A 44,185-nucleotide genomic window follows, 5' to 3' on the forward strand; every position below is an offset into this window, starting at 1 on the left:
CTTGGGTTCCGACTGAATGAGTTCTGTGAAAGCGGATTTCGGAAAGAGAAAACAGAATGTATCCTCAACGGTTTCCACATTCAAATTTGCCTTGGTATTTTGCAGGAGCGGCAGGGCGCCGAAATACTCTCCTTCACCTCTAAAATCTTTTAATGATTCCTCCCCATCTTCATTCTTTAAAAATGACCGAACCCCACCTTTTTGGATGATATAGAGATGGGTTACTTCGGTTATATCCTGTTGGAAGATGAGAGTCTTCATGGGAAAGAAATCAATGATGCACTGCTTTGCCAGATTGGTTAATGTGGCTGGACTTAATTCCTTAAAAGGCATAATTCCTTCAAGAAATTCAAGCACCTGCGCTGGCACAGTTGTTTGACAGTCAGTTGGTTGCTTTGGCATATTTGTCTATATTTGTTGGGGATAAGGTTTGAGTATAATTACCTGAATTTTTTATTGTGGCAAGACAACTTCTATTAGAAGTTTCAGGTGCTTTATCATATTTCTTTAAGGAAGGTATAAATCTATTTTTATTGAAAAGGATTCCCGCTTAAAAGTAAGAATAGTTATTAGGCTTTTGGCGGTTATGGGATAGATACCGCAGCTGGAAAATAGAGGTAAGGCCTATAACTTCAGTTTTGATACTAAAAAGACCTAACTTCAACTTTTTGATTCATGTATGTATGGGCCTCATATGTACTATCCTATTGAAAAAAAGGTGGTTTTCCAAGGGAAAAAACAAGAATACATTGCTTTGCGAAAAGTGTTCATGTAGATTATCTCTTATCCTCAAAAGGGATGGTCATTTTCGGCTATCAGTGGTTGTTATGATGTCAGGAGAGAGCAGTGTCTGAAGCTTTGGCAATAAATATTCAAGAGAGCAAATGCCAATGGTTTACCATTCGCACCCAACCCAATAAAGAGACACTCGCCAGGCTTCATTACGAAAGACAGGGGTATCCCGTCTATTTACCCTTGGTGCGTATAACCCGCACCCATGCCCGGAAGCGTGAAGAGGTGCTGCGCCCATTGTTTCCCGGCTATCTTTTTTTGCAGCTTGATCCCCACACATGTAATTGGATCGCCATTTCTTCAACCAGGGGTGCGGTGGGTCCGGTGCAGTTCGGTACCCATTTTCCTCCGGTTCCAGATGGGGTGATTGACTGCCTCCGTGAGAGGGCAGGGCATGATGGATTCCTCTCCAGGACATATCTTCAGCGACAAAGGTACAAGATGGGGGATCAGGTTGAGGTCTTCTTGGGTGAAGGAGAGCCGGTTAAGGCCATCATTGATTCCTTCTGCGGTGAGGACCAGGTCCGGGTGCTTCTCGAGATGCTTCAGCGCCAGGTGAAAACAACGCTGTCCCAAGATCGGATCAAGTTGATTTAGTTAATCGGCTGTGTGGCTCACTTATTTCAAGTTATAAGTGGGGACTGGGGGCTGGGGGCCGGAGAGCAGGACGTTTCACCTCTATTTATCTTCTCTCATCAATGCCTCTTTAATGATTATGGCTACTGCTATTTGTTAATGGTTGATCACTACCCTGATCACCCAAATGGCGGTAGCGTGTCTTTTTTTATTTTTTACCACATTTGACAATGTATGGTCTGTACTATATTACACAAGTGAGTGAAGTAAGCAGGGTTTTGGATTCATGATTAATAGAAGAGGAAGAGATATATGAGCAGTAATCCCCAACAGCAACCCCAGGTTATGCCGCACCCCAACATGTACCAGTCCATGCCGGATGACGAGATTGATCTTCTGGATCTGCTCCGCATCCTGATCCGGCGCTGGAAGATGATTGTGCTGGTGACGGTGCTCGTTACGGCCCTTGCCGTGGCCTATGCCCTGCTGGCTCCGCGGGTGTATAAGTCTGAGGCGATTTTACTGCCTCCCACTGTAAGCGATGTCGAAAAGTTAAATGGTACCACTGGAACCCGTGTTGATTCTCAGTTACTTGTGGGAAAAGTGTATGCAGGGATGATCGTTAACCTAAAAAGCGCGTCTTTGCAAAAAAAGTTTTTTCAAGATAATGACTTGCTGACTCATCTGAGGGATAAAAAGAATGCCGATGTCTCTGAAGAGCGTATTTTTAAAAAATTTTTTAACGAGAAATTGAGCGTTCAGCCACTTGATAAAAAGGAAACCATTTTTTTTACCGTAACCCTGGAAGGTTCTGATCCTGAACAAATTGCAAAGTGGACCAATGATTTTATTGCAATGGTGAACGAGCAAACAGTGAAAGAGCAGTCGCAGGGCGTCAAGTCAACAATTGAAGGTGAAAAAGAATATGTGCAGAACCAGATAGTCGGTTTGCGTCAGGTGGCACAGGACCGACGGTTTGATCGTATAGCCGCTCTTGAAGAGGCGGCTTCAATTGCCCGTGAACTAGGTATTGTTGAGCGCTACGATTCGCGTAGGAGCCAGTCGACCGACCAGAATAACCCTGAGATCGGTGTCGCGGTTAATACGGCGAACAACCCTATTTATATGAATGGTACCCGGGAATTGGAGGCCGAAATAAACAGCCTCAAGAGTCGTAAAAGTGATGACCCGTTTATTGGCCCGCTGCGGGGTCTGCAGGTCAAGTTGTCTGAGTTAGAGAATATTGTTGTCGACAATGCTGCAATCAGTGCTGTTCGAGTTGATCAGCCAGCCCTGGCGCCGAAGCATACAATCAAGCCAAAACGGCAAATGGTCGTAGCCCTCGGGGCCGTGGTCGGCCTCATGTGCGCAATTTTTCTCGCATTTTTCTTGAACTTTATTGAAACATCCAAGGGAAAACTGACACGACTTGAAACTGGGGCGGATCACGATAACGAGCTGACATAACGTTAAATAAATAGGTACTTATAGTACTGGAAACGATCTTGTAAACCCATTTGGGTGGCAAAAATAGCGCTTTATCATATTCCAGATTCACCTCTTGGTCATAAACGGGAAAAAGGAAGTGGTGTTACAGAGTCCTCCAGTTATTTGCAGACAAGACAGTTTAGGAGATCAACAGAAGAAAAAATAGAAAAGGTGCTTGCTGCTGTGCTGGGATGTTCGATACCATGCAACGGCGCTAGCCATCGCTTATAGCGCTGGAAAAAGACGAGAACCAGGATGGGCCGAGAGTCTTGCTGTGGGAAGTAAGTCGTTCGTTAATGGAGTCAGGAAACAACTACAACCAAAGCTAACGGCTCCGAATGTTAACCTTTATATCGTGAGTTGTGACAATCCCGGTGATGTTGTCAGCTAGTCTTCGACTAGAAGAGATCCGAGATGCAAATGTGCCATGATTTCGGCAGCCTTTGGACGGTTTCTGTGGTTGGAATGGCTTTAGGGGTTGTCTTGATATCATCGACTTGGGTCGTGAATAAAAAGAAATCATTTTCAGATTTATTAGAAATTCTATGCTGACGAAACTCTTTATAAACCGAATTCACAAGCTTTGCTGAAATAGATTTTAGTAAAAAAGCCGTAGCCTTGGATTCCGACTGAATGAGCTCTGTGAAAGCGGATTTTGGCAAGAGAAATTAAAATGTATCCTCAACGGTTTCCACATTTAAATTTGCCTTGGTATTTTGCAGGAGCGGAAGGATGCTGAAATACTCTCTTTCGCCCGAGAAATCTTTTAATGATTCCTCCCCATTATCATCTTTCAAAATTGACCTAACTCTAACTTTTTGAATGATATAGAGGGGGGGCACTTCGGTTGTGGCCTGTTGGAACATAAGGGTTTTCCTAGGAAAAAAACAATTGTGCATTGCTTTGCCAAATTCGTTAAAGTAGCATGACTTAATTCTTTGACGCGCATGAAACCTTCAAGGAATGCAAGCACCTGTGAATGGACGGTTTTTTTGCTATCTGATGGTTATTTTTGCATTTAATTATTGTCTTTATTTTTTATACAAAATGCTGTCTCTTGTCATACTTAGTTTTAATATTATTGCTTAACATAAAATTTATAAGCCTGAGATACTAATTATAATGAGTTTGGGGAAAAATATTGCTGTAATTGTGAATGATTATTGGGGAAAAAAACCTTGTTCGAAATTTTAATAATTTAAAATCGCTCCATACCGTTTGGCTTTACCCCTTCTTACCCTGGCCCTGGTCTTGGAGGGCGCTGCAATCCAATTGATCCAGTTTCCCTAACCTGGAAGGCTCGGGAATATAGTATTCACACCCGCTTTATTGAGCTAGTTGGTGAGATTAATGCTGCTATGCCTCAATGAGTTATTACCAATATTAATGGATCGTCTTAATGATTTAGGGAAAGCGTTGAATGGCGCAAAAATTCTCATTCTTGGCATAGCATATAAAAAGAATGTTGGTGATATGAGGGAATCTCCTTCTTTCGAGTTAATTGAGATTTTACGAGATAACGGGGCTGTTGTTTCCTAATCTGACCCTCATGTTCCCAATTTCCCCAAAATGCGCGAACATTGCTTCAACCTGACCTCAGTTAAACTTTCGCCTGAGATTCTAAAAGAATATGATGCGGTTCTTCTAGCTACAAATCATGATGGATTTGATTATCAGCTCATCGAGGAACATTCTAACTTGAGAATAGATACGAGAGGCGTTTATTCTGCTAATAATGATAAAATTGTTAAGACTTATTCAATAAAGTTTTACGTATTTGTGGAGACACAATACAAATTAATATAATGAGAGAATATAGAATCAAGTTTTAATAAGATATGTAGTTATTTTTTTAAATATATTTAGAGGAGTGAGTAACTCTATGAAAAATAAACGAATACTTGTAACTGGTGCTTGCGGCACAATCGGCTCAAAACTAATCAGTCTGTTGTTAGAAAATGATTATGGCCCTGCTGAAGTCCTTGGGCTTGATAATAATGAGAGTGGGCTGTTCTTTCTAGAACAGCAGTTTCTGCATGATAGTCGGGCTGGTTTCTTTTTAGCAGATATCCGGGATAGGGACAAACTTTGCCGTAAGATGAAAGGTATAGACGTGGTTTTTCATGCGGCCGCTTTTAAGCATGTAATTCTATGTGAGCGCTCCCCCTTTGAGGCAGTTCAGACCAATATTAACGGTGTGCAGAATATTATTTACGCGGCCTGTGAGAACAAAGTGGAAAAGGTGCTTTTCACGAGTTCAGATAAAGCAGTAAACCCAACAAATGTAATGGGTACTACTAAGCTGATGGGAGAACGACTTATGACAGCTGCCAACAGTAATTTTCATGGTGCAGGTCCTATCTTTTCCTCAACCCGCTTCGGCAATGTTTTAGGTTCCAATGGTTCCGTGGTACCGATTTTTAAAAAACAGATAGCTAAAGGGGGACCGATTACCTTAACTCACCCTGAAATGACTAGATTCGTTATGAGTGTCGATCAAGCAGTAAGGTTAGTCATTGATTCAGCCTCCTTGGCCCAGGGCGGAGATGTCTTTATTACTAAGATGCCGGTAGTCCGGATAAAAGATCTAGCCGAAGTAATGATTAGAGAGCTCGCTCCAAAGTACGGTCATAACCCTGATAATATCGAGATAGTGGAAATTGGAACAAAACCTGGCGAGAAGCTCTATGAAGAGCTGATGAGCCATGAGGAGATGCGTCGTGCCGTAGAACTTCCTCATTATTTTTCTGTTATGCCAGCTTTCAGAGGTGTTTATCGAGATATTAAATACGATTATCCTGAAATAATAACAGATCACTTAACCAACCCTTATAACTCTTCCCATGAGTCGGTCCTGGATCAGGATGAATTGCTGAAATTTCTGAATAACAATAATATTCTTTCATCAACAATTGAAGATACTACAGACAATCAGCCGGATAATCGTTATTGGCCTGGAGAGGAGTCTTAACTATGCATGTCTTGATTCTTGGAGGAGATGGGTATCTGGGCTGGCCGACAGCCATGTATTTTTCAAAACGCGGTTATGAGGTGACTGTTGTTGATAATTACTTCAGGCGCAACAGTTGCACAGAGTTGGATGTTGGTATGCTCTATCCTATTCCTTCGCTGGTTGAGCGCGCTAAAATCTGGCACGAGCTTACTGGACAAGAGATCAAAGTTGTTATTGGCGACTTGACAGATGCTGAAGTCATGCGTTCTTTGTTTGATGGTACTGTGGAATATTCTTGGGCGATTCATAAGAAATTTTCCGGGATTCCCGAGACAATTGTTCATTATGCGGAACAGCCATCTGCGCCTTATTCTCTTATTAGTTATAAGCATGCCAATATCACAATAACCAACAATCTTCTCGTTACCAACAATCTCATGTTTGCCGTACGTGATTTTGCCCGAGATTGTCATATTATCAAACTTGGCACGATGGGAGAGTATGGCACTCCTAACATTGATATTGAAGAAGGATGGCTTGAAATTGAACACAAAGGAAGAAAAGACACTTTTCTGTATCCAAGACAGGCCGGTTCTATTTATCATACATCCAAAATAATGGATACGGATCTCATGTGGTTTGGGGTCAGGATGTGGGATTTACGGGTAACCGATCTGTTGCAGGGACCGGTGTACGGGATGGTTACAGAGGAAGCTTCTATTGATGATCGCTTGAAAACGATATTTAATTATGATGAGATTTTTGGCACAATTGTTAACCGTTTTATTGTCCAGGCTATTGCCGATTATCCGCTTACTGTATATGGCAAAGGTGGGCAGACAAGAGGTTATTTAAATATTAACGATACACTTCAATGCGTACATCTTTCCGAAAAAAATCCTGCAAAAAATGGTGAACTACGAATATACAACCAGATTATGGAGACTTTCAGTGTCAATGAGTTGGCTGAAATGACACAGTGTGTCGGGCGGGAAATGGGTTATGACGTTCAGATAAAAAAGATTGAAAATCCTCGAAATGAGGCCGAAGAGCATTATTACAATCCAACCTATCAAGGATTGCTTGATCTCGGAGTAAAACCTCATTATTTAGACAATGATTCAATGAAAAAAATGTTTAAAGTCGTAGAGCAATATAAACAAAACATACGGAGAGATGTTATCTTTAAAGGGGTGAAATGGTAGTGAAATGGCTTATCACAGGAGGTTGCGGTTTTATTGGCCGGAATCTTATTAAAAATTTACTGGAAGAAGGAGGCCACTTCATTCGCATTATCGACAATCTTTCTGTTGGTACTAAAGATGACTTAGCCCAAGTTTGTCAATATGATGAGAAAGAGATAAACAATCTTTGCTCTCCAAGCACTTCCTCCCTTGCACAAGTAGAACTTGTGCAAGGGGATATTTTGGATGAACAGCTTGCTTTAGAGGTAGTAAAAGGCTTTGATATTGTTGTCCATCTTGCTGCTAATACAGGGGTAGGGCCTTCTGTCGAAGACCCGCGTTTTGATTGCTTTGCCAATGTTGTCGGGACGTTCAATTATCTTGAGGCTGCTCGCATAAATAAAATTAAAAGATTTGTCTTCGCTTCAAGTGGAGCTCCTGCCGGAGAATGTGAACCCCCTATCCATGAAGAATTACCTCCGCACCCTGTCTCTCCATATGGTGCGAGTAAACTAGCCGGGGAGGGATATTGTTCCGCCTATTTTCGTACATTTGGTGTTGAAACCGTTTGTCTTCGTTTTAGTAATGTTTACGGGCCACTATCAAAGAAAAAGGATAGTGTTGTTGCTAAATTCATCAAGAGAATAATGGAAGGTAAAGACCTGGAAATATATGGGGATGGAAATCAGACCAGGGATTTTATCTATATTGATGATTTGATTAATGCTGTTCGACTTGCCGCCTCAGTTGGTGAAATAGGGGGGGAAACGTTTCAGATTGCTGCGGCAAGGGAGACCACCGTTGCTGAGATCACTCAAGAGATTATTAAAACTTTTAGTGAATTTGGTTATTCCGGTGAAATAAATGTAAATTTTACTGAACCAAGATTAGGTGATGTGAAACGTAATTTTTCAGATATTTCTAAAGCTAAGAATATTTTAAAATGGACACCTCAGGTTAACTTACAAGATGGTCTGCATAAAACAATAACCTTTTTTGTTAATAAAAATAGTAGTGCTGATGTCTAAAAAAATGCGGTCTGATTTTTTAATTTTGGGTTCTGGAATAATAGGTTTATCTATCGCTTTAGAACTTAAAAATAGGTTTCCTGATTGTAGTGTTACTGTTTTAGATAAAGAAAAAAAATGTGGAGTTCATGGAAGTGGCCGCAATAGTGGGGTTCTGCATGCCGGATTTTATTACACGGCTGACAGCCTTAAGGCCCGTTTTTGTCGGGATGGTAATAAGGCTCTCACTGAGTATTGCCTAGACAATGATCTCGCTATTAATCAATGTGGTAAATTGGTTGTAGCCAAGAATGAGTTGGAACTTCATGGGCTGAATGAGTTGTATCAACGAGGTGTAGAGAATGATGTTGATTTGCGCATTGTTGATCAGAAACAGGCAAGAGAAATTGAACCTCTTGTGAAAACTTTTCATAAGGCAATTTACTCTCCTTCTACCTCAACAATAGATCCTGATCAGGTTATTAGTTCTTTGTTCCGTGATGCAAGAGATAAAGGAGTTAAATTTAAATTTTCGACTTGTTATTTGTCTAACGATAATGGTGTTATTCGAACAAATCATGGCGATTTCCATGCAGGATATGTTGTCAACGCTGCAGGCCTTTATGCCGATACCATAGCCCACGACTATGGGTTTGCTCTAGACTTGAGAATTCTGCCATTTAAAGGCCTTTATTTGTATGCAAATGTTAATGCTTGTAATTTGAAAACTCATGTTTATCCTGTTCCAAATCTTAACCATCCTTTTTTAGGAGTTCATTTTACAATAAGTGTTGATGGAATGATTAAAATTGGGCCTACAGCTATACCAGCTTTATGGCGTGAGAATTATCATGGTTTTAGTAAATTTAAGTTTCAAGAGATGTTGGAAATTCTATCTACTGAATTAAGTTTGTTTTTTAAATCTGATTTTGATTTCCGAAAACTAGCCATTAAAGAGTGTCAAAAATATTTTCGCCCTCATTTAGTTGGATTAGCATCTCAATTACTTGAAGGTGTACAACTCCAAGATTACAGGACGTGGGGCGCTCCTGGGATCAGGGCACAACTTTATGACTCAAAACAAAGAAAATTGGTAATGGATTTTTGCGTTGAAGGAAATGAAAAGACTTTTCATGTTCTTAACGCTGTCTCACCAGCTTTTACAGCATCGATTCCTTTTGCCAAATACTGTTGTAATAAAATAGAACAATTTATGTAAAATAATGAGGTAACTTATGCGAGTACTTGTCACTGGTGGTGCTGGATATATTGGAGTTTTAACGGTAGAAGAGTTATTACTTAAGGGGTATAAACCTGTTGTTTTTGATTCTTTTTATTGGGGGAAAGAAGCTCTTCAGCCTTATTTGGATAAAATTGAAATTATTGAAGGTGATTGCCGAAACTCCAAAGATATTATTTATGCACTAGAAGGGATCAGTGCTGTTATTCACTTGGCAGGTATTGTTGGTGAGTTCGCTTGTGCTAGTAACCAGAAAGCTCATCATACCATTAATGTTGAAAGCACGAGAACTTTAGTGAATTGTTGTACTGATCCAGAGTTTGAACTTGTGAGAGATTTTATTTTTGCGTCATCATGTTCTGTTTACGGCAATGTTAAAGGTTTATATGACGAAGTCACGGAAGAAACCCCTACGGCTCCATTATCTGCTTATGCATACGCAAAGTTGAAATCTGAAGAAATAATGTTTAAGAGAGCTGAAGAAATTCCTCATTTCCATCCAACATCTTTAAGGCTTACGACCGTATTTGGTTGGGCGCCTCGTCCTAGACTAGATTTAGTCACGAATCTTTTTGCCTATAATGCTTGGAAGAATAAGAAGATAACAATATATGGCGATGGAGAACAGTACCGTTCCTTGATACATGTCCGGGACATTGCCAGGGCATTGGTTGAGACTTTAGCAACGCCTCGTTTTATTCGTAGTGGTAAAATATTTCACCTTGGTGAAGAGTCAAATAATAAGACAGTTAAGGAAATTGCCGAGCTTGTCCAATTGTTTCTTCCCGATACAGAGATTGAATATATTAAAGACAAGCCAACAGATAGAAGGGACTATAAAATTAACTGTTATAAACTTAAGAATATTGTCGGCTGGAATGCAGAGTATTCTGTAGAAGATGGCATTGAAGAATTGATCACAAAATTTGAGAACATGGGTGATATAGACTGGGATTCTCCAAATTATAGAAATAGTTCTTTTAAATATATTTAATTAGATAAAATTTTATGAATAATAATTTTATAAATGTTGCCACTCCTACTGTAAGCGAAGAAGAAGTTGAAGCAGTTAGGAAGGTACTTCTTTCTGGGCATTATGCCTCTGGGCCAATTGTTGCTGAGTTTGAACAAAATTTTGCAGAATATGTTGGAACTAAATTTGCCGTAGCTGTTAATAGTGGAACAGCAGCCCTTCATATAGCAATGGAGGCGATGGGTGTTGGTCCTGGAGATGAAGTTATAGTCCCGCCTTTAACATTCTTTGCCACGGTTTCAGCTGTGCTTTACTTAGGTGCTAAGCCGATTTTTGCTGATATTGACAAAGATGACCTTTGTCTTTCTCCTAAAAGTGTTGAAGATCACATAACTGAAAAGACTAAGGTTATCTTGCCCGTGCATTTGTTTGGTAGTCCTGCAAAAATGGATGACTTTGTGCATTTGGCAGATAAATATTCAGTTCTTCTTTTGGAAGACTGTGCTCAAGCTCATGGGTCAGAATTTAAAGGAAAAAAAGTCGGAAATATCGGTGACGTTGGTGCTTTTTCTTTTTTTGCGACTAAGCATATGACTACAGGAGAAGGTGGAATTATAACAACAAATGATTCTGCCATTGCAAAGCAGTGTAAATGTATTCGAAGCCATGGAATGTCAGGTCGTGATGATCATGTTCGCCTGGGTTTTAATAATAGAATGACTGAAATAGAAGCAGCAATGGGTATTGTACAGTTAAAAAAACTGGATGATCTCAATAGTAAGCGAATTGATAATTCTAAAAAAATTCTTGAAGCAGTCCGAAGACTTCCTTGGGCACATGTTCCTGTGTCTAACGCTATAAAAGAAAATGTTCACACCTATTTCTGGTGTCCAGTTATGGTAAAGCCTGAATCCGGTAAATCAATAGAAGACCTTAAGGTTCATTTAAATGAAAATTATATTGGTTTTCGTCATAGATATGCTGAGCCACTTTACAAGCAACCTGTGTTAAAAAAATATGGTCACGAGTATTCAGATATTTTTTTTAAGAATGTTGAAGAAGTTGCTGGGAATGTTATAGGTCTTCCGAATCATCCTTTATTGCAGCAGCATGAGTTGGATAAAATTGTATCTGTTCTACAAAAGTTTTAATTAATGGATATGAAAACGCATATTTTAGGTAGTTCTGTTAATGAGCTCAGTAAGTGGAATTTTTATTTTGACAAAATAGCGAATAAATCAATTTATCATGACCCATATTATATTAAAAGTCTTGAAGGGGTTATTGGTGATTCTGCGGAACTATTCGTCCTAGAGACTGACGGCTCAACGATTTATTACCCATATTTTAAGAAAAGCATCAATAAATTGTCGCTTTTTCTCCGATCTCCAAATACTAATGTTGAATTGTTTGATATAGTTTCATCTTGGTATTATGGAGGGCCTATAGCTTCAACTCCTTCTCCTTCAAAATCCCTGTTAGATTGTTTCCATTTAGAATTTTCACGCTATTGTGCTAATAATAATATTATTTCAGAATTTATACGTTTTGATGCAAATATTAAAAACTATAAATTTTATAATAAAGACAATGTGGAGTTTAATCGTGAAACTGTTTGTGTCGATTTAAGAAAATCAAAGAATGAGATTTTAAACAATACCTCGAGTGCCAATAGGCGTGCCTTAAGAAAATCAAAAAAAATGGGATATGTTATACGTGATGTTTCATGTGAAGATGATAATTCTTGGAGACAATTTTGGGAAATATATAATTCTGAGATGAAAAGGAAAAAGGCACCCAAACATCTTTTTTTTAAGTTGGATTTTTTTATAAAAATTAGATCACTTGGAGATCGTAAGGTTAAATTATTGGTAGCTGAAAAAGATAGCAAAATGACAGGGGGGTTTATTGTTGTATTTGATGAAAATTATGCCTTTCATTTTTTGAGCGCAAGTAATCCAGATCACTGGGACGGAAGGGTTAATAATTTGATGTTTACTGAGGCTTTGTTTTGGGCTCAACGACATGGATGTTTAGTCTTTGATTTTATGGGCGGCAGATTAGGAGTCTTTAAGTTTAAGAAAAACTTTTCTTCATTAAGAGCAAAATTCTATACTTATAAAGCTATACATAATTCTCTTGTTTATAATGAGTTATGTGAACAGTCTCCTGACGGTACAGGCTTTTTCCCCGCGTATCGAGCTTAATATCATTATTTATTTTATATGAATATTCTAGTTTTAATTCTAATGGAATTGTAATATCTCATGAAAGTTGCAATTATAACAGAAGCTTACAATGAAAGTAGATCTATTGGCAGGCTTTTGTCGAGCATTAGTTCTGATTTTGATATCTTTGTTGTAGATGATGGTTCTCAAGACAACACCTCTTCAATTGTTAAAGACTATAATGTTAATCTTATAAAACATAATATAAACTTAGGCCAAGCCATGGGCTTTGTAACGGGTTTGAAATGTGTTTTAATGCTAGATTATGACTTCGTGGTTCATTTAGATTCTGATAATCAGCATGACCCCAAAGATATTCCTGCATTTGTTGATGTCTTAAGCAGAGATAATGATTGTGATGTTGTTATTGGTTCAAGAATAATAGGGTCACAAGAATATACATCATTTTTAAGGAGAATGTTTTTACCGATTTTTAACTATTTTATTACATATATTACGGGATATAATATTACAGATTACTTATGTGGCTTTAGGGCTTACCGTTGTTCAACTTTAAGAGATAATATGGATATCTTTAGTTATTTTAATAAACCGAATTACAATGCAACTGAAATGTTTTTATTGTTTTCTCTAAGAAATTTTAAAATTATAGAAATTCCAATTCATGTTAAGAAAAGAGCCCATGGTAAATCTACAAAAGGTGAATTGTCATATGGTCTGCATATAATTAACAGTATAATTCGTTATTTTTTAAATATGAAACATTTAAAAAAGGTAATTTGATGAAGGTTGCTTCAGTTTTATTAGTTCTTGCTATGTTTATTCTCGTTTTTAAAATGTATAGTTGGGTTAAATCTGGCCGTATGTCTTTTACTCAGTCAATATTCTGGTTGTTTGTTTGGGCTTCTATGGGTTTCTTCTCTATTTATCCTCAATATGCTGATCTTATAATGAACATGTTCTCTATGAAGCGAAGAGAGTTTTTTATAATCTTTACGGCTTTATTTGTTGTATATTTTAAAGTGTTTAATGTTCATGGTGACCAGCTTGACAATAGTAGGAAAATTAGAGATTTGTATCAAGCATTGTCAATAGTAAGTTTTCAACTAGATACATTAAAAAAAGAGAATGATATTTTTAAAAAACAAAACAGATCAACTTAATAATATATAAGCAAATGTTAGGTGTGTTGATATGAAAGTTGTTTTGTTTGGTAATCAAAGAATATTAAATCAAGCTATAGATGTTTTAATTAGAAAAAATATAGTTATATTAAAAGTTGTAACTTCAAAGTCTTATTTGAATGAAGATAGTAAATCCCAAGTTTCTCAAAGATTACTTACAAAGTCTTCTGAGTATGGTTTTGAATTGCTAACCACTGAAAATGTGAATAGTCCTGAATTTATAGAACAAATTTCAAAAGAAGCTCCCGATTTATTTTTTTCTTTTTTTTGGGGCCAACTTTTTAATGAGAAAGTCATAGGACTTCCTAGGTTAGGTTGTATTAATTTCCATTGTTCTTTGTTGCCTAAATATAGAGGGGCTTCCCCACTTGTTTGGGCCTTAATAAATGGTGATTCAGCTACTGGTGTAACTTATCATTATCTTGATAAGTATATTGACCATGGTGACATAATTGCTCAAAAAGAACTAATTATTTTGCCTGATGATACAATTTTGACATTAAGAGAAACTGCTTTTGATGTCGGTCTTGAATTGCTTAAAATGTTCATACAGAAAGTATTAGATGGCAATCTTCAAAGTTTTCCTCAACCACATGATCACTTTTCTCGAGCACCTCTTTTGACAGAAACTGATAGGTGTATAGATTGGAGTAGATCTAGTTCGACTATTTACAACTATGTGAGAGCGTTTGCCTCCCCGGGTAAATACGCTTTTTTTTATTATGATGAGGTTCGGGTTTCAGTACTTGATGCTGTTGAGTTTGACAATAATATGTCGATGGAACCTGGTTTCGTAGATTGGTTTAATAGGGAAGGAATATTAGTTTCTACAGGTGATGGTAGAATTTTAATTAGTAAATACCACACAAGTAATAGAACTGATCTTAACTAAGAGGTAATGTCATTGAAATTATTGTTAACACAACCAAGTTTGGATTTACATAAAGGACTACCTCAAAAAGTAGTTTTTTCATCAGTTCCACTTGGTATTACAGGTATAGCTTCTTTTATTAATCAAAATAATAATGTTGAAGTGAAAATAGTTGATTCTTATTTATGTGGTCACTCTAAAGAAGAAATACTAAATATTTTAAAAATAGAAGAACCTGATGTTGTTGGGATCTCAAGTACTACGGATTTGATTTATGATACTTTTGAATATGCAAAGATAGTTAAAGATTTTAATGTAGATATTAAAGTTGTTGTTGGTGGTGCTCATGCATGTGTTCTACCCCATGAGATTATAGTAAATCCAAATATTGACCTCGTTTGTTTAGGTGAGGGAGAGTATGTTCTTAATGAATATCTAGATTATCTTTCAGGTAAAATAGATATAGATACAATTAAAGGCGTTGCTTATAAAATTAATGAGAATGTTTTTTTTACAGAAAAAAGAAAACCTATTTCTGATATAGACGTCTTACCTTTCCCAGCTTATCATCTTCTTAATCTTAGCGAGTACAATTATCTGCACCATTGGAGTGGTAAAGGGAAAACTGTTGCACTGATGACTTCCCGAGGATGTTGTTTTAATTGTGAGTTTTGTCATATTCCAACAGTGCAAGGTCGAATTATTCGATTTAGATCTCCTGAAAATATTATTAAAGAGATTCGAGAACTTTTCAATGTGTATGGAATTCAAAACATATCATTTCAAGACTCAACTTTTCTATTTGATAAAGAAAGAGTTCTAACGTTGTGTGAAATGTTTAAAGAATTTGAAGGAAATATAACATGGAGTTGTAGTTCAAGGGTCGATACTGTGCCTGATATAAATACTTTGCGCATCATGTATGAATCTGGTTGTAAGTCTATTTTCTTAGGAGTTGAAAGCGGAAATGATGAAATTATCAAGAGAGTAAAGAATGTTTCAAAGGAACAAGTCGTATCAGCATGTGAAAGATTGAAAGAGTCTGGGATTGGAATTCATTGTTCTTTTATTTTAGGGCTTCCTGGTGACTCAATTGATACTATAAACGAGACAATTTCTTTTGCTAAAACATTGAAGCCCGATACAGCAAGTTTTAATGTTGCAATACCTTATCCAGGGACAAGACTTCACACTATTTTTACTAAACGAAACCAAGTTGTTCATGAGAAGTGGAATGAATATTCTAAAAGTGTTGTGATTGACTTAGGGCCAAATCTTGCTCCTGAACAACTCCAGGAATTGCGTGTTAAGGCGTTACGATCTTTTTACTTGCGCCCCAGCTTTATCTTTAAAAAACTTCTTAACATTAAAACTTTTAATGAATTTGTCATTTATATGAAAGTTTTCTGGGGTTTAGTTAAAAAGAAGACTAAATTCTTTTAATTTTTTTTAATTAATAAATAGTTTGTTCTACGTTAAGCATCTATGCTGATAAAACAGATTATTTTACAACAATATATTGTGAAAACATGAAAAATATAATGAGAATAATCAAAGGTTTAAGCTTTAGCTTGTATAATATGAGTAGGTTAAAGAATAGGTTTAGGCTTTTGTTTTCATACAAAAACAATGTTTTAGATCCAGAATCATTTCCAAGTATTGTACAAGTTGAAATAACTAATCGATGTAACTTGAAATGCACAATGTGTCCTGTCATAAAGTCAGAACGGTCTAAATCAGACTTAACTTTTGAACTTTTTGAAAAGATAGTTTTAGACAGTAAGGGGTTGTGTGAGTTGTTGGTTCTTACTGGTGGAGAACCTTTACTTAATAAAGATATTTTTAGAATGATTAAGTTTGCCACAAAGCATGGACTAAAAACATGGCTTGCTACGAACGCAACGCTGCTCACTCCAGACAAGGGTATTTTGTTGCTGGAGTCTGGCCTTGATCAATTAATAATTTCATTTGATGATGGTGGAAAAGAAAATTATGAGATTGCAAGAGTTGGCGCAAACTATGAGAAAACATATAAAAACATAACTGAATTTCTTGAACTAGCTAAGAAGGTAAAGCACAATACATATATAACGATGCAATGTATTGATATGAAAACAACCCAAAATAGCACGTTACAATTTGTAGAGAAATGGTCCCCATATCAAGTGAATACATTCATAAAACCAGTGGTGAACTGGTCAGCAAATAAACAAAATTGGCGAGGTAAAAATTTTAAGTGTGATAAACCCTGGTACTGGATGACAATTCATAATGATGGAAATGTTGTTTCATGCGGACATGACTATGACCAGTCTAATGTGTTAGGAAATGTAAAGAATAAATCTTTAATAGTGATTTGGAATAATAAAAAATATTCTGATTTTAGACATGTCGTTTGTGAAACAAAGAAAGATAATGAATTATGCAACTTGTGTGAGTACGTAGCACCGCGAGATCGGTCAATTCTTAAAGACATAGGCTTGTTGTTTATTGATATGTCTACTATTTCAAAGTTACTCGTAACTTTTGGTTATAAGAAACGCAATTGGAAAGAGTAATATTTACAATTAAAGTATTGATAGAGTAAAAAACACGTTAACATTTTGATATTTAAAAAAAGAGAGTATCTCCGGTAGTTTTGGGGTGTCCCTCCTTAAAGGAGGTAACATGAGATGCGCCCAGGAGAACAAAGTCTCCCCGAAACTATCGGGGTGCCCGATGGCACCGCTGTCAATCAGCTTTTTGCATATTTGTGAAGGTGATCCTCCGAAAATTATGGGTATTCAAAAGTTGAATTTTCTCGTAATAAAATCAAGAGGAGATTCTAAGTGAAAAATCACGATACAGCGATAATCAAATACTCAATATTTTGAAGCAAGCTGAGGCATGCACGGCTGTTACTGAGCTATGCAGTGAACTTGGCATGAGCAGCACCAGCTTTTATAAGTGGCGAGCAAAATATGACGGCATGGATGCATCTCTCATGCGCCTGATGAAGGATTCGGAAGCTGAAAACTAGATATTAGCAGTAAGATAATTGAATGGTCGGAGAAGCAGGATATTCGGCTGGAGCATATTCAACCGGGCAAGCCGCAACAGAATGCATACATTTGAACGATATAGCCGTACAATTCGTTGTGATTCATTGTCTCAGTATTTGTTCGATTCGATTGAAGAATTCCAAGAACATGCACACTCTGGCTGTGGACATATAAAAACGAACGGCCCAATATGTCACTGGGTGGAATAACTCCCAAGCAAAAGATTGAGTTAGCAGCGTAAGCCTCTACTTTTGGTATCCGTTTAAAATGGGAGGATTACCTCGTTGGCATTTATTCCATCAGCTCAAGTATTACCTGTGGCAAGATGGCGTCCCTCATGACATTAGGGTGCGTTGCCAGAGAGCCTCCATGGTCTGCTATGGGGCAAGCGCAACGGACAAGGACGACTGGACACATATATCAAAGATCTCGAAAAACTTGGCCTTAAACAATCGGCCACGCACCTCAAAGGTGCTGAAGAGGAAGTTGAAATGTCTTGAAAGTTCTCTTTTATTATAGCTCAACGTAGGTTTACCAAGCCAAGAAGGTTAACTTAGCTGCTTAGGTAACGTGATTTTGTTGCTATCAAAGCATTAAGCGTGTCTTTGGATTTCATCAAATCTTATGAAAAAAAGATTTGCACCATCGCAAATAGCCGTGGACTATCTCAAAATTCCAATAGTGATAACAGAAACAGTTGCCATATTGATAAAACTGTACCCCATATTCTCAGGTGCGATACTAATAAGAAATAGCTCCAGGGTTCTACTTTGAAACTAAAAATCGCTAAATTATTGTTGACGACTTTAGGGATTGCTCTATTTTTGTTTTTTTTGCAGAAAAGTAAAATCTTAGAAACTGGTTTCAGTATTATATTTTCATTTAATGAAGTGCTATTCTCTGTATTTTTTATGGCTCTTATCCCACTAGTTAGAGCATATCGGTGGATGCTACTTTCAAATGTTGTTCTTTCTAGAAGTATAAAATTTAAGGATTCATATCTTGAGACAGGAGCAAGTTTTTTTGTTTCAATATTTACACCTGCAAAAGTAGGCGATTTGTCACGAGTTTTTCTGCTTAAAAACAGACGGACATCATTGTTCTTGGTAGTAATCTATGAGCTGTGGTGTGATTTTTGTTGTTTAATTGTGCTTTCTAGTGGAGTTATATTGTTATTTGTTGAAGTTGATGGGTATAAATCTTGGTTAATATCTTTTTTAGTCTTTATTGTTATCATCCCACCCGTTCTTGCTATTTTGTTAAAAATAATACTACCTGAAAATGGGTTGTTTTTGTCTTTTTATAAAATACTAGATGGGATTGGAGAAAATTTAATAATATTTCATCTTAAGATGATATCTGTCAGTATGTTTGTCGGTATATTTCTAGTTTGTTCCTGCTATTCGTTGACATATGCCAAAATTGAAAATTTTGGTTTTTTTAATTTGTTATCATGTGTAAACTTTGGTCAGTTGTTAGGGGTGATTACATTCGTACCTATGGGAATAGGTGTAAGGGAGCTCAGCTCATTGCAAATAGTTAGAATGCTCGGGTTTGATACATTAATATGGTCTCAAATAATTTTAATATTGAGATGCATAAATATGGTTAATATATTAGCTGCTTTTCTGTGCTATTTGGTGGTGCTAAAGAGATACAAGATGTAAATACTGCTGTGGATTTTCATATATACAGAATAGGTGGACATGATTCTAGATGAATTCTCATAAGATGTAATGCTGATTTCTAGATTCGTTCGCTCACTGTTACAAGTTCAGATATCATTGTAAGTGAGGCATCAGGTTTTGCTGGAATTGCTTGATGCTGAACAAATGACAGGTAATATCTCTTTTCTATTTGTGTAGATTTTTGCAGACGTAGCGAGATTAGACGTTAAACTCTTTTTTCAAGGTACCCGATGCATTATTAATCGGCTGACACTTAACGTAAAATGTAAGAGTTTGGGCGTGTAAGATAGTCTACAATATAAAATTTTGGTGAATTATATATATGAAGTTTTTGGATCTTAAAAGTGGCAATTCAATTGTTTGTCTGTGTGCGTTAATTTTGATAGCATCAATTAATTATTCAACGAATAATTTTTTCATTAGTGCTGACTGCGGATTGTATATAAATGCTGCTTTAAATTTGTTTAATGGAAATGGCTATTCTGATATGGGGGGTAACCATCTTTTTTTTCGTTCACCTTTCTTTCCCTTAATAATATCGTGGTCTTATAAATTTTTTGGAGTCTCTCCGTGGAGCGCATATGCTGTAATAAAGATTTTTTGTGTACTGAATGTTGTAGTTATATATCTGTTGGGTAGTCGTTTATTTAATAAAACAATAGGTTTTTTTGTCGCCCTCTTGATTATGTCTTCGAATGCTTATGGTATTGCCGCCTTCAGGCATATTGATGCTGTTTGGATCGTATTTGTGATGTTGTCATTTTATTTTATGTTGAAAACATATCAGGGTACTAATGGGTGTTTATTTAATGCTTTTGTTTCTGGTTTTATGCTGTCTTTGGGTTTTTTAGCTAAAGAAACAGCAATACTTTTTATTCCAATTCCTTTCTTTTTTATGTTGTATTTCCGTGATAGAAGTAAGAAATTTTTATTTATGATTTTGTTTGTTTTTTTAGCCACTTCTTTGCCTTGGTTTATCTATGTTAGCTACAATTCATACTCTCTTAAACATGGATTATTAGGTCCAGTGGGGGGGGCAGTTTCAAATAGCTTTTCGTTTTCGGATATTATTTATACTCTAAGCAGGGTGTTTAACGGTTTTGTCTCATTTCTTGTCAAAGGTGAAAATTCAGTTTTTAAAAACTTTTACTTGGCTCCATTGATAGTTTGCGCATGGTTATGGTTAATAATTAAATCTTTTAAATTAGATTTTTCTTATTTGTTTGTGGCTGTTGTAATGCTGTGTATGCTACCCCTTGTTTTTATATCTGGAGAAAGGGACTTGAGGGTAGGGCAACTACTTCTGTTCTACAATTTCACATTCTTGATTGTTGTTTCATCTATAGTAGAAATATCTAATATAGTTACTACTCATTTTAAATTAAGGGATAGTTACTTTTTTTGCGGGGGAAATATATTAGCATTGGCGTTACTTTTTTTTATTGTATGTTTTCAGATATATATGCCTGTCGCAAGCATTGAGGAAAAGAATATTTTTATTTGTCAAAATTTTCTATATTCAAAATTTATTAAAAACAATAACAAAAGAAGTGTCATTGGCATATTCACGGATAAAGAAAAAAAATGTGGCGAGTGGATAAGTCGTAATCTGCCTATAGGAAGTAAGTTTGCAGTCTCAGTACCATCGGAGGGGAAAGGGATATTCTTTTATTCTGGGGGGGGCTACCCAATAAAAATTATGCCAGTGCTTCAAAGTAACAAATTGGCACCTAATTATGAGAAACAAAAAGATGATAGGGTTATTTTTCTTTCTTCTTGGTCTAGGTACGATGTCCCCTTAAATAAAATTTTCTCTTTGTCAGAAAATGATTTTTTAGCTTCTATTAAAGAAAATAAGGTTGACTATATTATTGTTAATAAAAGAAGAAATTATTTAACCTTCTATTTAGATGATAATATGAATTTTTCTAAGATTAAAGAATTTGGAGGAGGAACCATAAAAATTTATAGGGTGCTTGGTTCCAAAAAAAAGAAACATTTTAAAACATTAATTTCGAGACAGATTCGTTCTTACTTCCGCATTCTTAAAAAGAATGATTCGGCAAGGGTTGATAGGTATGTAAATGAGTTTTTTAAGCCTGTCCTTGGGTGGGAGATGGAAGAGGTTGACCAAATGATAATGTTGCCTTATAAGGCTAATGCTTCGAATGTTTTATGGGTTAACAATTGGGAAATATATTAGAGGTTCCACTCGCAAATTGGTGACGTGCAGCGATTTGCGAGTGGAACTCAAAAAGGCAACAACTCTGGTGGATCACGGAGTCAGGGCTTTTCTTTAGTTTCCAGCGCATGCGGCACACATTTACAGTGGATAGTGGTAGCGAGCTTTAAAGAGTTTGAAAAGAGATCCGGGATGGTGATCTATTTTGCTGATCCATATTCACTTTGGCAGCGGGGAGCAAATGAGAATACCAATCCCCTACTACGCCAGTATTTTCCAAACGGAAGCAATTAAAAAAAAGGTTACGGAAGAAGACGTCACAGAAGTTGTCAGGAAACTGAATAATCGACAACGGAAGTCCCTCGGTTACCTGGCACCCTACGAAGTTTTCTGATGGCTACACGTGGTGCACTTGCAATTTGAATTCACCTCTGGCTCAAGACCCTCTGGGACCTCACAAAGAAACAAAAAGGGCGGCTTACTGAACTGGAAAAGCTCAACTTGAAAATCAATCTGGACTACCTTCTAAAGGGAGCATTTGGTGAATTCTGGGATTACCGAAACCCTGTATGGGCCAAACCTTACCTCGACAAATGGTTCTGGTGGGCGACACACTCAAGGCTTTAGTCTATGCGAGATTTTGTATGGATGCTTCGCCACCGTGAGAATGTCTGTTTATCTTTTCAATGCGCCCTATCTATAACGGAATCACAGAAAGGCTCAACAATAAGGACAAGGTCATTATTATTCACAGGGCTTACTGATCCAGAACCGCTGCTAATTATATTCGTAACCTCTATCACTGCATGGCGGGGTTACCATTACCCAAAACCATGCACACATTTGCCTGACGTACCATTTTTCTTTCTGGAACAAGGGGAAAACACATGGGGTATTGTGCGAGATTTTATCCCCTAAAAATATTTGTATTGTATTGCTCAACTAAGCTTTTACGGTTGTTCGGCTAAGTTTTTTAAAAACCGAACAATCAACTGACTAAATACCAAAGAAATTACATTACTACCGCAGGTTATATTTGAGAATATGGAAGAAAAGCATTTTTTTAAAAATCTTGCCAAAGGATCATTGATTACACTGGGCGGTACGATTGCGGGAATGTTATTGCAACTGATCATTCGGATGATCATTGCGCGCGGATTGGGTCCCTCGCAATACGGTGAATTTGTTTTAGGACTTACCATCGTTGGTCTGGCCGGAAGCTTTGCTTCTTTAGGGATGGGGGGCGCACTGGCCCGATTTATTCCGTACTTCCAGGTGAAGCGAGAGCAATCAAAACTGAAAGGACTTTTTATTATAGCTGGTATCGTTTGCCTTTCATCGAGCCTTATAGTTGGAATAGTGTTGTATTTAAGTGCACCGGCCATCGCTGACTATTTTGCTGGTGAACAATCTCTACAAGGTATTTTAAGAGTTTTTGCCACAGTACTGCCTTTTACTGTGACGATATTAGTCGCTAAGAGTGCATTGAGGGGTTTCAGGCGGATGGATTTATTTGTTTTGACTGAAAGTATACTTACCTTTGGAAGTCAGCTTGGTGTTGCAATTATAATTGTTTTTATGTTTCATTATAGCGCTTTTCATCTTAGTATCGGTTATGCGTTAACTTCCATTGCTGTATCGATCTTGGCGGTTTTGTTTGTTATGCGATCGACAGATTTGTTTAAATCTTGGGGAACAATCAGGGCCGAATTTAATACACGAAAAATTTTCAAATTCGCTTTACCTCTTGCTGGATCACAGCAAGTCGGCCAGATGCGAGGACGATCAGACTCGATAATATTAGGTGCCTTTATGACCGTTTCGGATGTTGGCTTGTATAATGTTGCCATGCCCATTGCGAAACTTTTACAAATAGGTCTGGGTTCCATTAATAGAATATTTATGCCTTCAATCACCCATCTTTATGCCAAAGGCGATATGAAAAGCTTAAAGAAGGCTTATACTACAGTTGCTCTGTGGACCTACTATTTAACTCTACCGCTGTTTTTGATCATATTTTTCTTTGCTGAACTTATATTGAAAATTTTGTTTGGTGCCAATTATTTGAATGTCCACTCCGCCCTGATTATTTTATCTGTAGGTTTTTTTATTAATACTGTTACTGGATCTTTTGGGGAAACATTTGTCGCAATAGGGAAACCTCACATAAATATGATGACCTCGATTTGTGGTTTTTTATCCAATGCCATTCTGATGGTAATCCTGGTCCCTTCGTATGGTTTAATAGGAGCAACCATAGCAACTTCTATCTCATTGATATTGGCCTGCGCATTTGGAGGAGGGATTCTGTATTATTATTTAAGAATTCAACCTTTTTGCATGAAACACATCAGAGCTCTTACTGCCACGATTGTTCCGTTTGGCATTCTGTCGGTTCTTTTTTTGCAAATACCTGCTGGCTGGCAACTTTGGTTGCTACCAGTTTTTATCATTTCGGTTTATATTACAAGTTTTATCGGTTTAATTTTATTGAAGTGCTTTGAAGAAACAGAGTTGGATATGTTGAAAGGCTTAAGTCGGCGACTTGGTTTGCGATGGTTTGTCGCATAAGTAATGAAAAAAAATATGTAACGAAGGAGTTACTTACTCGATATGACACGATCTATACATATATCATATGATGCTGGTGATCACGAAAAAAAAGGTGCCGAAATTCGTACTGCAATTGTCACTTTGGTTAAAAAGGCTGCTAGTGTTGACGGCATCCCAATTAGTGAATTGAGCCTCCTTGAAGGAGGGTGCGGGTTGGGTTTTTTAATGAGAGATTTGCGGAATGAAGGCTGCCGTAATCTTACCGGATTAGATTTCGATGATCATTGTCTGTCAGAAAGTAGTCGTTTTGGCGATGTATTCAAAAAAGACCTTCAAGATCTTGGAAAAAGTGTTGAAGAAAATTCATTTGATGTTGTTGTTTTGTCGCATGTACTTGAACACATGAAAAATCCTATCGATGTATTGTCTCATGCGAAAAAGATTTCCAGGCGCTGGGTTATCGTTGCATGTCCAAACCCCATTCGCCCCATGATACTTGCGAAACATGCGTTGTTTGGTCGGGATTATTCGAATGCAGGTCATTTATATAGTTGGGATCGTTCTCATTTCTCAAATTTCCTTGAGCGATACAACAATTTGCGCTTGGTTCAATGGGCGACAGACGATGTCCAGATCATACCTTTCAGATTCTTAAGAAAGTGTCTGGATTTTTTGGGGCTGCTGAAGTTGATTGAAGTTACTATTGCTCCCAAATTACTTCCATATTTTTCATCGTCGCTTATCGTTCTTTGTGAACATGTCGAAAACGTAAAAAACCATTAACAAGTCTTAGCTGAGATAGATGTCGGTTGAAATTGTATATTTACCTGAATCAGTTACGCCACCCATTATAAAACAATTGCTAGTAAAATACTATTCGTCTGAATAGGTGAAGGTTTTAACCTTTTACAGGAACAATAAGTTAAGATGTTATCTTTCTGATACTGCAATTTTTATTGCTGATCCGTCACAGATTCAACCTACCCCAAAGTTGTGGAGTCCAAATTAACTCGTTTTATTGACAACGAAAGGAGATCCACATGGGAAATGAAAAAAGAAGAAAATACGATTCAGAATTTAAGAAAAATACTGTTCAATCACGCCAAGCCCCCCTTTTACACTCTTCTGCATTTGATAGTTAGCCTGACACTATTGGGTTTTGTGTTGTTCGGCTGCTAGATGTTATTTCTTAAAGGCTCAGGTTATTTACATTTAAGAAACAAAGTGATGGCCCTGCTGTTAACCAAGATGAACGCTTATGTATAATAATTGTCAAAAAAACGAATGTGAACAGACCGTTCTTTGGTTTGGACGTCCATGGATATTTTTAGTATTGCTTATATTGTCTCTTCCGTTGGTGGCGAGAACACAAAATGGTCTGCCGATAAATCAAATCATATTTATTTCTACGTATGTCGTTGTAATTCTTTTATATGTGTCGACCATTCTGTTTCAATGTAAATTAAAGCGGTTAAGTTCTACCCATTGGTTTGTGGTATTATTTATCGGGTATTGCATTCTGAATTCATTTGTTGCGTATAAAAACCATATTTCTATTTTAATAAGTTTTAATTCATGGCGTTCTTTTCTCATGCTATTTTTATTGTTCCCTTTTTCACTATTATTAACAAAAGAGAACAGAATATATATGATTCGAAATACGTATATAGTTGCATCTGTAATTATTTCTTTATGGGCAATATTTAATCATCTGGCAGGTATAACGACTCACGCTAATACCGCCGGTATTTCTGCAACGACCAATATCTGGGGTATGCTGTTGGTATTGCCCAATCTTTCGTTAAAAAAAATATGGCAGCAAAAGTTGTACTGGCTTTCGATGTCTATTTTTTTGATTCACAATTTTATGGATCAGCGAAGAACTCCTTTTATAATTTTGTTTGTGGGTCTTTTTTTATATGATTTTCTTTTATGTAATGTCCGGCCCTTACATATGATTAAAAAAAAGCGGTTTAATGTTGTTCGTTTCATTGGGCTGATACTTGTTTTAGTTATTGTGGCTTTCTCTTTTGCCGATTCAAAAAGATTAAACGAGACGTCAATTCGAAGAGGATTTGAACAACGACAATTGATTTTTTTGATGGCATGGATGGATTTTGAGGAAAGTCCCTTAGTGGGCAAGGGCTTTGGGTATGTCAGTGATGTCCCTTTTGTCCATGAACTTGGCAAATTAGAACCAGAAATACGTATCCATAACGTATATGTCAATATATTAAGACAGGGCGGAATTATTGGATTGACATTGTATCTAGCTATAATATTTTTTCTCGGAAAACAGTGTTGGTCAGCCATCAAAAAATCTAATAACGCACTGGAACACCGAATAATGTGTTCTTTTTTGGTTTGTCTTGTCGCATACTTAATGTTTGGTATGACCTCTGCCAGAGCGGAACGTCCGGAAGTTCTGGTACTATTAGTACTTATTGCTGCAATAACACAATTTGTAATTAAAAAAAATTCTCGTCTTATACCTAAAATATCTACACAGGTATTTTAGGTTCGAGTCCGGTTTCGTAGTGATTAAAGATGTCATTGATTACCACCGGTGGTCGTGGGTAATTTAGACAAAATAATATACAGAAGTACGAAATTGACCTCATAGAAAAAGAAGGGAACACATTGTTCGTGGATGTATAATTTAAAAGAGGTATGCCGCGGAGCGATATCCTGTATGAAAATTGAAAAAAATCAATGTAGAACCGATACTATAACGACTACTATCCAAAAAATAGATCTAAAAAAACCCAACTTCATTGGTGTTGGTGGACATAAATGCGCCACAACCTGGATCTCTGAATGTTTAAGATACCATCCGCAAATATTTGTCAGTAATCCAAAAGAAATACGATTTTTCACAACGTATTTTCATAAAGGATTAGCCTGGTATCTAAACCATTTTAAAAATATTAAAAATCAGCGTGCGGTTGGTGAATTTTCAGTCTCTTATTTGACTGACGACGATGCTCCTAAAAGAATAAAGGATATGTTGGGAAATGTTAAAATTATTATATGCTTACGTAATCCTGTTGATAGATTTATATCACATTACAAACAGTATTTAAGATCTGGTAGATTAAATAAAAAATATGAGCATTTAAATGAGAAAATTATTAAAGAAATAATCACTAAATATCCAGAAATGATATCTAACGGACTGTATTGTGAACATTTGAGAACCTATTTTGATTTATTCAACAATGATGACATTATGATTGTCATAAAGGATGAAATAGATGAAAATCCACAAAAAATAATAAAAGATTTGTGTAAGTTTTTAAATGTATCTACTGATTATTTGCCAAAGGTATTAAATAAACAAGTAAGCCCAGGAATTATTCCTAGAATTTATCTAATAGAATTTCTTAGGGTAAGAATTTATATATATTTACATAATCGAATCCCAATCATCATTTCCTGGATTAGGAAGTTTAGAATTGCAGAATTATACCGGAAACTGAATAATCAAAAATCAAATAATAATTCGATAAATACAAACATTAAAAAAGAATTATATAAATACTATGAACTTGATATTGAAAATTTAGAGAAATTAATAAAAATTAAACTGGATAGTTGGAAGATAAAAAGAGATTTTTAACGAAGATAACTCCTATGCAATTATAGGATTTTTTTGCAATTTGAATTATCTAGTCCTTTAGACAAACAAGAAACTTGTTTGTCTAACTGTCGTATCCCTCAACTCTATGTGATATTTTACTCCTTTCTGCTTTTTTTTATATAGAAAGACCAAGGTGTTAGTGTTAATCTGTACATGAGTAGCAACAGTCCGGATGGAGTAGGTGTGACCAGTTTGTTCTTTTTTGTCATTATCACTGTATGTTACAGTGAATGTTAAATGCTCGACACCACAAGTTATTTTCTCTTTACTAGTTTGATTTTATAGAGGCCAATAATGGATGCTATCAACACTGCCCGTTCTGTGCAGCATTCTTCACCATGGTAGTCTTTGGCTCTATTGAATACTGTTAGACCAAAAATATTATTGAAATATCCGGTTGCAAGTAAGTATACCACTAATCAAGGACATCTTTATCGCTGGGGACGCACGTATTTCACCAATTTTGTCGATTCTTATTGTGGCTTGTCTATTCATGCATGGCCATCAATGAGGTCGTTCTCTTCTTTGTTTCCTTAACGCACTTGCTTTTTTCTATTTGTTAGAGAATAAAATATTACCCGTATTTTTTCTTATTTTCCGGTTTACTTATTACCGCCGTGTCCGGAAAATCAGGATCTAAGGATGACGCTTCTGAATCATGATACGTAACAAACTTTTAGCATTATGTCGCCGGGAATGGTTTAGACGGTTGACTCGACCGATGGTTCGAGCGGTAAAACCTAAGCGCTGGGTTTTTGTTTTAGGATGCTATAATTCAGGTACCACCTTGCTTGATCACCTGTTGGGTCAGCATCCTGAGATTTCTAATCTGCCAAGCGAGGGTGTTGATTTAACACGAGGTTTGCCCGCACCAGAAGCCTTCGGCTGGCCTCGTTTATGGTACAAATGTCATGAAGAAATCGAAGTCGCCTTCCAGCTTTCATGTCCAGATCCCCAACGCATAACGAAAGATTGGTCTTTCTGGTTTGATCGAAAAGCTCCTGTTGTTGTGGAAAAATCCATAGCCAATAGTCTTCGGATAGAATGGTTGAACCGTAATTTCAACAATCCTCTTTTTATTTGGATTGTTCGTAACGGCTACTGCGTGGCTGAAGGCATCCGTCGTAGGTCAGCCCTTTCGGCGAGTATTCCTGCTGAATATCATGGTCAGGGCTATCCCATTGGATGGTGTGCGCAACAATGGATAGAGAACAATCGGTTGATTGAAAGTAAAATATCAACAATGAAAAATGTTGTTCGTTTATCTTATGAGGATCTAGTTAGCAATCCTGAAAAGTCGCTTTTGAATATATACAGCCATCTGCCTCTAGCAGACCCATCTGTGCCGAAAATGGAGGCTTTCACTTTTCATGGAACAACAATGAAACTCAGGAATATGAACCCCGACAGCCTTTCCAGGCTTGAGGGTGTTGATATTTCAAGAATCAACGGGATTGCAGAGGAGTGGCTCAGGCATTACGGATATAACGTTCTTGATGTGATCAAAAAAGAGAGGAATGCTGATGGTTTCTGATGCAAAGCCTGCTGTAATCGTTACAGGAGATGTTCATCAATGTGATTCTACAGTGATTCGGGAACAAAGATTTTATGATGGAAACGAAACAAGCGCTGCTAAGTCTTATGCCGAGATTCTTGGCAAGTATGGATTGAAAGGAACACTTTTTTACACTGGCCGCTGTTTCCGAGATGAGATAAATGATGTGCAGGCAGTTGCAGGGATGGAGCATATTGAAATCGGTGGGCATACCTACAACTGTTATAAGCCTCGTATCGTATATAAAGTCTGGCGTCGGTTGACAGGATATACAAATGGACCTCGAATTTTGCAGGAATGGGATATTCGAAGAACTTTGCAAGCTGCACAAGCTGCTGGCATTAAAATTACGACTTGGCGTAACCATGCGTATGTCGAGGACGCTAATACCTTGGATCTTTTATTGAAATTCGGTATTACTCATGTGAGCAATGAAGTAGGTCCTTATGCCGGAATTAAACGAAAAGTCATTGGAGACCGAGATCTGATAAGCGTGGGGATAAATGTGTGGCCTGATCATGATCATATGGTACATGGGGATCTAAAGTTGGAAGCAGGTGTGAGTAGACGTTTAGTTCGGAATCGTTTCCCAAACAATGTTTTTCAACCGCTCGACTGGCTCGAACAAGTAGTTCAAGATATTAATGTGCGATTATCGCAAGGTCGACATGCAGTATTACTTGTACATCCTGGATGCATGATGACATTGGGTGGTATGTGGTTGTTTGAATTGTTATGCCAAAAAATTGCTCATTTACCAACTGCTGGGATAAGTGAAATACGGTCTGATGAGGGACCTGTTAGCGAGTAAACGACAGTGTATTTTGGTGTTAAATTATTGTGTGACAGGCTATCCAATTCCATTGGGAAATTCGATTAAACTCTTTATCGTGCGATTTTTTTGATTAGTGGTTTGTAAAAATAAAAGAATCCTATTTCTCTAGATATGAATTACCAGCTAGTTTAGACCTTTAATATGAAACTCTTGCTACTGCTCATGGAGAAAGTGTTTCCTTTGAAATTTTACGTCTTAGAGAAACAAAAAAATATAGCTAATGATGAATAAAAAAAGATAATTTCCAAGCATCGATAAGTTTTTTCACGGGAAAAGTTGATTGCTGATTGTTTAAGGTTCCTTCTTATTGCGAGATTATCTCACTTGTTACTCTTTATTTTAGTTGGTTGTGTGGCGATGAAACGTTGGCGTAATAATTTTCTGTTTCGATTAAAAGTTGCAGTTTTATAATCTTGCTCTTGGGGCAAGGTTACATTTGCTAGAATTGATGAGTTGACTCTGAAATACAATTTAACTAACTAGGTGAATTCCTGATGAAAAAAAATAAAGTTGCAGTTTTAATTGGTACTAGGCCTGGGATTATTAAAATGGCCCCGATTGTTCATGAGCTCGATAGGCAAAATATACCACGTTTGATAATTCACACAGGTCAACATTATTCATTAAATATGGATAAGGATATCATGCGTGATGTTGGGCTTGATAAAGCTGATCACCAAATTACGAGGCCTGACGACTGTATTTCCCATGCAGAGCAGACCGCTTATATGTTGGTTAAAATAGAAGAAATCCTTTTGGAACAAAAACCTGATGTATTGCTAGTGTGTGGCGATGCGAATACTAATTTGGCAGGTGCGCTGGCAGCTAGAAAAATTCATGTCAAGGTCGGTCATGTGGAGGCTGGGTTGCGTAGCTTTGACTGGCGGATGCCGGAGGAGCATAACCGGATTATCATAGATCATATCTCTGAATACCTATTTGCGCCGACCTCTCTATCTCGGGAGCACTTGGTGCGAGATGGTGTGCGGGGTGATATTTTCGTAGTGGGCAACACTATCGTTGATGCAACCTTAGAGCACGCTAGGATTGCTAGAGAAACCCAGGCCCCCTTTGTTTTGGAAATGACTGGGGGACAACCTTTTTGTCTGCTGACCTTGCACAGGGAAGAAAATGTTGACAATAATGCAGTTGTTTCCGGTATAATCTCGTCCCTGGAGCATATTGCCAATGTTAGTTCAAAACAAATCATTTTTCCTCTTCATCCTCGTACAAAAAAACGTTTTGAAGAATTTGGATTGTTTGCGAAGATTTCCGGTATTAAAGGTTTAAAAATTGTCGAGCCGCTTGGTTACTTAAATTTTATCGCTATGTTAGAAAAGGCATCTGCTGTTTTTACCGACAGTGGAGGTATTCAGGAAGAAAGTTGTATTCTTCAAGTTCCTTGCCTTACGCTAAGGACTTCAACGGAAAGGCCTGAGACCATAGATGTTGGCGCAAATCGACTGGCTGGTACTGATCCTGAAAAGATTATCAGTGTCTTTAACGAAATGATGTCTGAAAAATCAGAAAAAAAGTGGCCGAATCCATATGGTGACGGACAGACTTCCAGACGTATAGTTGAGACATGCCTGTTCGGTAAACCAAAAGATGAGCTGTAAAAGTAGAGAGTGGCATGAATAGTTCACTAATAATGTTGTTTTAAATAGCTGTAGTTTAATAGGGACGGACTTATCAACTACATTTATTGGTATTTTTAAGTATAGACTTATTTTAGAAAATCATGAAAGCGGTTATTCATTAACCAGAAAATTGGTAGCTGAAAACAATGAAGATTTGTTTTGTTCACATGCATAAAGTGGAGGATGAGAAACAGTTAGAATTTCTGGGGAATATTCTTTTACGGGTAGCTGAAGTTTTTAGGGAAGAGGCTGAAATTCATTTTCTTTATAATGGTGATGTAGAAAGTAACTATTTGCTGGGGAAAAATATTTTAACTCATAAATATGGCGATAATACTAACGGTGGTATTGATCGTTTAGTTAATCCGGTAAAACTGATTTTAGAAATAAGAAAAATATGTAAAGACAATAAAATTGATATAGTACTAAATCTTTCGGATCACTATTATTTTTTTTGGATTTGCATCGGAGCGAAAATAGCAGGGGCGAAATGCATTGCAAGAATTGCTGGGATCATTGCTGAGTCTGAAAAATTCACCATGAAAAGAAGAATTTTCAAGTTGATTGGTAAGCTATTAGAGAGAATTTCGTTGTCGATGGCAGATCATGTGTTATGTCTTTCCAATTCACTTAAGAATCTGTTGGTACAACGTGATAATAATATTAACAAAATGACAGTAATTTCACAAGGTGTTGATGTTAATTTTTTCGTAAATCGTGAGTTGAAACAGATAAAGAAAAGTCCCCAAAGGTTACTATTTGTTGGAAGGGTTGTAAAATATAAAGGAATATATGAGTGCATAGATGCTTTTTTAAATATTAGAGAATTGTACCCAGATATTGAACTGGTGATTTGTGGGCATGGTCATGAAAAAGATGCACTGTCTAAAAAATACCAATATTCAGGGATCATTTTTAAAGATTATGTTTCAAGAGAAAAATTAAACGAGGAATATCTTTCGGCAGATGTCTTATTGCTACCGTCGTATTCAGAAGGTATGCCTAATGTGATATTGGAAGCTATGTCATGCAAAGTTCCTGTTATTGCCTCGAGAACAGGTGAAATTCCAAATCTTTTGAAAGATGGAAGAGGTATATTAGTAGAACCAAGGAATGTTAACGAAATTATAGAAGCATTAAAAACGATTATTGAAGACGTTAATTTTCGACTTAGTTGTGTACAAAAAGCTCATGAATATGTTTTGAGGCACCATTCTTACGAGATTGTAAGAAAAAAAACGATAGAACTTTTCTCCTCAGTGATAACAAAATGTTAAAGCGTAATATTAAAACAAATAGTGTTACATTGCTTGCGTGCACTGATACTCTAGCCCCTAGAATTAAATTAGAAAAAAGAACATTAGAAGACGCTGGCTTCGATATAGAGGTTTTATATTCAAAAAGAGATAATAGTAAGAGAAGTATAGGGAAGGTCGGTAAGTATGTCTGGTCTTTATTAGAGAACATGATTTATTTGCTAAAAAGTAACAAGAAGGTAGTTCATTTTACCAATATCGATCAGCTTATAATTTCACCTGTTTTAAAATTATTTCGCAAAAAGATTGTATATGATGCATATGAAAGATATTCAATCGATATTTCTCAACGATATTTCAACGGAACGTCGAGAGGTATTGCGAGAAAAATAATTGAATTTATTGAAAATACATATGTCAGACTTTTTGTAGATGCTGTTTTTGTTGTTAGTACCCCAGACGAGTTTTTGAAGAAGAGATACGCTAAGATATGCAAAATATGTGATGTGTTATATAATGTTCCACCTTTAGACTCTATTTGTACAATTGATCTTGAAAAGAAATTCAAGGAAAAAGTATTTAGAATTGCATATGTAGGAAGATGTACATCATTAATAATTGAAAGCATTAATGAGATTGCAATGCGATTGGATGCTTTGGGTGTTATATATGAAATTCATTTGGTAGGTGGGATTTTTGATGAGATGTTGCAGTCATGCGATCCTTCATATTATAGTGAAAGAAAATTGCACAAGAATATCTGTTTGCACGGGCACATGGAATATCAGTCTATGTCTAAATTTTTAGTTAAATTTCATGTGGGGCTAACACTTCTTCCAAATCCCAAAGAATATATTTATGCTGGGCCAGGTTCTTCCCGAAAAAATTTTACCTATATGTGTGCTGGAATGGCTATTATCTCAAACTCACCAAGTGGGCCAGCTAGTGTCATTATAAATGAGTCTTGTGGAATTGCCCTAGATGAAACCGACTCAATTGAATCTTTTGCTGTTTCGATTAACAAAATATACAAGAATAGAAATGAAGCAATGGAATATTCATCGAACGGGATTCTAGCTATTAAAAATAAATATAATTGGGATCATGAAAAGGAAAAGTTTCTATATGCATATAGTAAGCTTACGGAACGTGTTAATGAAAATGAGATTTCAGTATAGAAATGCTAGGGAGGGCGATCATCGATCGGGTGAGTTCCTGTTGGCAGAATTCGTTGAATTCTCTTGTCGTGCGTATCGCTTTCGATAGCATGATCCTGAACTCATGTCTGTTTGTTTACTTTTAAATTTTAGTGGTCGATGTGTGATTTGTGATTTACATGAGGACGTTCCTCGACAGATTTTGACAAAATATTGGAATCATCATGTATTGTACAATGCCGTTTCGGTGCTGTTTTGGGTGTTGGAAAACTATGTTGTGAAGAACCTGGATGCCGTGTTTGTGCTACGCAAAACGCTTTAAGCTCATCAATCATAATAGTATTGATGACAACAATTTTCCCATTCTAGGCAAATATAGAACATCAGACAGTCTGAAACCTTTACCTTTTTCCCCTATTATTTGTTACATTTATTACTGTGTGGCCCCTTTGAAAGCAATGCGTATGATGACGAACTTATATATGTTGATGGCTGTAAATTCGATGATTAGAGGGGGTGCCGTTGGGCGCACTGATGTTGGCAATGTTACCACGTGTTTCGCAGTAGGAGTGGTTAAGTTGCGACCTAGCCCCAACCAAATAAATTTACTCCTTGTCAAAATGTTTGAGTATATGTCAGCCGGTCTGCCTTTGATAGCATCCGACTTTCCGCTGTGGTGCCAGACTGTAGAAGAGGCCTAATTAGTCCTATGTGTGACCCCTTCTTCATCGCAGGACATTACCCCGGGTATCCTTCTATGTGTTGTCGAACGAAGCATTATACTAGGTGGGACAACAAGCGCACAAGTCGGATGGCGATAAAGACCAGATTTAACTGGAGACGCGAATCGGAGAAACTATTAGGATTATATGAGGGCATTAAATGAATATAAATACGGTGGACCCAGAGCTTTCTTCCGACAAAAGTAGCTCTTTCTTTATCCACAGACATGCTCTGGTGGAGCCAGATGCCCAAATTGGTGAGCGAACAAAGGTATGGGCTTTTGCCCATATACTCGCAGGTGCGAAAATAGGGGCTGATTGCAATATCTGTGATCATGTTTTTATAGAGAACGATGTTGTTGTCGGTGAACGAGTTACGATAAAGTGTGGTGTCCAGCTCTGGGACGGTCTTCGCGTTGCCGATGATGTTTTTATCGGGCCTAACGCAACATTTACCAATGACATTTTTCCCCGAAGCAAGCAGTACCCTGACCAATTGCTACAGACCCAGATTATGGCTGGCGCAAGCATTGGAGCAAATTCCACAATTCTGGCCGGAGTGACCATTGGGGAAAAGGCCATGGTCGGAGCCGGTTCTGTGGTCTTAAAAGACATCCCCTCGCGTGCCGTTGTAGTTGGCAATCCTGCCCGCATAATTCGATACGAAGATCATTGATATGGCCCTAGTAGACTGCAAAATTATAGATCTGCCCAAAATAAGTGACCCGCGTGGTAACCTGACGTTTATAGAGGGGGGGAGGCATATTCCTTTCGATATTAAGCGGGTCTACTATCTGTATGATGTCCCGGGCGGTGCCGAGCGCGGGGCTCATGGTCATCGCAGATTGCAGCAATTGGTTGTGGCCATGTCGGGCAGTTTTGATGTGATTTTGGATGATGGATTTGAAAAAAGAACCTTTCACATGAACCGTTCTTATTATGGGCTGTATGTCTCGCCTATGATGTGGAGGGATATCACCAATGTTTCATCCGGAGCGGTCTTGATGGTTCTGGCTTCAGAGCTCTACGACGAGTCTGATTATTTCCGCGATTATGGTCAGTTTTCAGAGGAAGCAAAGATCTAAGATGGAAAAAATACCTTTTTTGGAATTGACACAAACTTACCAGGAGTTACAGGCGGAGATTGATGTTGTTGTTCAACGCGTGATGAACTCTGGCTGGTATATACAAGGCGAGGAACTTGAGTACTTTGAGTCTGAGTTTGCTGAGTATTGCGACTCCAAGTACTGTGTCGGAACAGCAAATGGCTTAGATGCACTGCATCTGATTTTACGAGGCTATGGTATAGGGCCAGGTGATGAAGTTATTGTACCATCCCATACCTTTATCGCCACATGGCTAGCTGTAACACTTGTCGGGGCAAAACCTGTACCTGTAGAGCCTCCTGATGACGCGACCTATACAATTTCACCCGAATTGATTGAGTCAGCAATAACACCTAAAACAAAGGCAATCATTCCTGTTCATCTGTATGGTCGTCCTGCTAATATGGCGCCGATAATGCTAATTGCAGCAAAATACGGTATAAAGGTGATTGAGGATGCAGCGCAGGCCCACGGCGCACGTTATCAAGGTCGTCGGGTGGGCAACCTCGGTGATGCTGCAGCATTCAGTTTTTATCCTGGAAAGAATCTGGGAGCTTTTGGTGATGGTGGTGCAATTACAACGAATGACAGTGAGCTGGCGACCAAATTGCGTTCGTTGCGTAACTATGGTTCCTCTACGAAATATGTGCACGACATGATTGGGCTTAATAGTCGGCTCGATCCTCTCCAAGCCGCCATTCTTCGTGTGAAACTTCGTTGTCTCAATGAGTGGAATGCACGACGGGTCACTTTAGCTGAAAGCTACCAGAAGCTGCTTGCCGGAACAAAGCTTGTCCTCCCTGCTGTTTCTGCAGGATTTGATTCAGTTTATCATCTCTTTGTAGTTTGTACCCCCCATCGAGACAGCCTGCAAACCGAATTGAAAAATGCAGGCATCGAAACCTTAATTCACTATCCCATACCACCGCATAAACAGATTGCCTATGCCTCTATGCAAAGCCTTGCTTTGCCTGTTGCGGAAGGCTTGTCCCGTGAAGTACTCAGCCTCCCGATTGGGCCGCATTTATCAAGGGAAGACGTGGAAAAGACCGCGCATCATATTACTCAAATAGTAGGACTTAGTGAGCAATGAACATACTCTATCTCTGTCAAGTTTTTGAGGTTGGAAACGATGCTGGTTCGGAACGGCATTTCTTTTTCTGCAAATACGCGGTGAGTAAGGGGCATAGCGCAACCGCTATTACGAGTAATGTCGATTACAAGAATGCATGTGTGAAAATTCAAGGGGCACCTAGCACAATAAGTCGGAACATTGAAGGTGTTGACATTCATTATGTCTATTCGTATGCAAACTTCCGAGGCAGCTTTTTAAAGCGGTTTTATTATTTTTTGACCTATTTTATTTCGACGATCGTTCAGTCTTTCAAGGTCAAGAAGGTAGATGTGATTTATGCGGTGTCAACTCCCTTAACCGTCGGACTCCTGGGGTATGTCATTTCTCGACTGCGCGGTATACCCTTTGTGTTTGAAGTTACCGATGTATGGCCGGATGCGCCTGTGGCCTGCGGGGTTGTGAAAAACAAGGCCTTAATCAGGCTTGCCCATTGGCTTGAGATGTTCTGCTACAAAAAGGCTGTACACATAATAGGTCTTACCCGCGGCATTTGTGACAACATCATCACCAAGGGTATAGACCCTAAAAAAGTATCGATAATTACCAACGGTGTTGACTTTTCACTGTTTAATTTTGCACAGGACGATTCAAAAAGGTCGGAGGTTCGGACGCGATATGGGTTTGGAGATAAATTTGTTGCCATGTATATGGGTGCGCATGGTGCTTACAATGCGCTTGGTACGCTTATCGAGGCCGCGACAATCCTTAAGCACGATCCACGATTTTTGTTTGTATTTATAGGTGATGGTGACGAAAAGCCCAAACTACAGCAACGTACCGTCGACCTTGGCCTGACAAACGTAATGTTTTTGAAACCTGTTCCACGCATTGAATCAGCATCTCTGCTTTCAGCCGCTGATACATTCTTGCTACCCAATCGCAAAGGGGAATTCTTTGCAGGTAATCTTCCAAATAAGCTATTCGATTTTCTCGCCTCCGCGCGGCCTGTTGTCGTTGCCGGGGCAGGAGAAACTCCAGAACTTGTTATGACAGCCGAGTGCGGAAGGGTTGGCTGTGCGGAAAACAGCCAGAGCATGGCATATGCGCTCAATGAGTTGGCGATGATGCCCGTTGAGGAGCGTATGGCGATGGGGGCAAGAGGTCGCAAGTATGTTTTAGCACATTACGATAGAAGCAGTCTCAGTGAACAGTTTTTGAAAACCCTTACTGATTCTGTAATGCGTTGATGAATCGAGAGCTCCAATGATAAGACCTATGAAAGTAGATGATGTAGCGGCAGTTGTAAGGGTGCATCTGGCAAGTTTCCTCGGATTTTTTCTTTCTTTTCTGGGCCCCAGATTTCTTTCATTATTCTATTCTGGCATCTGCTTTGCCCCTGAGGGAATTGGATTTGTTTATCTAAATAACGCTGGTGTTCCAGCCGGCTTTGTGGCAGGGACCTCGAACCCCGGTGGATTTTATTCACGTCTTTTGAAACGAGACTGGTTGAAGTTTGCCCTCGCATCAATAGTTCCTGTCTTGAAAAAACCTTCAGTTATTGGTCGGGTAGCACGAGCCGTTTATCATCCAGCTGATAATCCAATTGGGGATGATGTTGCCGGTCTATTTTCTTTAGGCGTGTTACCTGAGTTGCAAGGTACCAGTGCCGGGAAGAAACTTGTACGGGCTTTCCTGGATGAAGCAAAGAAAAAAGGCTGTACAAAAGTTTTTTTGACAACTGACCGTGATAATAATGGAGCGGTGAATAGTTTTTACGCGAAGCTTGGTTTCTCCCTTGAGCGCCAGGACGTAACTCCTGAGGGAAGAAGAATGAATGAGTATTGGATAAGCTTATCCGGGGAAGTGCTATGATCAATTTTCTCCCCTTTGCACTTCCCGATATCGGCGAAGATGAAATCGCCGAAGTTGTTGATAGCCTGCGCTCAGGCTGGGTGACGACTGGACCTAAGGCTAAGCGCTTTGAGCAGGATTTTGTTGAGTTTATGGGTGGTGGTCTTGAGGCTGTTGCCGTGAATTCTGCGACAGCCGGTCTGCATCTCGCACTGGAGGCCATAGGTGTTGGCCCAGGCGATGAGGTGATTACCACGACGCATACTTTTACAGCGACCGCCGAGGTAATTCGCTACATGGGGGCGCATCCGGTGTTTGTCGACGTGTCGGCCGAGTCATTGTGTATCGACCCGGATGCTGTGGTGCACGCAATTACTCCACGTACCAAGGCGATTATTCCTGTGCATTTTGCAGGCCGGGCGGCGGACATGTCTGCTATTCTGGCTATTGCGCGACAGCATGGGTTACGCGTGGTGGAAGATGCTGCCCATGCTCTGCCCACCACCTGTGGCGGCAAGCTGTTGGGCACGCTGGAGAGTGATGTGACGGTGTTTAGTTTTTACGCCAATAAGACGATTACCACGGGTGAAGGAGGGATGCTGGTGACCCGTGACCCAGCAATTGCTGCACGAGCTCGTATCATGCGTTTGCACGGCATTAATCGCGATGCCTTTGATCGTTTTACCGCCACAGCGCCGAGTTGGTATTATGAGATTGTTGCACCGGGCTTCAAGTATAATCTGACTGATATCGCGGCTTCGCTGGGCATACACCAGCTCAGGAAGGCGAACGCTTTTCAGCGGCGCCGGGCCGAAATTGCTGCGCGTTACGATGTTGCATTGGCTGATTTACCGATTATTTGTCCTCCCCATGCAGAAGATGGCGATTGCCATTCATGGCATCTATATGTCATCCAGTTGGGAGATGAGGCGAGGGTGACGCGTGATGTGTTCCTTGAGCGCATGTTCGCCCAGGGTATTGGCATGAGCGTGCATTATATTCCACTGCATTTGCACCCTTATTGGCGTGATGCTTATAAGCTGACGCCTGAGTTGTTTCCGGTAAGTCAACGGGTGTATGAACGAACTTGTTCTTTGCCCTTATACACCCTGATGACGGATGCTGACGTGGATCGGGTGGTTGTAGCAGTCAAGGTGGCATTAGCTTGAGGATTTTGTTGTGAAACTCAAACGTATTTTTGATCTGCTTTGTAGTAGCCTGGGGCTGTTGTTTCTTGCTCCCATTTTCCTGATTATTGCGGTGCTGATCACGTTCGAATCTAATGGACAAGTTTTCTTCCGGCAGACGAGAGTAGGGCTTAATGGTCGGGTTTTCCGGATTCACAAATTCCGGACCATGTCGGTGGATGCAGAGCGCAAGGGCTTGCAGATCACGGTTGGCCCGGATCAAAGAATTACCCATGTGGGTACTGTGTTACGCAAATATAAGCTGGATGAACTGGCGCAGTTGATTGATGTGTTTCTGGGTGATATGAGTTTGGTCGGGCCTCGGCCAGAGGTGCCAAAATATATTGCCTGTTACCCCGAAGCGGTTCGCGCGGAAGTCCTTTCCGTTCGGCCGGGTATTACTGATTGGGCTTCGATTCAATTCAAGGATGAAAACGATATTCTGGGGAGTGCGCCCGATCCTGAAAAAGCATATGTGGAGGAGGTGTTGCCGATTAAGCAACGCTATTATGTTGAGTATGTGAGGGGGCGGTCTTTCTTGGGTGATTTGCACATAATTTTTGCAACTGTCATTGTCGTTTGGACTGGTGTTGAAAATTTAAAGAGAGGGATGTGAATCAGTAGGCACTTTTGTTGCGGGACCTCCTTCATCTTCATCCTTACTGTCTTGTGTTTCCTGTCTGCCTTTTGCCTTTTGCCTCTTGTTCGAAGTTGGTATATGTTATTCTGTTTTTTTTCTCATTAGTAGATCTAGTCTCGTCAATTGACGAGTAATATTCCAATCTGATAGGTTGACTTATGCTTCACAAATTTGTGCGGGTCATTTTGTTTAATCGTTTTGTGGCCTTTTTTCATGATTTGCTTGTTATACCTTTGGCATTGTTAGTTGCTTTTGGATTCCGTTATAATTTTGAATCTATGCCAAACTGGCAGGTTTTTCTGCAGATGTTTACTGTGGCCCTCCCTGTTCAAGGTCTTACGTTCTGGCTTATCGGTCTTTATCGTGGTATGTGGCGCTTTGCCTCAATCCAGGATCTTGTTCGTATAGTAAAGTCGGTTACCATTGGTACCGTTGTTTTGATGTTGGTATTGTTTTTATACAATCGCCTTGAGGCGATCCCCCGCACTATTATTTTTCTCTATCCACTCTTGTTGGTTGGTGGCCTTTCGTCTTCACGTCTTCTCTATCGATGGGTCAAGGATAGGCGGTTTCTCTTTCAAAATAAGGATAGCAAAAAAGTTCTGGTCGTTGGTGCAGGGCAGGGGGGGGAGCTTCTAGTTCGAGATCTTCTCCGTCACCCTGAGTATGAGCCGGTTTGTATTGTTGATGACGATTCTGGCAAGCAAGGCCGGGAAATTCATGGTGTTCGAGTCCAGGGTTCTTTGGATGACATCAAGAAATTGGTGGAAGTGCTCGATGTTAAACTTGTCCTGATTGCTATCCCTTCAGCTTCCAAAAAGATATTCAAACAGATCGCCTTGGTTTGCTCTGAGATAGGTGTTGAATGTCGAACCTTGCCTGCCATTGCCGATCTTGATGAGCAGGATGTTGCGGTAAGTCAACTACGTTCCCTGACCTTGGAGGATTTGCTTGGCCGTGATCAGATTGAGCTCAATAGAGAATCAGTCTCTGGTTATCTTCGGGAAAAACCTGTTATTGTGACCGGGGCAGGTGGATCTATTGGTTCTGAGTTGTGTCGACAGATTGCTGAACAGGCTCCTTCAAAACTCATTATTTTTGATCATGGCGAGTTTAACATCTATGCCATTGATCATGAATTGAGAAATAGTTTTCCCGATCTTGATATTGTCACTGTGCTGGGTGATGTGAAGAATTACGACAGGGTGGATTGGGTTTTCAAGAAGTTCCGGCCCCAGGTTGTCTTTCATGCTGCGGCCTACAAGCATGTGCCGATGATTGAGATTAATCCGGCAGAGGGAGTGATGAATAATGTTATTGGCTCACGCATCGTTGCTGATGCGGCTGACCGCTGCGGAGCTGAAGCCTTTGTCTTTGTCTCCACGGACAAGGCAGTTAATCCGGCCAATGTTATGGGGACCACTAAGAGGATCGCTGAAATTTATTGTCAGAATCTGGCCAAGCGTTCCAAGACCCGTTTTATCACCACCCGTTTTGGTAATGTTCTCGGCTCTGCTGGTTCAGTGGTGCCGCTCTTTGAACAGCAGATTCGTGTGGGTGGGCCGGTCACGGTGACCCATAGGGACATTACCCGTTATTTTATGACCATTCCCGAGGCCGTGAGTTTGATTCTCCAATCCGGAGCCATGGGGGAGGGAGGGGAGATTTTTGTTCTTGATATGGGTGAACCTGTACTTATCCGTGATCTTGCTGAGCAGATGATCTGCCTCTCCGGTTTGGTGCCTGGCAAGGATATTGACATCGTCTACACGGGGTTACGGCCCGGTGAAAAGTTGTTTGAGGAGATTTTTCATGAACGGGAGAATTTACGTGGGACCAAGCACCCGAAGCTCTTTTTGGCAGGCAGCCGGAAGGTGGAATGGCAATGGTTGGAGGATGAGTTGACAGAGCTTGAAAATGCCGCCATGAGCCGGGATGTTGGCAAGCTTATCGGCCTCTTAAGACGGATTGTTCCAGAGTATGAGGGACCACATTTGAGTGATGGGGAGGAGGTGGCTTCGCCGACGCTCAAGATTGTGAAGGGATAAAGGTTGGGGAACTGCCCCCCTCTACTATCGCTCGAAGATTGGTAACACTCAACCGGTCGTGGCTTGAAAAAAGGATGCATGAGTTAGGGTCAGGTTTGTGATGACGTGGTTAGATTGCAACGTCCAAGGGTGCTGAAAAGAAGTAAAGACAATAAGGTCGCCGAGTAGGTCTTATCTTTTTGACCTCTTTGGAATGAGGTTTGTAACTCCAGTAAGGTTGCAAACCTTTTTTTTTATTGGTACTACCCATGTTTTGAGTTATACTTCTATTTTTTTTTGGAACTTTAAATCTATGCAAAACCTCCCAGATAATCAGCGAATCGTCATCACCGGCGTCGGTTTAACATCTCCAAATGCCTCTAACCTGCAAGAATTTCGTAAAAAACTTCTAGCGGGTGAAAGTGAAATAACGAACGTTGAATTACGGTATATGGGTTCAGCTCATGCCGGCGTTTGCACCTTTGATGAAACCCGTTACCGCAAGAAAAAGGAAAACAAACGGGGAACAAGGGCAGGGTGTATTTCTGTCTATTGTGCCCATGAGGCCATCAAGGATGCGGGTATTGACTTTAGTGAGTATGACAAAGCCAAGACTGGCGTCTATATTGGTCTGACTGAGCATGGCACCGTGGAAACGGAAAACGAAGTCTATAATATCTCTCATTTTGACTATAATACCGATTATTGGACCCATCATCACAATCCGCGCACCGTTTTAAACAATCCGGCCGGGGAAGTGACCATGAGCTTAGGTATTACTGGCCCCCATTATTCAGTTGGTGCCGCCTGTGCTGCTGGGAATGCAGCTCTCATCCAGGGCGTGCAGATGCTGCGTCTTGGTGATGTTGACCTGGCTCTTTGTGGTGGCATATCTGAATGCGTTGGCTCATTCGGTATTTTCGCCAGTTTTAAGGCTCAGGGTGCACTTGCTGAGCATGATGATCCGAAGAAGGCCTCACGTCCTTTTGATCGGGATCGGAATGGGATCGTGATTTCTGAAGGTGGTTGTATCTATGCCCTTGAGCGGCTTGATAAGGCGATCGAGCGTGGAGCAACCATTTACGCGGAAATTGCCGGTTATGCCATGAATTCTGACGCCAAGGATTTTGTTCTGCCTTACGGGCCTCGTCAGGCAGAGTGTGTTGAGCTTGCCCTTGAACGGGCTGGCATGAAACCCCAGGATGTTACCATTATCAACACTCATGCCACAGGGACAAAGCAGGGCGATGTCGAAGAATGCAAGGCCTTGCGCCAGGTTTTCTCTGATTGCCCTAACACCTATATCAATAATACCAAGAGTCATATCGGCCATGCCATGGGTGCGGCCGGCGTGCTTGAACTTGCCGGCAATCTACCGTCCTTTATTGATAACCAGGTTCATCCCACTATTAATCTTGATAATCTTGATCCAGATTGTGATTTGCCTAATATTGTCGCCAATTTTCCGAAACAACTTGACAATGTGGACGTCATATTGAATAACTCTTTCGGCATGGTCGGCATCAATTCGGTGGTGATTGTCAAAAAGTTTACAGCGTAAGAAAATCGATAA

Annotated in this window: 39 protein-coding genes and 2 pseudogenes; 39 read left to right on the forward strand and 2 right to left on the reverse strand. The window is 39.1% G+C overall.

Annotated elements, in window-relative coordinates:
- On the reverse strand, positions 1 to 402 hold a 402-nt coding region (locus tag ABYK33_RS02560; RefSeq protein WP_373031358.1), incomplete at its 3' end, for a cyclic nucleotide-binding domain-containing protein.
- Positions 403 to 846: 444 nt separating this feature from the next.
- Between ABYK33_RS02560 and ABYK33_RS02565 the strand changes: the two genes are divergently transcribed.
- Positions 847 to 1,389: a transcriptional activator RfaH gene (locus ABYK33_RS02565; protein ID WP_373031360.1), complete on the forward strand. Its 543-nt coding sequence runs from the start codon at positions 847 to 849 to the stop codon at positions 1,387 to 1,389.
- Between the two features lie 291 nt (positions 1,390 to 1,680).
- Positions 1,681 to 2,835: a Wzz/FepE/Etk N-terminal domain-containing protein gene (locus ABYK33_RS02570; RefSeq protein ID WP_373031361.1), complete on the forward strand. Its 1,155-nt coding sequence runs from the start codon at positions 1,681 to 1,683 to the stop codon at positions 2,833 to 2,835.
- 689 nt (positions 2,836 to 3,524) lie between these two features.
- Here the strand turns inward: ABYK33_RS02570 and ABYK33_RS02575 are convergent.
- Positions 3,525 to 3,722 carry a hypothetical protein gene (locus tag ABYK33_RS02575; RefSeq protein ID WP_373031362.1) on the reverse strand — a complete coding sequence of 66 codons (198 nt, stop codon included), beginning with the start codon at positions 3,720 to 3,722 and terminating at the stop codon, positions 3,525 to 3,527.
- A gap of 345 nt (positions 3,723 to 4,067) precedes the next feature.
- Between ABYK33_RS02575 and ABYK33_RS02580 the strand changes: the two genes are divergently transcribed.
- The 37 genes and pseudogenes from ABYK33_RS02580 to ABYK33_RS02760 all read left to right on the forward strand — a co-directional run bounded on the left by ABYK33_RS02580 (position 4,068) and on the right by ABYK33_RS02760 (position 44,173).
- Positions 4,068 to 4,226 (forward strand): hypothetical protein, encoded by a 159-nt coding sequence (locus ABYK33_RS02580; protein WP_373031399.1) that lies wholly within the window; start codon positions 4,068 to 4,070, stop codon positions 4,224 to 4,226.
- 16 nt (positions 4,227 to 4,242) lie between these two features.
- On the forward strand, positions 4,243 to 4,395 hold the full coding sequence (locus ABYK33_RS02585) for a UDP binding domain-containing protein (protein WP_373031400.1): 153 nt from the start codon (positions 4,243 to 4,245) through the stop codon (positions 4,393 to 4,395).
- Positions 4,396 to 4,738: 343 nt separating this feature from the next.
- Complete coding sequence (locus tag ABYK33_RS02590; RefSeq protein ID WP_373031364.1) at positions 4,739 to 5,827, forward strand: polysaccharide biosynthesis protein; 1,089 nt, start codon at positions 4,739 to 4,741, stop codon at positions 5,825 to 5,827.
- A 2-nt stretch (positions 5,828 to 5,829) separates the two neighbouring features.
- Positions 5,830 to 7,014: an NAD-dependent epimerase/dehydratase family protein gene (locus tag ABYK33_RS02595; RefSeq protein WP_373031366.1), complete on the forward strand. Its 1,185-nt coding sequence runs from the start codon at positions 5,830 to 5,832 to the stop codon at positions 7,012 to 7,014.
- A complete protein-coding gene (locus ABYK33_RS02600) occupies positions 7,008 to 8,021 on the forward strand; it encodes an NAD-dependent epimerase/dehydratase family protein (protein WP_373031367.1) in 1,014 nt (337 codons plus the stop codon). Before ABYK33_RS02595 ends, ABYK33_RS02600 begins: the two co-directional genes overlap by 7 nt.
- Entirely contained in the window at positions 8,014 to 9,219 is a 1,206-nt protein-coding gene (gene lhgO, locus ABYK33_RS02605) for an L-2-hydroxyglutarate oxidase (protein ID WP_373031368.1), read from the forward strand. Before ABYK33_RS02600 ends, lhgO begins: the two co-directional genes overlap by 8 nt.
- A 16-nt stretch (positions 9,220 to 9,235) precedes the next feature.
- A complete protein-coding gene (locus tag ABYK33_RS02610; RefSeq protein WP_373031369.1) occupies positions 9,236 to 10,234 on the forward strand; it encodes an NAD-dependent epimerase/dehydratase family protein in 999 nt (332 codons plus the stop codon).
- Between the two features lie 14 nt (positions 10,235 to 10,248).
- A complete protein-coding gene (locus ABYK33_RS02615; protein ID WP_373031370.1) occupies positions 10,249 to 11,364 on the forward strand; it encodes a DegT/DnrJ/EryC1/StrS family aminotransferase in 1,116 nt (371 codons plus the stop codon).
- 3 nt (positions 11,365 to 11,367) lie between these two features.
- The gene (locus tag ABYK33_RS02620; RefSeq protein ID WP_373031371.1) at positions 11,368 to 12,420 is read left to right on the forward strand and encodes a GNAT family N-acetyltransferase; all 1,053 of its coding nucleotides are present in this window, start codon (positions 11,368 to 11,370) and stop codon (positions 12,418 to 12,420) included.
- A gap of 60 nt (positions 12,421 to 12,480) precedes the next feature.
- Positions 12,481 to 13,185 (forward strand): glycosyltransferase family 2 protein, encoded by a 705-nt coding sequence (locus ABYK33_RS02625; RefSeq protein ID WP_373031372.1) that lies wholly within the window; start codon positions 12,481 to 12,483, stop codon positions 13,183 to 13,185.
- Complete coding sequence (locus tag ABYK33_RS02630; RefSeq protein WP_373031373.1) at positions 13,185 to 13,565, forward strand: DUF2304 family protein; 381 nt, start codon at positions 13,185 to 13,187, stop codon at positions 13,563 to 13,565. Before ABYK33_RS02625 ends, ABYK33_RS02630 begins: the two co-directional genes overlap by 1 nt.
- A gap of 31 nt (positions 13,566 to 13,596) precedes the next feature.
- Complete coding sequence (locus ABYK33_RS02635; RefSeq protein ID WP_373031374.1) at positions 13,597 to 14,478, forward strand: methionyl-tRNA formyltransferase; 882 nt, start codon at positions 13,597 to 13,599, stop codon at positions 14,476 to 14,478.
- 12 nt (positions 14,479 to 14,490) lie between these two features.
- Positions 14,491 to 15,900 (forward strand): radical SAM protein, encoded by a 1,410-nt coding sequence (locus tag ABYK33_RS02640; RefSeq protein WP_373031375.1) that lies wholly within the window; start codon positions 14,491 to 14,493, stop codon positions 15,898 to 15,900.
- 86 nt (positions 15,901 to 15,986) lie between these two features.
- Entirely contained in the window at positions 15,987 to 17,015 is a 1,029-nt protein-coding gene (locus ABYK33_RS02645; RefSeq protein ID WP_373031376.1) for a radical SAM/SPASM domain-containing protein, read from the forward strand.
- A gap of 263 nt (positions 17,016 to 17,278) precedes the next feature.
- Positions 17,279 to 17,473: pseudogene (locus tag ABYK33_RS02650) on the forward strand (transposase); the annotation flags it as partial.
- 17 nt (positions 17,474 to 17,490) lie between these two features.
- Positions 17,491 to 17,739 (forward strand): annotated as a pseudogene (locus ABYK33_RS02655) (transposase); the annotation flags it as partial.
- 529 nt (positions 17,740 to 18,268) lie between these two features.
- Positions 18,269 to 19,165, forward strand: a complete 897-nt coding sequence (locus ABYK33_RS02660; protein WP_373031377.1) for a lysylphosphatidylglycerol synthase domain-containing protein — start codon at positions 18,269 to 18,271, stop codon at positions 19,163 to 19,165.
- Positions 19,166 to 19,508: 343 nt separating this feature from the next.
- Positions 19,509 to 21,389, forward strand: a complete 1,881-nt coding sequence (locus tag ABYK33_RS02665) for an ArnT family glycosyltransferase (protein WP_373031378.1) — start codon at positions 19,509 to 19,511, stop codon at positions 21,387 to 21,389.
- Positions 21,390 to 21,791: 402 nt separating this feature from the next.
- A complete protein-coding gene (locus ABYK33_RS02670; protein WP_373031401.1) occupies positions 21,792 to 21,995 on the forward strand; it encodes a transposase in 204 nt (67 codons plus the stop codon).
- Between the two features lie 417 nt (positions 21,996 to 22,412).
- Positions 22,413 to 23,939, forward strand: a complete 1,527-nt coding sequence (locus ABYK33_RS02675) for a flippase (protein WP_373031379.1) — start codon at positions 22,413 to 22,415, stop codon at positions 23,937 to 23,939.
- A gap of 42 nt (positions 23,940 to 23,981) precedes the next feature.
- Positions 23,982 to 24,704, forward strand: coding sequence for a class I SAM-dependent methyltransferase (locus ABYK33_RS02680; protein WP_373031380.1), 723 nt, complete (start codon positions 23,982 to 23,984; stop codon positions 24,702 to 24,704).
- Positions 24,705 to 25,512: 808 nt separating this feature from the next.
- Positions 25,513 to 26,439 (forward strand): O-antigen ligase family protein, encoded by a 927-nt coding sequence (locus tag ABYK33_RS02685; RefSeq protein ID WP_373031381.1) that lies wholly within the window; start codon positions 25,513 to 25,515, stop codon positions 26,437 to 26,439.
- 174 nt (positions 26,440 to 26,613) lie between these two features.
- A complete protein-coding gene (locus tag ABYK33_RS02690) occupies positions 26,614 to 27,540 on the forward strand; it encodes a sulfotransferase domain-containing protein (RefSeq protein ID WP_373031382.1) in 927 nt (308 codons plus the stop codon).
- 679 nt (positions 27,541 to 28,219) lie between these two features.
- A complete protein-coding gene (locus tag ABYK33_RS02695; protein ID WP_373031383.1) occupies positions 28,220 to 29,095 on the forward strand; it encodes a sulfotransferase in 876 nt (291 codons plus the stop codon).
- Positions 29,085 to 29,927 (forward strand): hypothetical protein, encoded by an 843-nt coding sequence (locus tag ABYK33_RS02700; protein WP_373031384.1) that lies wholly within the window; start codon positions 29,085 to 29,087, stop codon positions 29,925 to 29,927. The genes ABYK33_RS02695 and ABYK33_RS02700 overlap by 11 nt, the downstream gene beginning before the upstream one ends.
- A 518-nt stretch (positions 29,928 to 30,445) precedes the next feature.
- Positions 30,446 to 31,570 carry a non-hydrolyzing UDP-N-acetylglucosamine 2-epimerase gene (gene wecB / locus ABYK33_RS02705; RefSeq protein ID WP_373031385.1) on the forward strand — a complete coding sequence of 375 codons (1,125 nt, stop codon included), beginning with the start codon at positions 30,446 to 30,448 and terminating at the stop codon, positions 31,568 to 31,570.
- 167 nt (positions 31,571 to 31,737) lie between these two features.
- On the forward strand, positions 31,738 to 32,868 hold the full coding sequence (locus ABYK33_RS02710) for a glycosyltransferase family 4 protein (protein WP_373031387.1): 1,131 nt from the start codon (positions 31,738 to 31,740) through the stop codon (positions 32,866 to 32,868).
- Positions 32,862 to 34,025, forward strand: coding sequence for a hypothetical protein (locus ABYK33_RS02715; RefSeq protein WP_373031388.1), 1,164 nt, complete (start codon positions 32,862 to 32,864; stop codon positions 34,023 to 34,025). The genes ABYK33_RS02710 and ABYK33_RS02715 overlap by 7 nt, the downstream gene beginning before the upstream one ends.
- Before the next feature lie 861 nt (positions 34,026 to 34,886).
- Entirely contained in the window at positions 34,887 to 35,402 is a 516-nt protein-coding gene (locus ABYK33_RS02720; RefSeq protein ID WP_373031389.1) for an acyltransferase, read from the forward strand.
- 1 nt (position 35,403) lies between these two features.
- Positions 35,404 to 35,811: an FdtA/QdtA family cupin domain-containing protein gene (locus tag ABYK33_RS02725; RefSeq protein WP_373031390.1), complete on the forward strand. Its 408-nt coding sequence runs from the start codon at positions 35,404 to 35,406 to the stop codon at positions 35,809 to 35,811.
- A 1-nt stretch (position 35,812) separates the two neighbouring features.
- On the forward strand, positions 35,813 to 36,925 hold the full coding sequence (locus ABYK33_RS02730; RefSeq protein ID WP_373031391.1) for a DegT/DnrJ/EryC1/StrS family aminotransferase: 1,113 nt from the start codon (positions 35,813 to 35,815) through the stop codon (positions 36,923 to 36,925).
- Entirely contained in the window at positions 36,922 to 38,154 is a 1,233-nt protein-coding gene (locus ABYK33_RS02735) for a glycosyltransferase family 4 protein (RefSeq protein ID WP_373031392.1), read from the forward strand. Before ABYK33_RS02730 ends, ABYK33_RS02735 begins: the two co-directional genes overlap by 4 nt.
- A gap of 28 nt (positions 38,155 to 38,182) precedes the next feature.
- Complete coding sequence (locus tag ABYK33_RS02740) at positions 38,183 to 38,779, forward strand: GNAT family N-acetyltransferase (RefSeq protein ID WP_373031393.1); 597 nt, start codon at positions 38,183 to 38,185, stop codon at positions 38,777 to 38,779.
- On the forward strand, positions 38,776 to 39,927 hold the full coding sequence (locus ABYK33_RS02745; protein WP_373031394.1) for a DegT/DnrJ/EryC1/StrS family aminotransferase: 1,152 nt from the start codon (positions 38,776 to 38,778) through the stop codon (positions 39,925 to 39,927). The genes ABYK33_RS02740 and ABYK33_RS02745 overlap by 4 nt, the downstream gene beginning before the upstream one ends.
- A gap of 10 nt (positions 39,928 to 39,937) precedes the next feature.
- Positions 39,938 to 40,561, forward strand: a complete 624-nt coding sequence (locus tag ABYK33_RS02750; RefSeq protein WP_373031396.1) for a sugar transferase — start codon at positions 39,938 to 39,940, stop codon at positions 40,559 to 40,561.
- Between the two features lie 182 nt (positions 40,562 to 40,743).
- Positions 40,744 to 42,633, forward strand: coding sequence for a polysaccharide biosynthesis protein (locus ABYK33_RS02755; RefSeq protein WP_373031397.1), 1,890 nt, complete (start codon positions 40,744 to 40,746; stop codon positions 42,631 to 42,633).
- Between the two features lie 292 nt (positions 42,634 to 42,925).
- Positions 42,926 to 44,173, forward strand: coding sequence for a beta-ketoacyl synthase (locus ABYK33_RS02760; RefSeq protein ID WP_373031398.1), 1,248 nt, complete (start codon positions 42,926 to 42,928; stop codon positions 44,171 to 44,173).
- Positions 44,174 to 44,185 lie beyond the last annotated feature (12 nt).

This window comes from Sulfurovum sp. (genome assembly GCF_041562805.1).
Lineage (GTDB): Bacteria > Campylobacterota > Campylobacteria > Campylobacterales > Sulfurovaceae > Sulfurovum.

Excerpts from the sequence above, each read along its gene's own strand:
- ABYK33_RS02570 (WP_373031361.1), top strand. The coding sequence starts at position 1,681 with ATGAGCAGTAATCCCCAACAGCAACCCCAGGTTATGCCGCACCCCAAC.
- ABYK33_RS02575 (WP_373031362.1), bottom strand. The coding sequence starts at position 3,722 with ATGTTCCAACAGGCCACAACCGAAGTGCCCCCCCTCTATATCATTCAA.
- ABYK33_RS02585 (WP_373031400.1), top strand. The coding sequence starts at position 4,243 with ATGGATCGTCTTAATGATTTAGGGAAAGCGTTGAATGGCGCAAAAATT.
- ABYK33_RS02590 (WP_373031364.1), top strand. The coding sequence starts at position 4,739 with ATGAAAAATAAACGAATACTTGTAACTGGTGCTTGCGGCACAATCGGC.
- ABYK33_RS02595 (WP_373031366.1), top strand. The coding sequence starts at position 5,830 with ATGCATGTCTTGATTCTTGGAGGAGATGGGTATCTGGGCTGGCCGACA.
- ABYK33_RS02600 (WP_373031367.1), top strand. The coding sequence starts at position 7,008 with ATGGTAGTGAAATGGCTTATCACAGGAGGTTGCGGTTTTATTGGCCGG.
- lhgO (WP_373031368.1), top strand. The coding sequence starts at position 8,014 with ATGTCTAAAAAAATGCGGTCTGATTTTTTAATTTTGGGTTCTGGAATA.
- ABYK33_RS02610 (WP_373031369.1), top strand. The coding sequence starts at position 9,236 with ATGCGAGTACTTGTCACTGGTGGTGCTGGATATATTGGAGTTTTAACG.
- ABYK33_RS02615 (WP_373031370.1), top strand. The coding sequence starts at position 10,249 with ATGAATAATAATTTTATAAATGTTGCCACTCCTACTGTAAGCGAAGAA.
- ABYK33_RS02620 (WP_373031371.1), top strand. The coding sequence starts at position 11,368 with ATGGATATGAAAACGCATATTTTAGGTAGTTCTGTTAATGAGCTCAGT.
- ABYK33_RS02625 (WP_373031372.1), top strand. The coding sequence starts at position 12,481 with ATGAAAGTTGCAATTATAACAGAAGCTTACAATGAAAGTAGATCTATT.
- ABYK33_RS02630 (WP_373031373.1), top strand. The coding sequence starts at position 13,185 with ATGAAGGTTGCTTCAGTTTTATTAGTTCTTGCTATGTTTATTCTCGTT.
- ABYK33_RS02635 (WP_373031374.1), top strand. The coding sequence starts at position 13,597 with ATGAAAGTTGTTTTGTTTGGTAATCAAAGAATATTAAATCAAGCTATA.
- ABYK33_RS02645 (WP_373031376.1), top strand. The coding sequence starts at position 15,987 with ATGAAAAATATAATGAGAATAATCAAAGGTTTAAGCTTTAGCTTGTAT.
- ABYK33_RS02665 (WP_373031378.1), top strand. The coding sequence starts at position 19,509 with ATGAAGTTTTTGGATCTTAAAAGTGGCAATTCAATTGTTTGTCTGTGT.
- ABYK33_RS02675 (WP_373031379.1), top strand. The coding sequence starts at position 22,413 with ATGGAAGAAAAGCATTTTTTTAAAAATCTTGCCAAAGGATCATTGATT.
- ABYK33_RS02680 (WP_373031380.1), top strand. The coding sequence starts at position 23,982 with ATGACACGATCTATACATATATCATATGATGCTGGTGATCACGAAAAA.
- ABYK33_RS02685 (WP_373031381.1), top strand. The coding sequence starts at position 25,513 with ATGCTATTTTTATTGTTCCCTTTTTCACTATTATTAACAAAAGAGAAC.
- ABYK33_RS02690 (WP_373031382.1), top strand. The coding sequence starts at position 26,614 with ATGAAAATTGAAAAAAATCAATGTAGAACCGATACTATAACGACTACT.
- ABYK33_RS02695 (WP_373031383.1), top strand. The coding sequence starts at position 28,220 with ATGATACGTAACAAACTTTTAGCATTATGTCGCCGGGAATGGTTTAGA.
- ABYK33_RS02700 (WP_373031384.1), top strand. The coding sequence starts at position 29,085 with ATGGTTTCTGATGCAAAGCCTGCTGTAATCGTTACAGGAGATGTTCAT.
- wecB (WP_373031385.1), top strand. The coding sequence starts at position 30,446 with ATGAAAAAAAATAAAGTTGCAGTTTTAATTGGTACTAGGCCTGGGATT.
- ABYK33_RS02710 (WP_373031387.1), top strand. The coding sequence starts at position 31,738 with ATGAAGATTTGTTTTGTTCACATGCATAAAGTGGAGGATGAGAAACAG.
- ABYK33_RS02715 (WP_373031388.1), top strand. The coding sequence starts at position 32,862 with ATGTTAAAGCGTAATATTAAAACAAATAGTGTTACATTGCTTGCGTGC.
- ABYK33_RS02720 (WP_373031389.1), top strand. The coding sequence starts at position 34,887 with ATGAATATAAATACGGTGGACCCAGAGCTTTCTTCCGACAAAAGTAGC.
- ABYK33_RS02725 (WP_373031390.1), top strand. The coding sequence starts at position 35,404 with ATGGCCCTAGTAGACTGCAAAATTATAGATCTGCCCAAAATAAGTGAC.
- ABYK33_RS02730 (WP_373031391.1), top strand. The coding sequence starts at position 35,813 with ATGGAAAAAATACCTTTTTTGGAATTGACACAAACTTACCAGGAGTTA.
- ABYK33_RS02735 (WP_373031392.1), top strand. The coding sequence starts at position 36,922 with ATGAACATACTCTATCTCTGTCAAGTTTTTGAGGTTGGAAACGATGCT.
- ABYK33_RS02740 (WP_373031393.1), top strand. The coding sequence starts at position 38,183 with ATGAAAGTAGATGATGTAGCGGCAGTTGTAAGGGTGCATCTGGCAAGT.
- ABYK33_RS02745 (WP_373031394.1), top strand. The coding sequence starts at position 38,776 with ATGATCAATTTTCTCCCCTTTGCACTTCCCGATATCGGCGAAGATGAA.
- ABYK33_RS02755 (WP_373031397.1), top strand. The coding sequence starts at position 40,744 with ATGCTTCACAAATTTGTGCGGGTCATTTTGTTTAATCGTTTTGTGGCC.
- ABYK33_RS02760 (WP_373031398.1), top strand. The coding sequence starts at position 42,926 with ATGCAAAACCTCCCAGATAATCAGCGAATCGTCATCACCGGCGTCGGT.